Source organism: Mycobacterium sp. ENV421, assembly GCF_002887815.1.
Classification (GTDB): Bacteria; Actinomycetota; Actinomycetes; order Mycobacteriales; family Mycobacteriaceae; genus Mycobacterium.
On the sequence record NZ_PDHO01000015.1, the window covers coordinates 1 to 56,927 of the forward strand.

General features: G+C 68.0%; 54 protein-coding genes and 2 pseudogenes (1 of these 56 running past the window's edge). 28 read left to right on the plus strand and 28 right to left on the minus strand.

What is annotated here, in order from left to right:
• Together CRM90_RS17940 and CRM90_RS17945 are read right to left on the minus strand one after the other, a co-directional pair.
• Positions 1–190: pseudogene (locus tag CRM90_RS17940) on the minus strand (MspA family porin); the annotation flags it as partial.
• 183 nt (positions 191–373) lie between these two features.
• Positions 374–1,936 (minus strand): PucR family transcriptional regulator, encoded by a 1,563-nt coding sequence (locus CRM90_RS17945; protein ID WP_102808304.1) that lies wholly within the window; start codon positions 1,934–1,936, stop codon positions 374–376.
• Positions 1,937–2,020: 84 nt separating this feature from the next.
• Between CRM90_RS17945 and pruA the strand changes: the two genes are divergently transcribed.
• From pruA to CRM90_RS17960, 3 genes are read left to right on the plus strand one after another with little or no spacing between them, the layout of a single operon-like run.
• Positions 2,021–3,652, plus strand: coding sequence for an L-glutamate gamma-semialdehyde dehydrogenase (gene pruA / locus CRM90_RS17950; RefSeq protein WP_102808305.1), 1,632 nt, complete (start codon positions 2,021–2,023; stop codon positions 3,650–3,652).
• Positions 3,652–4,608, plus strand: a complete 957-nt coding sequence (locus CRM90_RS17955) for a proline dehydrogenase family protein (RefSeq protein ID WP_102808306.1) — start codon at positions 3,652–3,654, stop codon at positions 4,606–4,608. The genes pruA and CRM90_RS17955 overlap by 1 nt, the downstream gene beginning before the upstream one ends.
• Before the next feature lie 12 nt (positions 4,609–4,620).
• Positions 4,621–5,367 (plus strand): sulfite exporter TauE/SafE family protein, encoded by a 747-nt coding sequence (locus tag CRM90_RS17960; RefSeq protein WP_502693288.1) that lies wholly within the window; start codon positions 4,621–4,623, stop codon positions 5,365–5,367.
• On the opposite strand, the gene CRM90_RS17965 is transcribed toward CRM90_RS17960, so the two are convergent.
• The 3 genes from CRM90_RS17965 to CRM90_RS17975 form a co-directional block, all read right to left on the minus strand.
• Positions 5,342–6,655 carry an acyltransferase family protein gene (locus tag CRM90_RS17965; RefSeq protein ID WP_233209381.1) on the minus strand — a complete coding sequence of 438 codons (1,314 nt, stop codon included), beginning with the start codon at positions 6,653–6,655 and terminating at the stop codon, positions 5,342–5,344. The two genes, CRM90_RS17960 and CRM90_RS17965, sit on opposite strands and share 26 nt — an antisense overlap.
• A gap of 23 nt (positions 6,656–6,678) precedes the next feature.
• Positions 6,679–7,182: an Rv2253 family sensor-like surface protein gene (locus tag CRM90_RS17970; RefSeq protein WP_102808307.1), complete on the minus strand. Its 504-nt coding sequence runs from the start codon at positions 7,180–7,182 to the stop codon at positions 6,679–6,681.
• A gap of 86 nt (positions 7,183–7,268) precedes the next feature.
• Entirely contained in the window at positions 7,269–7,763 is a 495-nt protein-coding gene (locus tag CRM90_RS17975; protein WP_502693289.1) for an NUDIX domain-containing protein, read from the minus strand.
• A gap of 81 nt (positions 7,764–7,844) precedes the next feature.
• On the opposite strand from CRM90_RS17975, the gene CRM90_RS17980 reads away from it, so the two are divergent.
• Positions 7,845–9,245 carry an acyl-CoA synthetase gene (locus tag CRM90_RS17980; RefSeq protein ID WP_102808309.1) on the plus strand — a complete coding sequence of 467 codons (1,401 nt, stop codon included), beginning with the start codon at positions 7,845–7,847 and terminating at the stop codon, positions 9,243–9,245.
• The gene (locus CRM90_RS17985) at positions 9,242–9,589 is read left to right on the plus strand and encodes a VOC family protein (protein ID WP_102808310.1); all 348 of its coding nucleotides are present in this window, start codon (positions 9,242–9,244) and stop codon (positions 9,587–9,589) included. Before CRM90_RS17980 ends, CRM90_RS17985 begins: the two co-directional genes overlap by 4 nt.
• Before the next feature lie 18 nt (positions 9,590–9,607).
• On the opposite strand, the gene malQ is transcribed toward CRM90_RS17985, so the two are convergent.
• Together malQ and dapD are read right to left on the minus strand one after the other, a co-directional pair.
• Complete coding sequence (gene malQ / locus CRM90_RS17990) at positions 9,608–11,572, minus strand: 4-alpha-glucanotransferase (RefSeq protein ID WP_102808311.1); 1,965 nt, start codon at positions 11,570–11,572, stop codon at positions 9,608–9,610.
• Positions 11,573–11,646: 74 nt separating this feature from the next.
• The gene (dapD, locus tag CRM90_RS17995) at positions 11,647–12,600 is read right to left on the minus strand and encodes a 2,3,4,5-tetrahydropyridine-2,6-dicarboxylate N-succinyltransferase (RefSeq protein WP_199189939.1); all 954 of its coding nucleotides are present in this window, start codon (positions 12,598–12,600) and stop codon (positions 11,647–11,649) included.
• A 37-nt stretch (positions 12,601–12,637) separates the two neighbouring features.
• Here dapD and dapE point away from each other — a divergent pair, with 37 nt between their 5' ends.
• The gene (gene dapE / locus CRM90_RS18000) at positions 12,638–13,702 is read left to right on the plus strand and encodes a succinyl-diaminopimelate desuccinylase (RefSeq protein ID WP_102808312.1); all 1,065 of its coding nucleotides are present in this window, start codon (positions 12,638–12,640) and stop codon (positions 13,700–13,702) included.
• Here dapE and CRM90_RS18005 read toward each other — a convergent pair.
• Entirely contained in the window at positions 13,692–15,761 is a 2,070-nt protein-coding gene (locus tag CRM90_RS18005; protein WP_102808313.1) for an AAA family ATPase, read from the minus strand. The two genes, dapE and CRM90_RS18005, sit on opposite strands and share 11 nt — an antisense overlap.
• A 72-nt stretch (positions 15,762–15,833) precedes the next feature.
• Between CRM90_RS18005 and log the strand changes: the two genes are divergently transcribed.
• From log to CRM90_RS18040, 7 genes are all read left to right on the plus strand, one after another.
• Positions 15,834–16,397, plus strand: a complete 564-nt coding sequence (gene log, locus CRM90_RS18010; protein WP_102808314.1) for a cytokinin riboside 5'-monophosphate phosphoribohydrolase — start codon at positions 15,834–15,836, stop codon at positions 16,395–16,397.
• Between the two features lie 50 nt (positions 16,398–16,447).
• The gene (gene fadD6 / locus CRM90_RS18015) at positions 16,448–18,271 is read left to right on the plus strand and encodes a long-chain-acyl-CoA synthetase FadD6 (RefSeq protein WP_102808412.1); all 1,824 of its coding nucleotides are present in this window, start codon (positions 16,448–16,450) and stop codon (positions 18,269–18,271) included.
• A gap of 142 nt (positions 18,272–18,413) precedes the next feature.
• Positions 18,414–19,238 carry a dihydropteroate synthase gene (gene folP / locus CRM90_RS18020; RefSeq protein WP_233209386.1) on the plus strand — a complete coding sequence of 275 codons (825 nt, stop codon included), beginning with the start codon at positions 18,414–18,416 and terminating at the stop codon, positions 19,236–19,238.
• Entirely contained in the window at positions 19,235–20,170 is a 936-nt protein-coding gene (locus CRM90_RS18025) for a glucosyl-3-phosphoglycerate synthase (RefSeq protein WP_083121248.1), read from the plus strand. The genes folP and CRM90_RS18025 overlap by 4 nt, the downstream gene beginning before the upstream one ends.
• Positions 20,171–20,259: 89 nt before the next feature.
• Entirely contained in the window at positions 20,260–20,610 is a 351-nt protein-coding gene (locus tag CRM90_RS18030; protein ID WP_102808316.1) for a DivIVA domain-containing protein, read from the plus strand.
• A complete protein-coding gene (locus CRM90_RS18035; protein ID WP_286145642.1) occupies positions 20,607–21,185 on the plus strand; it encodes a DNA-3-methyladenine glycosylase I in 579 nt (192 codons plus the stop codon). Before CRM90_RS18030 ends, CRM90_RS18035 begins: the two co-directional genes overlap by 4 nt.
• A 164-nt stretch (positions 21,186–21,349) precedes the next feature.
• A complete protein-coding gene (locus CRM90_RS18040; RefSeq protein ID WP_005059648.1) occupies positions 21,350–21,517 on the plus strand; it encodes a DUF3117 domain-containing protein in 168 nt (55 codons plus the stop codon).
• Between the two features lie 68 nt (positions 21,518–21,585).
• On the opposite strand, the gene glgA is transcribed toward CRM90_RS18040, so the two are convergent.
• On the minus strand, positions 21,586–22,749 hold the full coding sequence (glgA, locus tag CRM90_RS18045) for a glycogen synthase (RefSeq protein WP_102808317.1): 1,164 nt from the start codon (positions 22,747–22,749) through the stop codon (positions 21,586–21,588).
• Between the two features lie 180 nt (positions 22,750–22,929).
• Between glgA and glgC the strand changes: the two genes are divergently transcribed.
• A complete protein-coding gene (gene glgC / locus CRM90_RS18050; RefSeq protein WP_036343821.1) occupies positions 22,930–24,144 on the plus strand; it encodes a glucose-1-phosphate adenylyltransferase in 1,215 nt (404 codons plus the stop codon).
• On the opposite strand, the gene CRM90_RS18055 is transcribed toward glgC, so the two are convergent.
• The 8 genes from CRM90_RS18055 to CRM90_RS18090 all read right to left on the minus strand — a co-directional run bounded on the left by CRM90_RS18055 (position 24,141) and on the right by CRM90_RS18090 (position 31,376).
• A complete protein-coding gene (locus CRM90_RS18055; RefSeq protein ID WP_142391391.1) occupies positions 24,141–25,184 on the minus strand; it encodes a Vgb family protein in 1,044 nt (347 codons plus the stop codon). The two genes, glgC and CRM90_RS18055, sit on opposite strands and share 4 nt — an antisense overlap.
• A 29-nt stretch (positions 25,185–25,213) precedes the next feature.
• Positions 25,214–25,807: a DUF4126 domain-containing protein gene (locus CRM90_RS18060; protein ID WP_102808319.1), complete on the minus strand. Its 594-nt coding sequence runs from the start codon at positions 25,805–25,807 to the stop codon at positions 25,214–25,216.
• Between the two features lie 85 nt (positions 25,808–25,892).
• Complete coding sequence (locus CRM90_RS18065; RefSeq protein WP_102808320.1) at positions 25,893–26,567, minus strand: methyltransferase family protein; 675 nt, start codon at positions 26,565–26,567, stop codon at positions 25,893–25,895.
• A gap of 7 nt (positions 26,568–26,574) precedes the next feature.
• Positions 26,575–28,164, minus strand: coding sequence for an ABC transporter permease (locus tag CRM90_RS18070; protein WP_102808321.1), 1,590 nt, complete (start codon positions 28,162–28,164; stop codon positions 26,575–26,577).
• Entirely contained in the window at positions 28,161–29,084 is a 924-nt protein-coding gene (locus tag CRM90_RS18075) for an ABC transporter ATP-binding protein (protein WP_102808322.1), read from the minus strand. The genes CRM90_RS18070 and CRM90_RS18075 overlap by 4 nt, the downstream gene beginning before the upstream one ends.
• Complete coding sequence (locus tag CRM90_RS18080; RefSeq protein WP_102808323.1) at positions 29,050–29,727, minus strand: TetR/AcrR family transcriptional regulator; 678 nt, start codon at positions 29,725–29,727, stop codon at positions 29,050–29,052. The genes CRM90_RS18075 and CRM90_RS18080 overlap by 35 nt, the downstream gene beginning before the upstream one ends.
• 97 nt (positions 29,728–29,824) lie before the next feature.
• Positions 29,825–30,250 carry a hypothetical protein gene (locus CRM90_RS18085; RefSeq protein WP_142391392.1) on the minus strand — a complete coding sequence of 142 codons (426 nt, stop codon included), beginning with the start codon at positions 30,248–30,250 and terminating at the stop codon, positions 29,825–29,827.
• Positions 30,251–30,710: 460 nt separating this feature from the next.
• Entirely contained in the window at positions 30,711–31,376 is a 666-nt protein-coding gene (locus CRM90_RS18090; protein WP_102808325.1) for an O-methyltransferase, read from the minus strand.
• A gap of 220 nt (positions 31,377–31,596) precedes the next feature.
• On the opposite strand from CRM90_RS18090, the gene sigE reads away from it, so the two are divergent.
• From sigE to tatB, 4 genes are all read left to right on the plus strand, one after another.
• Entirely contained in the window at positions 31,597–32,370 is a 774-nt protein-coding gene (gene sigE / locus CRM90_RS18095; protein ID WP_370506411.1) for an RNA polymerase sigma factor SigE, read from the plus strand.
• A 132-nt stretch (positions 32,371–32,502) separates the two neighbouring features.
• Positions 32,503–32,937, plus strand: coding sequence for an anti-sigma E factor RseA (gene rseA / locus CRM90_RS18100; RefSeq protein ID WP_102808327.1), 435 nt, complete (start codon positions 32,503–32,505; stop codon positions 32,935–32,937).
• 79 nt (positions 32,938–33,016) lie between these two features.
• On the plus strand, positions 33,017–34,516 hold the full coding sequence (gene htrA / locus CRM90_RS18105; RefSeq protein WP_102808328.1) for a serine protease HtrA: 1,500 nt from the start codon (positions 33,017–33,019) through the stop codon (positions 34,514–34,516).
• 4 nt (positions 34,517–34,520) lie between these two features.
• Positions 34,521–34,949, plus strand: coding sequence for a Sec-independent protein translocase protein TatB (gene tatB / locus CRM90_RS18110; RefSeq protein ID WP_102808329.1), 429 nt, complete (start codon positions 34,521–34,523; stop codon positions 34,947–34,949).
• A 4-nt stretch (positions 34,950–34,953) separates the two neighbouring features.
• Here the strand turns inward: tatB and CRM90_RS18115 are convergent, their stop codons facing one another.
• The 5 genes and pseudogenes from CRM90_RS18115 to CRM90_RS18135 form a co-directional block, all read right to left on the minus strand.
• Positions 34,954–36,096 carry an Mrp/NBP35 family ATP-binding protein gene (locus CRM90_RS18115; protein WP_036343834.1) on the minus strand — a complete coding sequence of 381 codons (1,143 nt, stop codon included), beginning with the start codon at positions 36,094–36,096 and terminating at the stop codon, positions 34,954–34,956.
• 11 nt (positions 36,097–36,107) lie between these two features.
• Positions 36,108–36,716, minus strand: a complete 609-nt coding sequence (locus tag CRM90_RS18120) for a VC0807 family protein (protein WP_142391393.1) — start codon at positions 36,714–36,716, stop codon at positions 36,108–36,110.
• Positions 36,717–36,812: 96 nt separating this feature from the next.
• Positions 36,813–37,997, minus strand: coding sequence for a lytic transglycosylase domain-containing protein (locus tag CRM90_RS18125; RefSeq protein WP_102808331.1), 1,185 nt, complete (start codon positions 37,995–37,997; stop codon positions 36,813–36,815).
• 117 nt (positions 37,998–38,114) lie between these two features.
• Positions 38,115–38,669, minus strand: coding sequence for a DUF1003 domain-containing protein (locus tag CRM90_RS18130; protein WP_102808332.1), 555 nt, complete (start codon positions 38,667–38,669; stop codon positions 38,115–38,117).
• A 4-nt stretch (positions 38,670–38,673) separates the two neighbouring features.
• A pseudogene (locus CRM90_RS18135) lies at positions 38,674–39,973 on the minus strand (magnesium transporter MgtE N-terminal domain-containing protein); the annotation flags it as partial.
• A gap of 24 nt (positions 39,974–39,997) precedes the next feature.
• Here CRM90_RS18135 and CRM90_RS18140 point away from each other — a divergent pair.
• Complete coding sequence (locus CRM90_RS18140; RefSeq protein ID WP_102808334.1) at positions 39,998–40,966, plus strand: HpcH/HpaI aldolase/citrate lyase family protein; 969 nt, start codon at positions 39,998–40,000, stop codon at positions 40,964–40,966.
• On the opposite strand, the gene CRM90_RS18145 is transcribed toward CRM90_RS18140, so the two are convergent.
• Positions 40,963–41,427 (minus strand): DUF4190 domain-containing protein, encoded by a 465-nt coding sequence (locus CRM90_RS18145; protein ID WP_102808335.1) that lies wholly within the window; start codon positions 41,425–41,427, stop codon positions 40,963–40,965. The genes CRM90_RS18140 and CRM90_RS18145 overlap by 4 nt on opposite strands.
• A 4-nt stretch (positions 41,428–41,431) precedes the next feature.
• On the minus strand, positions 41,432–42,055 hold the full coding sequence (locus CRM90_RS18150; RefSeq protein ID WP_102808336.1) for a DUF4190 domain-containing protein: 624 nt from the start codon (positions 42,053–42,055) through the stop codon (positions 41,432–41,434).
• A gap of 162 nt (positions 42,056–42,217) precedes the next feature.
• Between CRM90_RS18150 and CRM90_RS18155 the strand changes: the two genes are divergently transcribed.
• The 6 genes from CRM90_RS18155 (at position 42,218) to CRM90_RS18180 (ending at position 47,868) form a co-directional block, all read left to right on the plus strand.
• Positions 42,218–42,736 carry a general stress protein gene (locus tag CRM90_RS18155; protein WP_036343845.1) on the plus strand — a complete coding sequence of 173 codons (519 nt, stop codon included), beginning with the start codon at positions 42,218–42,220 and terminating at the stop codon, positions 42,734–42,736.
• 185 nt (positions 42,737–42,921) lie between these two features.
• Entirely contained in the window at positions 42,922–44,334 is a 1,413-nt protein-coding gene (locus CRM90_RS18160; RefSeq protein ID WP_102808337.1) for an ABC transporter substrate-binding protein, read from the plus strand.
• A complete protein-coding gene (locus tag CRM90_RS18165; protein ID WP_102808338.1) occupies positions 44,331–45,251 on the plus strand; it encodes a carbohydrate ABC transporter permease in 921 nt (306 codons plus the stop codon). The genes CRM90_RS18160 and CRM90_RS18165 overlap by 4 nt, the downstream gene beginning before the upstream one ends.
• Positions 45,252–45,262: 11 nt before the next feature.
• On the plus strand, positions 45,263–46,087 hold the full coding sequence (locus tag CRM90_RS18170) for a carbohydrate ABC transporter permease (RefSeq protein ID WP_199189944.1): 825 nt from the start codon (positions 45,263–45,265) through the stop codon (positions 46,085–46,087).
• Between the two features lie 11 nt (positions 46,088–46,098).
• Positions 46,099–47,271 (plus strand): ABC transporter ATP-binding protein, encoded by a 1,173-nt coding sequence (locus CRM90_RS18175; RefSeq protein WP_102808340.1) that lies wholly within the window; start codon positions 46,099–46,101, stop codon positions 47,269–47,271.
• Positions 47,272–47,868 (plus strand): suppressor of fused domain protein, encoded by a 597-nt coding sequence (locus CRM90_RS18180; protein WP_102808341.1) that lies wholly within the window; start codon positions 47,272–47,274, stop codon positions 47,866–47,868.
• 4 nt (positions 47,869–47,872) lie between these two features.
• On the opposite strand, the gene corA is transcribed toward CRM90_RS18180, so the two are convergent.
• The gene (gene corA, locus CRM90_RS18185) at positions 47,873–48,976 is read right to left on the minus strand and encodes a magnesium/cobalt transporter CorA (protein ID WP_102808342.1); all 1,104 of its coding nucleotides are present in this window, start codon (positions 48,974–48,976) and stop codon (positions 47,873–47,875) included.
• Between the two features lie 137 nt (positions 48,977–49,113).
• Between corA and CRM90_RS18190 the strand changes: the two genes are divergently transcribed.
• Positions 49,114–50,283, plus strand: a complete 1,170-nt coding sequence (locus CRM90_RS18190) for an NAD(P)-dependent malic enzyme (protein ID WP_102808343.1) — start codon at positions 49,114–49,116, stop codon at positions 50,281–50,283.
• 22 nt (positions 50,284–50,305) lie between these two features.
• A complete protein-coding gene (locus CRM90_RS18195; protein WP_199189945.1) occupies positions 50,306–51,145 on the plus strand; it encodes a glycine betaine ABC transporter substrate-binding protein in 840 nt (279 codons plus the stop codon).
• Positions 51,146–51,151: 6 nt separating this feature from the next.
• Here CRM90_RS18195 and CRM90_RS18200 read toward each other — a convergent pair whose 3' ends face one another.
• On the minus strand, positions 51,152–51,982 hold the full coding sequence (locus tag CRM90_RS18200) for an SDR family NAD(P)-dependent oxidoreductase (RefSeq protein WP_102808344.1): 831 nt from the start codon (positions 51,980–51,982) through the stop codon (positions 51,152–51,154).
• Positions 51,983–52,083: 101 nt separating this feature from the next.
• Here CRM90_RS18200 and CRM90_RS18205 point away from each other — a divergent pair, with 101 nt between their 5' ends.
• Entirely contained in the window at positions 52,084–52,458 is a 375-nt protein-coding gene (locus CRM90_RS18205; protein ID WP_102808345.1) for a DUF732 domain-containing protein, read from the plus strand.
• Between the two features lie 64 nt (positions 52,459–52,522).
• On the opposite strand, the gene CRM90_RS18210 is transcribed toward CRM90_RS18205, so the two are convergent.
• Positions 52,523–56,254, minus strand: a complete 3,732-nt coding sequence (locus CRM90_RS18210; protein ID WP_102808346.1) for a multifunctional oxoglutarate decarboxylase/oxoglutarate dehydrogenase thiamine pyrophosphate-binding subunit/dihydrolipoyllysine-residue succinyltransferase subunit — start codon at positions 56,252–56,254, stop codon at positions 52,523–52,525.
• A 180-nt stretch (positions 56,255–56,434) separates the two neighbouring features.
• A protein-coding gene (locus tag CRM90_RS18215; protein ID WP_102808347.1) for a hypothetical protein crosses the window boundary here: on the minus strand, positions 56,435–56,927 show its 3' portion. 248 nt of this gene lie beyond the right edge of the window; only the last 493 of its 741 coding nucleotides appear in the window; the start codon falls outside the window, past its right edge; the stop codon is at positions 56,435–56,437.

The following is a 56,927-nucleotide window of genomic DNA, read 5'->3' on the forward strand; positions in this document are numbered from 1 at the left end:
TCAGCCGGTTGCGGTCCAACGGGAACACACCGTTGAGGAAGGTGTCCCACTGCTGAATCGTCATCGTGCGGCCACCGCCGTCGACCAGACTCAGCTCATTGTCCAAACCTGCGTGCGACGTGCCCGTCCCGACGAACAACGCCGCGACGGCGGCGATCATCGCCACCAGCACTCGACCCATGTATTTCATCCTGACCCCTTGTGCTCAGTGGTTCGACGGTGATCGGGGGGCCCGGTTCACCGAGGTTTCTGGCGTCGTGACGAGCTTCACAGCCAGTCATGACAAAAGCCTCATCGGCAACAGATGCAACAGTGTTACCAGGTTGGTCAAAAAATTTCTCGCTAATGCGGCGCGGCTGCTTGACTGCTCTGATCAAGCGGTCGCCCGCAGGCTCAATGACAGTAATAGCCGGACGTCGGGATCGCTCAGCGAAGTGGAAAGTGCCTGCTCAAGTCGGCGCGCCCGATAGCGAACCGTGTTCGGGTGGACGTGAAGCGCCGACGCAGCCGCCGCCACATCGCCGAAGCAGTCCAGGTAGACCCGCAGGGTCTCGGCCAGCGTCGGGTCGGCCTCCCGCAGGGCGCGCACCCGCGGATCGATCAGCCGCTCGTCGGCGGCAACGAGTGTGACGATCTCGTCGAGCAGCACCGTGGTGCGAGCCTCGGCCAGCGTGGTCACCTTGCCGAACACCGGGTGCCGCTGGGCGCTGTCGAAGACGCGGTCGATCTCGCGGCGGGCGCCGGCGACAGCGGCCAGTCCGGCGATCGGGGCGGCGATCACCGCGTGCAGGTCCAGTCCGAGCTCGGCGTGCAGCGTGCCGATGGTGCCGCGGATCCAGGACACCACGGCGGCGGTGCGCCCGGAGTCCGGCAGCACGACGTAGACCCGTGAACCGCCGGCGGCCACCTGCGCGTCGGGGCGGAAAGCACTGGCGCTCAACGCGAGAACATCGGGCAGCCGAGGGTCGGCGCCGGTGGTGACGAAGCCGATCACCGCGGCGCGGCCGTCGACGGGGATGCGCAGTTCGCGGGCTACCCCGGCCAGGTCCAGCCCGTCGGGGTCGGCCAGCCCGAGCAGTTGCTGCACGGCCAGCAGGTGCGCTGACGGCCGTGCGGCCAGTCGCGCCATGATCCGGGCGGCCAAGACCGCCGCGCCGCGCAACACCTCGTCGGCGTCGTCGGCGAGCGGCCGGGCGCCCTGCTGCACCCAGATGGTGCCGTCGAATACCGGCGGCCCGTCCTGGCGATGGATGCCGATCGCCAGCCGCGGCCGCAGCCCCAGCTCGGGCCGCTCGTCGATCGCCACCACCTCGGGGCCTGCGCGCAACCGGTCGAAGATGCCCCACTGCGCGATCCACCGCAGATGGTCCGGCGGCCCGGCCCGGCCCAGAATGGACAGTCGACGCAGCTCGTCGGCCTCGTCGTTGGACGCCGAATAGGCCAGCACGTGCGACTGCGCGTCCTCGATGCTGACCATGCCGTGGGTGCGGTCGGCGATCGACTGCGCCAGCGCGAACAGATCGGTACCGGAATCGGTGAGCGAGTCGGTGCGACGGTGCTCGAAGACGTGGTTGACCAGGCGGTACAGCCGTTCCCAGCGGGCTTTCGGGTCGACGGCGACGACCGCGGCACCGGCCGCCACCGCCCGGGCGACGACCGCGTCGGATGGCTCCTTGACGAAGATCGCCGCGGGGGAGCCGTGCGCGGCGACCTGCCGGTCCAGCCAGCGCACCGCATCACTGTCGGAGATGCCGAGGAGGAAGAACACGTCCGCCGAGCCGGCGCTGACCGCCAGGCCCAGCCGCACGTCGTCCGAGTCGATCAGTGCCGCCGAGCGGACCGGGCGGTCCAGACCCCGAGGCGCCTCGACGAGCCGCACCAACGTCGCATCCAGGGCCAACACCAGCTGACCCAGGCTGACGCCGGCCTCCCGCATATTGTCCGATACTACTAGCGGGTGGCATAAGTCTTGGCGTATCAGCCAACAGTTCGGGTCGCGTCGGGAGTCATCCTGAGGGACATGGACGCCCGCACCGATGTTCCCGCGCCGGCCAACGAGCCGGTTCACGACTACGCGCCAGGATCTGCTGAACGAGACCGCCTCACCGTGACCCTTCACGAGCTGTCCGCCCACCCCGTCGACCTGCCGCACGTGATCGGCGGCGTTCACCGCCTCGGCGACGGCGACCGCATCGACGTGGTCCAACCGCACCGGCACAGCGCCCGGCTGGGCACGCTGACCAACGGCACGGCCGCCGACGCCGACGCCGCGGTCGATGCCGCGATGGCCGCCAAACACGACTGGGCCGCGACCCCGTTCGACGAACGGGCCGCGGTGTTCCTGCGTGCCGCCGACCTACTGGCAGGCCCGTGGCGGGAGAAGATCGCCGCGGCCACCATGCTCGGCCAGTCCAAGACCGCCTACCAAGCCGAGATCGACGCCCCCTGCGAGCTGGTCGACTTCTGGCGCTTCAATGTCGCTTTCGCCCGACAGATCCTGGCCCAGCAGCCGATCAGCGGTCCAGGCGTATGGAACCGCACCGACTACCGCCCCCTGGACGGATTCGTCTACGCCGTCACCCCGTTCAACTTCACCGCGATCGCCGCCAACCTGCCGACCGCGCCGGCGCTGATGGGCAACACCGTGGTGTGGAAGCCGTCGATCACCCAGACCTTCGCGGCGTATCTGACGATGCAATTGCTCGAAGCCGCCGGCCTGCCGCCCGGTGTGATCAACCTGGTGGCCGGCGACGGGCTTGCGGTCTCCGATGTCGTGCTCGCCGACCGGCGGCTGTCCGGTATCCACTTCACCGGATCGACCGCCACGTTCCAGCACCTGTGGCGTGAGGTCGGCACCCGCATCGCCGACTACGACAGCTACCCGCGGCTGGTGGGCGAGACCGGTGGCAAGGACTTCATCGTCGCGCACAGCTCGGCCGATCCGGATGTGTTGCGCACCGCGCTGATTCGCGGGGCGTTCGACTACCAGGGCCAGAAGTGCTCGGCCGCCTCGCGGGCGTTCATCCCGCGCTCGGTGTGGCAGACCATGGGCGACGACTTCCTCGGCGCCACCGAGGCACTGACCTACGGCGACGTCACCGACCTGTCGAACTACGGCGGAGCCGTGATCGACGCCCGCGCGTTCGCGAAGAACGCTCGTGCTCTGGAAAGAGCCAAGTGCGCGCCTGGTGTCACCGTCGCCGTCGGTGGTGAATGTGACGACAGTGAAGGCTATTTCGTGCGTCCGACCGTTCTGCTGTCCGACGACCCGACCGACGAGGCCTTCTCTACCGAGTACTTCGGCCCGATCCTCGCGGTCCATGTCTATCCCGACGACGAATTCGATGCGGTTCTCGACGTCGTCGACGGCGGCTCCCGCTATGCGCTCACCGGTGCGGTGATCGCCGACGACCGGGCCGCTGTACAGACCGCTGCCGAGCGTTTGCGATTCGCCGCGGGCAACTTCTATGTCAACGACAAGCCGACCGGAGCGGTCGTCGGGCAGCAACCGTTCGGCGGATCGCGGGCCTCGGGCACCAACGACAAGGCGGGTTCACCGCTCAACCTGCTGCGCTGGACGTCGGCACGGTCCATCAAGGAGACCTTCGTTCCACCCACTGGTCACACCTACCCGCACATGGGGGTGGAGTGATGAGTACGTTCACCCGCGTCGCACGCCCCGCCATCCTGGCCGCCAGCCGCTCGAATCGGTTGCGGCACAGCGCCGAGCGGCTACCGATCGCGCGCGACGTGGTCGGCCGGTTCGTACCGGGGGAGACGACGGACGACGCACTGGCCGCGGTCGGCGCGCTGCGTGACTCGAGACGGCTGGTCAGTATCGACTACCTCGGAGAGGACGTCACCGACACCGACGCGGCCGAGGCCACCGTCAAGGCCTACCTCGACCTACTCGACGCGCTCGGCGCCCGAGCCGAAAATGCGGCCATCGTCCGCCCACTGGAGGTGTCGCTCAAACTGTCCGCGCTCGGCCAGGCACTCCCGAAGGACGGTGACAAGATCGCTCTCGAGAACGCGCATGCGATCTGCCAGCGGGCGCAGCAGGTCGGCGTCTGGGTCACCGTCGACGCCGAGGACCACACCACCACCGACTCGACGTTGTCGGTCGTGCGCGAGCTGCGCACCGAATTCGATTGGCTGGGAACCGTTCTGCAGGCCTACCTCAAGCGCAGCGAGGCCGACTGCGCCGAATTCGCGGCGGCCGGTGCCCGGATCCGGCTGTGCAAGGGCGCCTACGACGAGCCGGCGTCGGTGGCCTACCGCGACGCCGCCGCGGTCACCGAGTCCTACCTGCGCTGTCTGCGTACGCTGATGGCCGGCAACGGATATCCGATGGTCGCCTCCCACGATCCCGCGGTCATCGCGGCCGCCGCGGCGATGGCGAACGAATTCGGCCGGGATACAGACCGTTTCGAGTATCAGATGCTCTATGGCATCCGGGACGGCGAGCAGCGCCGGCTCGCGGCGGAGGGCAACCAGGTTCGGGTGTACGTGCCGTTCGGCACGCAGTGGTACGGGTACTTCGTGCGCCGACTTGCCGAACGCCCGGCCAACCTGATGTTCTTTCTGCGAGCCCTGACGCATCGATAGAAAGACAGGCACCTGAGCGCACTCGACGCCATCACCTTGCTGATCGCCGGTGTGCTCGGTGGATTGACGGGCAGCATCGCCGGACTGGCCTCGGTGGCCACCTATCCGGCCCTGCTGGCAATCGGGCTGCCGCCGGTAACGGCGAATGTGACCAACACGGTGGCGCTGGTGTTCAACGGCATCGGATCGGCGTGGGGATCGCGACCCGAACTGATCGGGCAAGGCCGCTTCATCGCCCGGATGGCGCCGGTGACCGTCGCGGGCGGGGCGGCCGGCGCGGTCCTGCTGCTGACCACCCCGGCCGACGCGTTCGAGAAGGTGGTCCCGATCCTGCTCGCCCTGGCCTCGATGGCGATCGTCGCTCCGCGCGGCACACCCCATCCCGGGCCACGGCGCCGACTCGTTGTGGTGGCCGAGGGCGTCGCGATTTTCGGAATCGCCTTGTACGGCGGTTATTTCGGCGCCGCCGCTGGCGTGCTGTTCTTGGCGCTGCTGCTCAACGCGGGAGCCGACAGCCTGGCTCACGCCAATGCCGCCAAGAACATCCTGCTCGGACTGGCCAATCTCGTTGCGGCGGTGCTGTTCGCGTTCCTCGCGCCGGTGCACTGGCTCGCGGTCATCCCGCTGGGCGCCGGCTGCCTGATCGGATCCCGGCTGGGACCCGTCGTGGTCCGGCACGCCCCCGGCACCCCGCTGCGCATCCTCATCGGCGTCGCGGGTCTGGTGCTGGCGGTCAAGCTCGGGTTCGACGCCTACTGACCGGTGTCACCGAAACCAGCAGCACGCCCACGGCGAAGGCGATGCTGAGGGCGAAGGGGAACCGCCCGCCGGGGGCGAATCCCAGTGTCGCGAACACCGAGATGGTCACCGCGATCGTCAGTGTGCCGGCGAACAACAGCACCTCGCCGAACCGGGGCGCAATGGCGACGGCGACGGTGGGCAGCGGCGCCGAGAACAATCTGCGGCCCCACCACAACAACAGCAGCTCGACCGCAGCCACCACGGCCAGGATCGCCACCCACTCCAGCCGGAACCACCACCAGGCCGCTGTGCCGAGGGTCGGTTGCGGCAGCAGCCCGGTCGGATAGCCGGCGACCGCCACGATCACCACCGGGACCATGTGCCATAGGTAGAGGGCCATCACGTTGTCATTGGCGACGGCCAGAACACGCTGCGTACGAACGGATTTCACCATCCGGTTCACCGTGGGCGCCACGGCTAGCGCCACACCGGCCTGCACCCCGCCGAGTGCCAGCAGCGCCAGGTTGGGCGGTCCGGTGTTGTTCACGACCGCGCCGGGGACTCCGATCATGCTGACCGGATAGGGCCCGACGGTGACCGCCAGCGCCAGGACGATCGCCGACAGGACAGCCACCGCGATCGCCGCGCGACGACATAGTGTGCCGTCGTGCCAGGCGATGCCGAGTTGGTACAGCACGCCCCAGACCAGCAGATAGTTCAGCCAGCCGACGTAGGGCAGGTGAGCGCCGATGGTCGCCACGTCCACCGCCGCGACGGCGAGCGTCATCATGAACGGCACCCACTTGCCCCAGCGCCGGTGTGCGGCGACCGCCACGGGGGTCAGTGCGACCACCACCACGTAGATGCCCAGGAACCACAGGTGCATGGCCACCGCCCAGGCGCCGAAGTCGAGCTCCGCGCCCGCGACGCCGACCCGGCCGAGGACCGCCACGACCAGCAGGGCGAACATGACGTAGACCACGGTCGGCCCCAGTGGCCGGACCAGTCGCCGTCGTAGCCACGCTTGTCTGGACTCATCGGCGGTGCGTTGGGTCCACGACACCGCGCTGGCATAGCCGGCCACCACGAAGAACACCGGGACGACCTGGAAGATCCACGTCAGCCACTGCGTCCACGGCATGTCGACCAGTGGGTTCTCCCGCCAGAACCCGCCGTCGGAGAAGGTCAGCGCCGCCGCGATCCAGTGCCCGATGACGACGAACACCAGCGCGACCACCCGGTAGAGGTCCATCGCATGGTTACGCGCCGCCGTCGTCGTGGTCGCCGTGTCGGTCACGCTATCCATTGTGCGGGCGCGGGGGTCCAGCGTCAGGCGGGCACTGCCGAGACGGGCATGACGACGCTGCCGCGGCAGGGTCCTGACGCGATGTCGGTGTGCCATGTGCCGCGCAGGGATCCGTCGGGCTGCGGCGTGTAGAACGCCCACGAGGTGGCCGGGCTCCACTGCTTCTGGTAGCCGTCACCGAGGAAGCAGTCCCACACCCAGTCGTAGGTGGTGGCCCACTCGGCACCGTTCCAGGTGTAGCGGGTCGGCTGGGGGATCGTCGGGTTGCTCGGTGCAGGACCGTCGACGACGGTGGCCACACAGGCGCCACCCGAGCAGGCTGTCGAGAGGGTGAACACCGCGCCGAAGTCGTTTTCCTTCTGGCGAGTCGCTGGGCTGGTGCCGGCTTTCTGGGAGGCGTAGGTCGTCATTTGGTAGCGCCCGGTCCAGGCCAGCGGCTGACCGTGCGCCGAGGCGGGGGACACCAGTCCCGCGGCGCAGATCGTCGCGGCGGCCACCAGCGTGGCACCCCAACTTTGGCGGCTCATGACTCCTCGGAACGTCGTTGCGAGTTATCAGCGTAGCCGTCAGAAAACCTCACCCGTCACATCTGCCCCACGCGTGCCGGTCACGATTAGGACTCGAAACGCTCCTTGAGCAGCAGTTGCGCATACGCCGCGAGGGACTGGGCATCGGTGATCTCACCCGTGCGGACCATCTCCTCGAATTGGCTGCGCCCGAACCATTCGAAATGCATGTCCTGCTCTTCGTGCTCGCGGTCGGGCTCACCCTCGGTGACATCGGTGGCCAGGAACACCCAGCCCCGCTGGCTCATGATCCCGGGTGCGACGTCGAGACGGCCGAGCAACATCAGTGAGCCCGCCGTGAGGCCTGTCTCCTCGCGTAGTTCGCGGGCCGCCAGGTCGGCCGGTTCGATGTCGGGCTCCCCGGGGACGGTGCCCATCGGGAACTCCCAGCGACGGGCTCCCATCGGATAGCGATACTGCTCGACCATCGCCAGCCGGTCGCCGTCGACCGCGATGACCACGGCATAGTCGGGCCGGTCGACGACGCCGTGAATGCCGGTGGAGCCGTCCGGCCGTTCGACGGTGTCCTCACGCACCGACATCCAGCGGTTGCGGTACACCTCGCGCGATGAGAGCTGGGTGATGGGCTTCACCCGCCCAGTATCTTCGGTAGCGTCGGCGACGTGTTGCTGGCCTCCCTGAATCCCGCCACCGTCGCCGCCGGAGCAGATATCGGCGACGCCGTGCGGATCGACGGCGCCGTGTTGTCCCGCAGTGACCTCGTCGGGGCAGCCACCTCGGTCGCCGAGCGGGTCGGCGGTGCCCGCCAGGTCGCCGTGCTGGCCACCCCCACCGCCACCACCGTGCTCGCCATCACCGGCTGCCTGATCGCCGGCGTCCCGTTCGTGCCGGTGCCCGCCGACGTCGGAGTCGCCGAACGCACGCACATCCTCACCGACTCCGGCGCTCAAGCCTGGCTGGGGGAGTCACCCGCCGATCTCGGTGGCCTGCCTCATGTTCCGGTACGGCTGCACGCCCGGTCGTGGCATCGCTACGCCGAGCCTGCGCCGTCGAGCACCGCGATGGTCATGTACACCTCAGGCACCACCGGCCTGCCCAAAGGCGTGCTGATCAGCAGGCGCGCCATCGCGGCCCAGATCGACGCGCTGGTCCAGGCCTGGCAGTGGACCCCCGACGACACCCTCGTGCACGGGTTGCCGTTGTTCCACGTGCACGGCCTGATCCTCGGGCTGCTCGGGTCGTTGCGGGTGGGAAATCGCTTCGTGCACACCGGGAAACCGACCCCGGCCGGTTACGCCGCCGCCGGCGGCAGCCTGTATTTCGGGGTGCCGACAGTGTGGTCGCGGGTGGTGGCCGACACCGGCGCCGCCACCGCGCTGGCCTCGGCCCGGCTGCTGGTGTCCGGAAGCGCACCGCTGCCGGTGCCGGTGTTCACCCGGCTGACCGAACTGACCGGCCAGCCACCCGTCGAGCGGTACGGCAGCACCGAATCGCTGATCACGCTGAGCACCCGCGCCGACGGTGAACGACGGCCCGGCTGGGTTGGCTTGCCGCTCAACGGGGTTGAGACCCGGCTGGTGCACGAGGACGGTTCGGTCGCACCGCACGACGGCGAGACCATCGGCAGCCTCCACCTCAAAGCCCCGACAGTGTTCGATGGCTACCTCAATCGGCCCGATGCCACCGCAGAGGCGTTCGACGCCGACGGGTGGTACCGCACCGGCGATGCCGCGGTGATCGACGGCGGCAATATGCACCGCATCGTCGGGCGAGAATCGGTGGACCTGATCAAGTCCGGTGGCTTCCGGGTCGGCGCGGGCGAGGTCGAGACGGTGCTGCTCGGCCACCCGGGCGTTCAGGAGGTCGCGGTGGTGGGCCTGCCCGACACCGATCTCGGCCAGCGGATCGTCGCGTTCGTGGTCGGCGATGCCAACCCTGAGGACCTGATCGCCTGTGTCGCCGAGCAACTTTCGGTGCACAAGCGGCCGCGGGAAGTGCGATTGGTCGACTCGCTGCCGCGCAACGCGATGGGCAAAGTCGTCAAGAAGGAGTTGATGAAATGACGCTGCGGTTCAGCGAAGTCTGCATCGACGCCCACGACATTCACGCGCTGTCCGCGTGGTGGTCGACGGTGCTGGGCTGGCCCGCCGAGCCCACCGAGGACGGCGATGTGGCTCTGCGTGCCCCCGCCGGTGCCGGGCCGGACTGGCTGTTCCTGGCTGTGCCCGACGACAAGACGAGCAAGAACCGCATCCACTTCGACTTCACGCCCGACGACCAGCGGGCCGAGGTCGACCGGGTGCTCGGGCTCGGGGCGCGCCACGTCGACATCGGCCAGGGCGACCAGAGTTGGGTGGTGCTGGCCGACCCCGAGGGCAACGAGTTCTGCATCCTGTCGGCGAATTAGCCCTCGGTGCCTAGGCTTTCAGCGGCGGAAGGTCGCGGCGATCTCGGCGACCCGCGGATCCGCCCGGAGTTCCTCGAGGGTCTCGGCCAACGGCAGTCGCCAGTTCGGATACTCGTCGATCGTGCCGGGCAGGTTCGGCTGCCGGATCTCACCGATGACATCGTAGGGCGAGATCAACTTCAGCCGGCTCGGCGTCGACGCCAGAAATCGGTGCATCGCAACGATGATCGACGCGTCGTCGGGATCACCGTCGGCCAACAGGCCCTCGGCGCGAAGCAGCGCCACCCATTCGTCGCGCTCCTTGGCGGCGTTCGCCTCTTCGCCCGGGACGTCGTCGAGCAGGCCCAGCTCGGCGCGGGCGCGAACATGCTCGCCGCGGAGAAACCCTGCGGCGGTGGGCAGATCATGGGTGGACAGACTGGCCGCCGCCCGCTCCGGCCACGTCGCCGACGGCAGCAGCGGCTGGTCCGGGTCGGCCTCGTCGCGGGTGAACCACGAGACCGCCGAGCCGAGCATGCCATTGCCGGCCAATGCCTCGGTGACCTCCGGTTCGACGGTGCCCAGGTCTTCACCGACGACGACAGCGCCGGCCCGGTGCGCCTCCAGGGCGAGAACCGCGAGCATGACGTCGGCGTCGTAGTGCACGTAGGTGCCGCGGTCCGGGGTGTCGCCCGGCGGGATCCACCACAGTCGCCACAGGCCGGCGACATGGTCGATGCGCAAACCATCGGCGTGAGACAGGATGGCGCGCAACATATCCCGCAACGCCGCGTATCCGGTGGCGGCCAGCCGGTCGGGACGCCACGGCGGCAGACCCCAGTCCTGGCCGCGCGGGGTGAAGTTGTCCGGCGGTGCGCCGACGCTCACGCCGCCGGCGAGCACATCGGCCAGCGCCCACGCGTCTGCGCCGTCGGCATCCACCCCGACGGGTAGGTCGTGCAGCACGCCCAGGGCCATGCCGGCGGTTCGGCCCGCTGCCCGTATCGCGGCCAACTGCTCGGCACACTGCTGCTGCACCCAGGCGTGAAAGTCGACGCGCGACGCCAACTCCCGATGAGCAGCCAGGACGGCGGACCCCTTCGCATCGCGAAGCTCCGCAGGCCAGCGGCTCCACCGTCCGCCATGGCGCTCGGCGAGAGCGCAGTACGTCGCCCAGTCGGTCAACCCTTCGGTGGCCGGGGATCCGTCGAGCGGAGTGGGCCGGCCCGTCGCACGCCAGAGCGCTTCCAACGCAGCACGTTTGGCGGCCCACACCAGATCATGGTCGATTCGCTCGGTGGTCGCCGAGACGCGCAGGGCGTCCACCTCGGCACGGGTGGCGGGGTCGGCGCTGCGGTACGCCTCGAGGTCCTCGATGCGCAGCGCCAACGGATTGGAAAACCGACGACTCGACGGCGTATACGGCGAGGGTTGCACCGGATGCGTCGGGCCGGGCGCGTGCAGCGGGTTGAGCAACACCGCACCGGCGCCGTGCTCGGCGACCGTCCACTCCAGGAACTCCCGCAGATCGCCGAAATCGCCGATGCCCCAGGACCGCGCCGACCGTAGCGCGTACAGCTGCAGCATCCAGCCCCACGTGTCGGGCGTCTGCGGCACCTGCGCGGGTGCGGCCACCAGCGTCACCTGCTGGCCGTCGCGGGTGTGCAGCTGGTACCAGCCCGGCACCAGATCGCCGGGCAGCTCGTCGCTCACCTCGATGCGGCTGCCGTCCTCCCCGACGAGCAGTTCGGCTCCGGGAACCGAGTGCGGCGTGCCGTTCAGCCGGACGGCGATGGTCGGGGCCAGTCGCCCTGCGCGTCGGAGATCGGTGAGCGCGGCCAATTCGGCGCGCCGGGAGGCCTCGGTGGCGGCGTCGACGTCGAGCAGCCCAAGAACCCGGATCACCACATCGGCGTCGACCTCGACCGGCTCCCGTCGCTCGTTGCGATAGGAGGTGGCCACGCCGTGCGCCGCGGCCAGCTGCCGCAAGTCATCCGGAAACACGCTGCTCCTATACCCGAGCAGCCGCCTTTCACACCCGCGGTGGGGCCGGACTAGTTGGCGTGCAGCGCCTCCGCCTAATTCGCGTGCAGCGCCTCGTTCAGCGCGATGCCCTTGCCGTCGCGCGCGACCACCTCGACGGCGCCGGTCACCGAATTGCGGCGGAACAGAAGGTTGTTCGCGCCGGACAGTTCGCGGGCCTTGACCGTCGTCCCGTCCGGGGTGGTGACCTTGGTGCCCGCCGTCACATACAGGCCGGCCTCGATGATGCAGTCGTCGCCCAGCGAGATGCCCAGGCCCGCGTTGGCGCCCAGCAGGCAGCGCTTACCCACCGAGATGACCTGAGTGCCACCGCCGGACAGCGTGCCCATGATCGACGCGCCGCCACCGACGTCGGAGCCGTCGTCGACGACCACACCCGCCGAGATCCGGCCCTCCACCATCGACGCACCGAGCGTGCCGGCGTTGAAGTTCACGAAGCCTTCGTGCATCACGGTGGTGCCCGGCGCCAGGTGTGCACCCAAGCGCACCCGGTCGGCGTCGGCGATCCGCACCCCGCTCGGCAGCACATAGTCGACCATCCGCGGGAACTTGTCCACGCCGTAGACCGCCACGTGACCGCGGCCGCGCAGCCGCAGCCGCACATCTTCGAACCCCTCGATCTGGCACGGTCCGAAGTTGGTCCACACCACGTTGGTGAGCACCCCGAAGATGCCGTCGAGATTCAGGCCGTGCGGCTCGACCAGTCGGTGCGAGAGCAGGTGCAGTCGCAGGTAGGCGTCATAGGTGTCGAGCGGCTTGTCGTTCAGGTCCGCGATCACCGTGCGCACCACGATCGTCTCCACACCGCGGGCCGGATCGGGGCCGGTCGCGGCCGCCAGATCGTCGGGCACTTCGGCGACGGAGAGCCGGGTGCTGCCCGACGGGCTGTAGGCACCCAGCTCCGGGTCCGGGAACCAGGTGTCGAGGACGGTCCCGTCCTCGGTGATGGTGGCCAATCCGACGCCGGCAGCAGAAGTCACGGTGCTCAACCGTAATGCATCGCGCTGCCCGCTAGCCTGGTCAGTTGTGTTGGATCTACACGCTGACCCGATCGCGCTGACCGCCGCGCTCGTCGACATCCCAAGTGTGTCGCGCGACGAGGCGCGCATCGCCGGCGAGGTCGAGTCCGCGCTGCGCGCGCAGACGTCCGGCTACGAGATCATCCGCAACGGCGACGCGGTGCTGGCCCGCACGAACTTCGGTCTGCCGTCTCGGGTGGTGCTGGCCGGTCACCTCGACACCGTCCCGATCGCCGACAACGTGCCGTCGCGGTTCGACGCCGACCACCTGTACGGGTGCGGCACCTCGGACATGAAGTCCGGTGACGCGGTGTTCCTGCATCTGGCCGCCACCATCGCCGAGCCGGCCCACGACATCACGCTGGTCTTCTACGACTGCGAAGAGATCGAAGCCTCCGCCAACGGACTCAACCGGATCCAGCGCGAGCTTCCGGACTGGCTGACCGCGGACGTCGCGATCCTGGGTGAGCCGTCCGGCGGCTACATCGAGGCCGGCTGTCAGGGCACCTTGCGGGTGGTGATCTCGGCGACCGGAGCGCGGGCGCACTCGGCGCGATCCTGGTTGGGCGACAACGCTATTCACAAGCTCGGCCCCGTGCTCGACCGGCTGTCCGGTTACCAGGCCCGCATGGTCGAGATCGACGGCTGTACGTACCGCGAAGGGTTGTCGGCGGTGAAGATCGACGGGGGGGTGGCAGGCAACGTCATCCCCGACGCCGCGCAGCTGACCGTGAACTTCCGGTTCGCGCCGGACCGCTCGCCCGACCAGGCACTGGCTCACGTGCGCGAGGTGTTCGACGGCCTCGACGTACACCTGGAGCAGACCGATGTCGCCGCCGGCGCGCTCCCCGGACTGAGTCATCCCGCCGCGGCGGCGCTGGTGGCGGCCGCCGACGGGATGGTCCGAGCCAAGTTCGGCTGGACCGACGCCGCCCGGTTCGCCGCGCTGGGCATCCCCGCCGTGAACTACGGACCTGGCGACCCGAATCTGGCGCACAAACGCGACGAACGGGTGGCGCTGGCCCAGATCACCGCCGTCACCGAGACGTTGCGGCGCTACCTCACCGGGTGAACGCGCACTCCACCGTCTCCGCCAGCTTCGCGATCGCCCCGGCGGCCTGCGTATCGCCGAGCCGCGCCGCCTCGTTCCACGCCCACACCGCGACCCCCAGCTGACCGCTGCGCTCCGCGCCGCGCGCGGCCTCGCGTGCCGCGTCGATCGCGGCGTGGGTGCCGTCGCCGACCGTGGCCAGCCGCCAGGCCCGCGCCACCCCCAGCTCGGGGGCGAACAGCGCCGACTTGGTGCCGTGCCGGGCGTCGGCACGGCTCAGCGCCTTCGCCGAATCGGCGATCTCGCCCTGCTGGGCCAGTGCGGTGGTCAGATACATCAGCGACAGCGGCCCCCACGAGTAGCCGGTGCGCTCCAGCGTGGCCGCGGCCGGGCCGAGCAGTCGCGCCGCGCCGGCCGGATCGCCCTGCGCGATCAGCACCTGCGCCAGCAGCACCTCCCCGATCGAGCGGCCCGGCTGGGCCAGCTCGGCGAAGTCGGTGAACTCACCAGCAGTTTCGAGCGCGTCGTCGGGCTGCCCGGTCATCAGCAGCGTGGTGGTCTGCGCCAGGCCGACAGTGAAGCGCAGCAGGCCGGGATGTTCGGCGTCCAGCGCCCGCTTCACCAGAGCGTCCACCTGATCGAAGCGGCCCATCCGTGCCGAGCACAACGCCGAGGCGCTGGCCGCCCACGCCACCGCCATGTCCTCGGCCTCCGGGGCCGCCAGCACGCCTGCCGCGATCTCGAGTGCGCGTGCCACATTGCCCGCGTTCATCGCGAACGTCGCTGACAGGGCGTCCAGGGTCAGCCGGGCCGCCGTCGAGCTGATCCGCTTGCGGGTGTTCTGCAGGAACGCGGTGGCGCGCTCGGGTTCGGACAGCATCCAGAACTGGTTGGCCGCCCGCGGTAACGCCCACGCCATCACCTCGTCCTCGGTGAGCGCGGCTGCATCGACGTCGGCGAGCACCGAATCCGCTTCCCGCCCGCGGCCCTGCCAGGCCAGTGCGTAGCTGAGCGCGAGCCGCGCGTCGAAGCGCTCGGAGCGCGCCAGGGCCGCCCCGGCGAGACGTTCGCTCAGGGTCAGGTCGCCGAGCCGCAGCGCCTGCTGTGCCGCGGCGACCACGTCGTCGACCGGCTCGGGGGAGTCGGTGTCCAGTGCGAGCGCCACGCGACCGAGGCGATCGCAGAGGTGGCGGTGGGGCCGGGCCGCGAGCTGGGTCAGGATCTCGGTCCGCAACCGCCTGATGTCGGCCGGGTCGGCGTCCTGGTTCATCCGCTCGGCGAACAGCGGGTGACCGGCATACACCGTCTGGCCGAATAGTTCTGCGGCACCGGCTGTTTCGGACTGGGCCACGGCGTCGTCACCGGCGAGTGCGGCCAGGTCGTCACGTGACAGCGGCTCATGCACGGCCAGGTAGCTCAGCACGGTGCGGGCTCCGGGCGGCAGCTCGGCGAGATAGGCATCGACCAGGCCTGCCAGTGACGTTGCCGCCGAACGGGTCTGCAGGTGCAGCCGCAATTCGAGCGGATTGCCGCCGGTGCGGCGGTACTCGTCGCCCAGCGGCTGGCCCATCGCGGTCAGCACGGCTGCGGTCTCATCCTGGTCGAGCGGGCCGACGTCGAGCGTGGTCAGCAGCTCGTCGTCGGTCAGCGCGGACACCGCCGACGGCAGCGTCGCGCCCGCCCGCACCGTGACGATCAGTCCGGCCGACGCGTGCCGCGCCAACTGATAGACCAGGCTGGCCGACAGCGGGTCGAGCAGCTGAGCGTCGTCGACGATGATCAGCGGGCTATCCGCTTGGGCGAGCAGCGATTCCAGCGCCGAGTGGATCAGTGCGGCCGGTTTGCCCACCTCGTGGACTTCGACCAAGGGGCCGAACGCGCCGAACGGCACCGCGGCTTGGGTGGGGGTGGCTTTCACCCGCACCGGCGTGGTCTCGCCGAGCCGCTCGGCGATCTGACCGGCCAGCGTCGTCTTGCCCACTCCGTCGGCGCCCACCAGGACCAGGCCGCGATGACTGTCGAGCAGCTCGATCGCGCGGTCGCAGGACTGGCGCGGGACGAGCGGCCACCGATTCGGCATAGCCGGACTGTATTTGCCTGCACCGCACCGCCACGGCAATAGCCGCAAATCGGCTGCGTTAGGTTTGCCGGTGTGGAACCCGACAACCGCGACGGCGAGTGGGCGGTGTGCGTCTACTGCGCTTCCGGCCCGCGTCACCCCGACCTGCTCGACCTCGCCCGACGGGTCGGGGAGGCGATTGCCGACCGCGGCTGGACGCTGGTGTCCGGCGGCGGCAACGTCTCGGCGATGGGCGCGGTGGCCGAGGGTGCCCGATCCCACGGCGGGCGCACGGTCGGCGTCATCCCCAAGGCACTGGTGCACCGGGAGCTGGCCGACGTCGAGGCCGACGAGCTGATCGTCACCGACACCATGCGTCAGCGCAAACAAGTCATGGAGGACCGCAGTGACGCCTTCCTGGCACTCCCCGGCGGGATCGGCACGCTGGAGGAACTTTTCGAAACGTGGACCGCGGGGTACCTGGGTATGCATGAAAAGCCGGTGGTGCTCCTCGATCCCACCGGCCACTACGACGGTCTGCGCAGCTGGTTGGGATCACTCGTCGAGCCCGGTTTCGTCGCGCAGGCAGCATTGGACCGGCTGGTGGTCGTCGATGTCGTCGAGGCGGCTCTCGACGTCTGCGCACCCCGGACGTGACCAGGGCTACTCTGACTCGCGGGACGGGCGACACACGGGAGGTGGCATCGATGGCCAGCAATAATTCCGCCGAATCCGGCGATTCCGGCGCGGAGAAGTCGGGTGCGAAGCATTCGGTAGGGCTACTCGACCTGGCCACCCGGCTGCCTGCGGTGGTGATGGATGCGCCGGTGATCGTGCGCGGCGCACTGACCGGTCTGCTGGCGCTGCCCACCACGAAGACCTCCATCGGCAAAGTCTTCCAAGATCGCGCCGCGCGCTACGCCGACCGTGTGTTCATCCGGATGGGCGACGAGAAGATCACCTACCGCGAAGCCAACGAGACAGCGAACCGGTTGGCTGCGGTGTTGGCCGACAAGGGAGTTGGCCGCGGCGACGTGGTCGGCATCATGCTGCGCAACTCACCCCACGCCGTCCTGATGATGCTCGCCGCGGTGAAATGCGGCGCGGTGGCCGGCATGCTGAACTACCACCAGCGCGGAGATGTGTTGTCGCACAGCATCGGTCTGCTGGATGCGAAAGTCGTGATCGCCGAGTCCGACCTGATCGACGCGATCAAGGAAAGCGGTGCGGAGGTCGCCGACCTGGTGACCATCGAGGACTTCGAAGAACAAGCGAAGGGCAAGCCGACCGACAACCCGGCGTCGGCGTCACAGGTCCAGGCCAAGGACACCGCGTTCTACATCTTCACCTCGGGCACCACCGGCCACCCGAAGGCCAGCGTGATGACCCATCACCGGTGGCTGCGCGCGCTCGCGGCGTTCGGCGGATTGGGGTTGCGGCTCAACAGCAATGACACCCTGTATTGCCCGCTGCCGCTCTACCACAACAACGCGCTCACGGTCGCGGTGTCGTCGGTGATCAACGCGGGCGGCACTCTGGCACTGGGCAAGTCGTTCTCGGCGTCGCGGTTCTGGGACGACGTGATTGACATGGAAGCCACCGCGTTCATCTACATCGGTGAGGTGTGCCGCTATCTGCTGAACCAGCCGCCCAAGGACACCGACCGCGCCCACAAGATCCGCGTGATCGCCGGCAACGGGTTGCGCCCGGAGATCTGGGACGAGTTCACCCGCCGGTTCAACATCGGCCGGGTCGCCGAGTTCTACGCCGCCAGCGAGGGCAACACCGCATTCATCAATATCTTCAACATCCCCAAGACCACCGGCATCAGCCCGATGCCACTGGCCTACGTCGAGTACGACGCGGAGACCGGCGAGCCGGCCCGCGACGAGAACGGCCGGGTCCGCAAGGTGGCGCCCGGTGAGCCCGGCCTGCTGATCAGCCCGGTCAACAAGCTCTCGCCGTTCGACGGCTACACCGACAAGGAAGCCAGCGAGAAGAAGTTGGTGCGCAACGCGTTCAAAGAGGGCGACGTGTGGTTCAACACCGGCGACGTGATGAACCCGCAGGGCATGCGGCACGCCGCCTTCGCCGACCGGCTCGGCGACACCTTCCGGTGGAAGGGCGAGAACGTCGCCACCACCCAGGTGGAGGCTGCGCTCGGCCAGGACAAGAACGTCGAGGAGTCGACGGTGTTCGGTGTCGAGGTGCCCGACACCGGCGGCCGCGCCGGGATGGCGGCGGTCAAGCTGCGTGACGGGGTGGAATTCGACGGCAAGGCGCTGGCCGAAACCGTCTACGGAAACCTGCCGGGCTATGCCGTGCCGTTGTTCGTCCGGATCGTCGAGTCGCTGGAGACGACGTCGACGTTCAAGAGCCGCAAGGTCGACCTGCGCAAACAGGGGTACGGCGCCGACGGCGAGGAGATCAAGGACCCGCTGTACGTGCTGAAGGGCCGCGACGAGGGCTACGTACCGTTCTACGACGAGTATCCCGAGGAAGTGGCGGCCGGGTCCCGGCCCAAGGGCTAGTCCCAGTTCGCCCAAACCGACGTCTCGCAGAGGAACTGCGAGTAGGAGCCGTCATTTCGTCGATCTCGGCGTCACCAGGCACCATGGTGGAGTGAAGTCGACGTTCTGCGGACGGCCGGTGGCCGGTGATCGCGCGCTGATCATGGCGATCGTCAACCGCACACCCGACTCGTTCTACGACCGGGGCGCGACCTTCACCGACGAGGCCGCCAAAGACGCCGCGCACCGGGTGGTCGCCGAGGGCGCCGACGTGGTCGACGTCGGGGGAGTCAAGGCCGGGCCCGGCACTCTGGTCGACGCCGACGAGGAAATCGCCCGGGTGGTGCCGTTCATCGAGTGGCTGCGCGGCGAGTACCCCGACCAGCTGATCAGCGTCGACACCTGGCGTTCGGCGGTGGCCAAGCAGGCCTGCGCGGCCGGAGCGGACCTGATCAACGACACCTGGGCCGGTGCCGACCCGGCCCTACCCGAGGTCGCCGCCGAGTTCGGGGCCGGGCTGGTGTGTTCGCACACCGGGGGCGCCACACCGCGCACCCGGCCGTTCCGGGTCAGCTACGGCACAACCGTGACCGGCGTGGTCGACGACGTCATCGCCGAGGTCACCTCCGCCGCCGAACGCGCGGTGGCGCTCGGGGTGGCCCGAGACGCGATTCTGATCGACCCGACCCACGATTTCGGCAAAAACACTCATCACGGTCTTACTTTGTTGCGCCACGTAAAAGATCTTGTTAAGACCGGATGGCCCGTCCTGATGGCGCTGAGCAACAAAGATTTCGTCGGGGAGACTTTGGGTGTGGAGCTCACCCAACGCCTCGAGGGCACGCTGGCCGCGACCGCTTTGGCCGCCGCCGACGGAGCCCGGATGTTCCGGGTGCATGAAGTGGGACCCACTCGGCGCGTACTGGAAATGGTCGCGTCGATCCGTGGGGAGCGTCCGCCGGTGCGGACGGTGAGGGGCTTGGCATGACCGAACTCGCCAACGACACACTTCCCGGCGACACCTGGCTGTCTGACCACAGCTGGAGCCGGCCGACCTGGACCATTGCTGAACTGGTGGCCGCCAAACGCGGCCGCACCATCTCCGTCGTCCTGCCTGCGCTCAACGAGGAGGAGACCGTCGGATCGGTGGTGGACACCATCCGCCCACTGTTGGGCGGCCTGGTCGACGAGCTGATCGTGCTGGACTCCGGCTCCACCGACGACACCGAGATCGAAGCCATCGCCGCCGGCGCCCGGGTGGTCACCCGGGAACAGGCGGTGCCCGAGGTGGAGCCGCAGCCCGGCAAGGGTGAAGTGTTGTGGCGCTCGCTGGCGGCCACCACCGGCGACATCATCGTGTTCGTCGATTCCGACCTGATCGACCCCGACCCGATGTTCGTGCCGCGACTGGTCGGTCCGCTGCTCACCGGCGACGGCATCCACCTGGTCAAGGGTTTCTACCGGCGACCGCTGAAGGTCGGCAAGGGCGAGGACGCCAACGGCGGCGGCCGGGTCACCGAGCTGGTCGCGCGACCGCTGCTGGCCGCGCTGCGCCCCGAGCTGGGCTGTGTGCTGCAGCCGCTGGGCGGCGAGTACGCCGGCACCCGCGAGCTGTTGACGTCGGTGCCGTTCGCGCCGGGCTACGGCGTGGAGATCGGCCTGCTGGTCGACACCTACGACCGGCTGGGCCTGCAGGCGATCGCGCAGGTCAATCTCGGCGTGCGCAGTCACCGCAACCGCCCTTTGATCGAGCTGGGTGCGATGAGCCGCCAGGTGATCGCCACGCTGCTGTCGCGCTGCGGCATCACCGACTCCGGGATCGGGCTGACGCAGTTCCTGCCCGACGGACACGACGGCTACCTGCCGCAGACCACCAAGGTCTCGCTCGCCGACCGGCCGCCGATGAACACCCTGCGCTGAGCGCATCTCTCGCCCAAACCGACATTTCGCCGCGGAAATGCGAGTGCAAGCATGCCGAACGTCGATCTCGGCGCAAGTAATCTCGTGACGTGACGTTGATCCTGCTGTACCTGGTGGTGCTGATCCTGATCGGCATCGTCCTCTTCGGGGTGGCCAGCCTGGTGTTCGGGCGGGGCGAGCAGTTGCCGCCGCTGCCGCGCGCCACCACGGCCACCGTGCTGCCCGCCTCCGGGGTCACCGGCGAGGACGTCGAGGCCGTCAAGTTCACCCAGGTGTTGCGTGGCTATAAGACCAGCGAAGTGGACTGGGTGCTGGACCGTCTCGGCGCCGAACTGGACCAGCTGCGCGGCGAGCTCTCCGCGGTGCGCGCGGCCGCGGGCCTGGACGAGCCGGTACACACCCACCACGCCGCGCCCGCTGCCGACGAGGAATCGGTGTGAGCGAGGCCGCCGAGGACGACGGCCGCACCCGCTGCGGCTGGGTGCAGGGCCAGTCGGTGCTGTACCGCGACTACCACGACGACGAGTGGGGCCGGGTGCTACGCGGCCAGGTGGCGCTGTTCGAGCGGATGAGCCTCGAGGCGTTCCAGAGCGGCCTGTCGTGGCTGATCATCCTGCGTAAGCGGGACAACTTCCGGCGGGCGTTCGACGGCTTCGACATCGAGACGGTGGCCGGCTACACCGACCGGGACGTCACCCGGTTGATGGCCGACGAGGGCATCGTGCGCAACCGCGCCAAGATCGAGGCCACCATCGCCAACGCCAGGGCCGTCGCCGAACTCGACGTCGACCTGTCCGATCTGCTGTGGTCCTACGCCCCGCCGCCGCGCCCGCGGCCCAAGACGATGGCCGACGTGCCGGCGATCACGCCGGAATCCCAGGCGATGGCCAAGGACCTCAAGAAGCGCGGTTTCCGCTTCGTCGGCCCCACCACCGCGTACGCGCTGATGCAGGCCACCGGGATGGTCGACGATCACCTGGCGTCGTGCTGGGTTCCCCGCCCGACCGCAGCGTGACGGCGCAAATCGGACCCCCTTAATCGGCCCTTTCACACCAATGCCCGCCGATAAGGAACAATAGAATCGAAAACAAGCAGTTCAGTGCCGACGCACCGGCCACGTGCCCGGCGCTGGACCGGGTCCGTGAGCACGGGCCGGCTCGAACCTGGAGGGAGCACTCGATGGCGGCGATGAAGCCCCGGACCGGTGACGGTCCGCTGGAAGCAACCAAGGAGGGGCGCGGCATCGTGATGCGGGTACCGCTGGAAGGCGGCGGGCGACTGGTGGTCGAGCTGACCCCCGACGAGGCGGCCGCCCTGGGTGACGAACTCAAGAACGTCACCAGCTAACTGATCCACCTTCGAAACCCCGCGTGACCCGCGGGGTTTCTTCTCTGCCGGCCGCCCCTTCGGTCGGCTTAAGCCGACACCTTGCGGTAGATCTCGAGTGTCTGCTCGGCGATGTGCGCCCACGAGAACTCGTCGATGCAGCGCTGCCGGCCGGCCGCCCCGAAGCGGCGCGCCTTCTCCAGATCGCCCACCAGCGCATTGACCGCCTCGGCGAGCCCCGTCTCGAAGCCTGCCGGGTCCGTCGACTCGTAGTGCACCAGAGTTCCGGTCACCCCGTCGTCGACCACTTCGGGTATGCCCCCCACGTCGGACGCCACCACGGCCGTTCCGCAGGCCATCGCCTCCAGATTCACGATGCCGAGCGGCTCGTACACCGAAGGGCACACGAAAGCTGTTGCCGCCGAGAGTATCTCGCGGATCTTTCCGATGGGCAGGAACTCCTGCACCCAGAACACGCCGCTGCGCCGCCCGGCCAGTTCCTGCACGGCCGAGCTCACCTCGGCGGCAATCTCCGGGGTGTCCGGCGCACCGGCGCACAGCACCACCTGGATCTCCGGGTCGAAGCGGTGCGCCGCGGCGATCAGATGCGGGACACCCTTCTGCCGGGTGATCCGGCCGACGAACGCCACCATGGGCCGCGACGGGTCGACGCCGAGTTCGGCGAGCACCGATTCACCCCGCTCGGGCGGCGCCGGATACCAGACGTCGGTGTCGATTCCGTTCTTCACGACATGAACCCGGTTGGGGTCCAACGCCGGATACACCGACAGCACGTCGTCGCGCATGCCGGAACTGACCGCGATCACCCCGTCCGCCGCCTCGACCGCGGTGCGCTCCACCCACAGCGACACCCGGTAGCCGCCGCCGAGCTGTTCGGCCTTCCACGGCCGCAACGGTTCGAGGGAGTGCGCGGTCAGCACGTGGGGGACGTCGTAGAGCAGCGACGCAAGGTGACCCGCCATCCCGGTGTACCAGGTGTGCGAATGCACCACCGTCGCCTCGGCGGCCGCATTGGCCATCACCAGATCCGCGGACAGCGTCGACAGCGCCGGGTTGGCCGCCTTGAGCGCAGGGTCGGGCTGATGGACGAAGACGCCCGGACGCGGAGCGCCCATACAGTGCACGTCCACCTCGCACAGCCGCCGCAATTGTGCGACGAGTTCGGTCACGTGCACGCCCGCCCCGCCGTAAACCTCGGGTGGATACTCCCGAGTCATCATCGCCACCCGCATACGCCCGACGGTAGTGGCCCGCGCTGCGCGGCGCATCCTCTTCCCCGTCGCTTCGCTCGCCCCGACCTTGCGGGTCAACGTGCTTGCGCGCGACCCCAAGTCGCTTCGGTCGCGACACGACGACCTGCAATAGCGGCGTTGGCCTAGCCGTCGGTTGCGTGTGCCGATAGGTTGGTTTTCATGAGGGAATTGCCACACGTGCTGGGCATCGTCCTGGCGGGCGGAGAGGGCAAACGGCTCTACCCGCTGACCGCCGACCGGGCCAAGCCGGCGGTTCCCTTCGGCGGCGCCTACCGCCTCATCGATTTCGTGCTGTCGAATCTGGTCAACGCGCGCTACCTCCGCATCTGCGTGCTCACCCAGTACAAGTCGCATTCGCTGGACCGGCACATCTCGCAGAACTGGCGGCTGAGCGGCCTGGCCGGTGAATACATCACGCCGGTTCCCGCTCAGCAGCGCCTCGGCCCGCGCTGGTACACCGGCTCGGCCGACGCGATCTACCAGTCGCTGAACCTGATCTACGACGAGGATCCGGACTACATCGTGGTTTTCGGTGCCGACCACGTGTACCGGATGGACCCCGAGCAGATGGTCAAGTTCCACATCGAGAGCGGGGCCGGCGCCACCGTCGCCGGTATCCGGGTGCCCCGCGCCGAGGCGCACGCATTCGGGTGCATCGACGCCGACGAGTCCGGCCGCATCCGGGAGTTCATCGAGAAGCCGGCCGACCCGCCGGGTACGCCCGATGATCCCGAGCAGACCTTCGTGTCGATGGGTAACTACATCTTCACCACCAAGGTGCTCATCGATGCCATCCGGGCCGACGCCGATGACGACAACTCCGATCACGACATGGGCGGCGACATCATCCCGCGGCTGGTGTCCGACGGGATGGCCGCGGTGTACGACTTCAGCAACAACGAAGTCCCCGGCGCCACCGAACGCGACCACGGCTACTGGCGCGACGTCGGGACGCTGGACGCGTTCTACGACGCCCACATGGATTTGGTGTCGGTGCACCCGGTGTTCAACCTCTACAACAAGCGCTGGCCGATCCGCGGGGAGTCGGAGAACCTGGCGCCCGCGAAGTTCGTCAACGGCGGCTCGGCGCAGGAGTCCGTGGTCGGCGCCGGCAGCATCATCTCCGCGGCGTCGGTGCGCAATTCGGTGCTGTCGAGCAACGTCGCGATCGAGGATGGCGCCATCGTCGAGGGCAGCGTGCTGATGCCCGGCGTGCGGGTGGGCCGCGGCGCGGTGGTCCGGCACGCCATCCTCGACAAGAACGTGGTCGTCGGCCCCGGCGAGATGGTCGGCGTCGACCTGGAGAAGGACCGCGACCGGTTCGCGATCAGCGCAGGCGGCGTGGTGGCCGTCGGCAAGGGCGTCTGGATCTAACCGGCCGCAAGCAGCTCCGGGCCGATGATCTGGACGCTGCTGCTGCCACCCCCGTCGCTGCCGGTCACCACGATGGCACCGGAATTCGGTTCGACGGCAACGGAATTGGGTTGGCGCACGGTGGCCACATCGGCGAGGGTCCGGCTCGCCGCCGGGTCTGCGACATCAACCACCCGCACCGCGTTCCGCTCGGTCAGCGTGATGTAGAGGCGGTGGCGCCGGGCGTCGTAAGCCAGCCCGTAGGGCTTACCCGGTGCATCGATTCTGGCCACCTGGCTCACCTTCGGATCGATGCGCTCGATGTAGACGGCGCCGCCGTCGGTGTCGGCGAACGCGGCCAGATCAACGGAAAGCGAGACCGCGTGGGTGAGCTTGGCCCCCACCGGAGCCTGGCTGACCAGCTCGCGGGTCGAGCCGTCATACACCCACACCCCGTTGCCCTGGACGTCGGCGACGGCTGCGTAGTTACCGACGGCCGCGACACCGCCGGGCTGCGGCGGACCGGCCGGCAGTGACCCGACCACCTGACCGTCGCGGACGAACAGCACGCCGCCGCCGCCTTCGTTGGTCACCACGATGGCTCCCGACGCGGTCGCCGCCGCGTCGTGCGGCTGCCGTCCGACGCCGGTGACGGTGGTGGTGATGCGGCCCTCGGCGAGGTTCAGTTCGAGGAGCTCAGCGGTGCCCTCCAACGGGGCCAGCACGGGGCCGTCCGGACCGGCCAGGCTCAAGTGGCGCGCGGCGCTCGGGGTCGGGATCCGCTGGCGTTGCCTGCCGGTGGTGGCATCGAACAGCACTATGGCGTTGGGATCCCGCACCGCGACGGCCGCGATCCCCGACGTGCCGACGACGACACCTTCCGGTGCGTTGCCGAGCGGGACGACGATGCCGACCGGCGCCGCGGTGGGCGGACCTGCCCTGGCCGGCTCGGCGGGCGGGGCATGCGTGATGCTGACGGGCTTGGGTTCACCGGCGCACCCGGCCGCCACCGAGCATCCGATCACCAGTACGCACAGCGAGGTTTGGATGCGGCGGCCCACGTGCGCACAGTGCCCCACCAGGCTGCCGGCTAAACCGGGCGCCGCGCAGCCTTGCGCCGTCGTCGGCGCCGCCACAACGCGACCGCGGCCCATGCCAGGGCGACGATCACCACCAGTACCAGCGCCGGGATGAGGATCGCGATGAACACCAGTGCGACGCTGACGATGTCCTCGACCGTGCTGAGCACCGGCGCCGCGGTGCCGGCCGAGGCGACGTTCGCCGCCGGGCGGACCGCCGTCTTGGTCAGGTGGACGACCAGGGCCGTGACAACACCGATCGCGACCGGTACCCACTGACCGGTGCGGGCGAACTCACCGGGATCGGTGACCGCGGCGGTCTGCGCGGCGGTGCCCGACCCGAAGACGATGCCGCCGGCCGTCGGGCGGACGAACGTCTGGACTACGTCGTTGACCGAGTCCAGGGCGGGGATCTTGTCGGCGACGATCTCGATCAGCAGCAGGACCGCGACTATGGCGATCACCCAGGCGTTCTCCAGCCACGACCACCCGGCCGGCAAGGTGACGAGGTCGGTGAACCGGGCCAGCAGCGCAAGCGACAGCAGCGGGATGTAGGCGTTGAGGCCCGCGGCGGTGGCCAGCCCGAAGCCGGTCATCAGCTCCATGGCGCCTCCTCATGCCGTCACAAACTCGCATCCAGGATGACGCGTCACTAACGAGATTTCCTGGCATCGGCGCTGATTCAAGTGCTCACCAGATCAGGGGCACCAGACGGTAGCGCACATTGTGGGTGTACTGCCGATAACCGTCCAGTTCCCCGGTGAGCATCTTCTCCTCGTCGAGGATTCGCGCCGCCATCAACAGCAGCCCGACGACGACGAGCAGCAGGGCCCAATACGAGCCGAGCGCCAGCGCGATCCCGATCATCAGGACCACGTTGCCGAAGTACATCGGATGGCGCACAACGCCGTACAGCCCGGTGCTCACCAACGGTTGGCCCTCCTCGACGGTGATGTTGGCCGAGGCGTACTGATTCTGTACCACCACCCACATCGCCAGACCCAGGCCGACCGCCACCAGCACGTCGCCGGCAACCGACAACCAGGCAGGCACCGTCGACCAACCGAAGCGGTAGTCCAGGGCCGGCACCACCAGCATCGCCGCGAACACCAAAAACGTCCCGGCGATCACGACCTTCTGGACCGGCCGGGTCTCCGCCTTGACGCCGGCATGGGTGCGCCGTTCGAACGCGTCGGGGTACTTCCGGCCCAAATACAGTGTCGGGACCAGGCTCGCGATGCTGAACACCGCGAGGAAAGCCCAGCCCTGCCAATAGCTGACGGTCCCCGCGGGCACGAACAGCAGCACCACGAAGGCCGCGATACCCACGATCGACGAGATCGCAATACGAAGTGACGTTCCCATGGCTTTCCTACACGACATCGCGGCGGCGATAGATGGCACCGGCGATCAGCGTGACCGCGACGCCGATCGCCACCATCACGCCCAGTGCCACAACGGAAACCGATGACGGTGCGGTGGTACGCCCCACCGGCGAGGCCTCGATCAACCATCGCGGCAACCGCAGCAGCGCACCGAGATACAACGCGACGACCACGAATGCGACGGCCACCCAGCCGATGCCGGGATGACGCAACGCGACGCCGAGGGCGGCGATGCCTGCCATCACCGCCATCGCAGGCAGGAAGGCCAGCGCAGCCCAGGTCAAGCGCAGGATCGTGGCGGGCTCGCCCAACGTCAATCCGGCGCCGATGCCGTTACCCAGGCCTGCGCAGGCCAGCAGCACCGCCGCACCGGTCAGCCCCGCGCCGACCGCCGACAACAACCACGCCCAGCGCGACACCGAACCCGCCAGCACCGCCTCGCCGATTCCGGACTCCTCGTCGCGGCGCAGCCGCACCACAACGCTAACCACATACGCGGTGGTCGCCGCGGCCAGGAACTGCGTCATGGTGGTGTACACACCGTCGGTGCCCTGCGCCGAAAGCAACCGGGCCAGAAGCTCATTGCCTCTCGCCGCGTCCAGCAGCGATTTGGTCATCGAACCGAACGCCGCCCCGGCGATCAGCAGACCAACCGCCCAGCCCACGGTCAGGCCGCGGTGAATCACCAGCTGTAGACCGAAGACCCCGCCGACTGGTCGCGCACGGGAGTGCTCACCGGCGGACGCCAGGACACCGTCGTCGTACTGGCGGCGGCTCTCCAGCGCCACGGTGGCCGCGACGAGTGCGACGGCCAGCGCAGCCAGCAGCCCGAGTGGCCACCAGCGCAATGCGACGAAGGGTCGCATCTGCTGCGCCCACGCGATGGGGGAGAACCAGCTCAGCGCGCTGCCGGAGTTGTCGATCACGTCGCCCGCACCCCGCACCAGGACGGCCGCGGCCAGTGTCGCGAGCGCGGCTCCGCTGGCCGTTCTGGCCTGCCGCCACAATTGCGCGCTCAGCGCCGCGACAGCTCCGAAAACCGTTGCCACGGTGGTGATCCCCAAAATCATCGCCGCGGTGTCGACCACCGCGAACCCGGTGGCGGCCATGGCGATCGTCATCGTCACCGACAGGACGGCGTTCACCAGCACGATGACGATCAGGGCGGCGGCCGTGCGGGCATGGCGGCCGACGATCGAGGAAAGCACGAGTTCGGCGGCTCCGCTTTCCTCTTCGGCGCGGGTGTGACGAATGACGGTCATGATGGCCAGAATCGATGCCGCCACGATCAACGTCAGGGTCAGTTCATTGGCCATCATGACGCCGAGATCGGTCTCGTTGACTCCGAACATCGGTCCGCCCAACATGATCCCGGCCGGGGTCTTGAGCAAGTTCACGCGGGCCTGGCGCTGCGCCTCGTCGGGATACGCGAGTTTGATCCCATTGGGGGCGTAGACCATCATCAGTGTCAGCGCCGAGATCCACGCCGTCAGCCGGATCCTGTCGCGACGCAGGGCGAAGCGGACGAGCGTCCCGGTCCCGGTCAACCGGGACGGGGCGGTTGCGGTTGCGGTCATGGCGCGGGCGTCCGGTATTCGCGCAGGAACAGGTCTTCCAGGGAGGCCGGCGTGACCGTCAGGTCCGCGATCCCGAGCTGGGTGAGATGCACCATCGTCGCGTCCAGTACGTCGCGGCCGACGGTGAATCGGACCTGGCCGTCGACGATGTTCACGTCGTGCACGCCGGGCCATCGAGCCACGACGGTGGGGTCGCGGTGGGTGCGTGCTGTCACCGTGGTGCGCATCAGGTGCTGGAGCTGGGCCAGCGGCCCCGATTGCACGGTGCGCCCGGCGCGGATGATGGTGACTGTGTCACAGACCTTTTCGACCTCGGCCAGGACGTGGCTGGAGAGCAGCACCGCAGCGCCGCGGCCGGCGACCTCGCGGACGCATTCCTGAAAGACGTTCTCCATCAACGGGTCGAGGCCCGACGTCGGCTCGTCGAGAATGTAGATGTCGGCGTCGGTGGCGAAGGCGGCCACCAGCGCCACCTTCTGGCGGTTGCCTTTCGAGTACGTACGGGCCTTCTTGTTCGGGTCGAGTTCGAAGCGCTGGATCAGCCAGTCCCGCCGGCGGGGGTCCGCACCACCGCGCAGGCCGCACAGGAAGTCGATCACCTGACCGCCGGTCAGATTCGGCCACAGCGTCACATCCCCGGGTACGTAGGCGATGCGCCGGTGCAGCGCCACCGCGTCGTGCCACGGGTCACCGCCCAGTAGGCGGACGTGGCCGCCGTCGGCGCGCAGTAGCCCGAGCAGGATGCGGATGGTTGTGGATTTGCCTGCGCCATTGGGTCCGAGGAATCCGGCGACCGAGCCGGCGCGAACGGTCAAGTCCATGCCGTCCAGGGCCCGGGTTCGGCCGAAAGTCTTGACCAGACCGTGGATTTCGACCGCTGCGGTGTCAGTCCGCGCTGTCGGTACCGATGCCGTCGTCATGTTGTTCTCCCTCGGTGTGGGTCACAATTTCGCCGTGTGCGGCGAAGCTGTCGAACATCGTCGAGTCGGTGAGCAGGCCCTCGGTGTAGAGCTCGAGGGCGGGCAGCATCATCTCGTTGGCGTAGTCGTGCAGAACAGCCCGTAAATCCGTTGGGTTGTCGTGCAATTGGAGGTAGAGCAGGAAGGCGCCGCCGCCTGCCATGCCGAGATACTTCGCGCGTGCGGCTGGGTCGCGGCTCGGCTTGATCGTGCCGGCGTGGACCCCCTCGTCGAGGTAAGCCTCGACATTCGCGAACATGGTGCGCCACAGGTTTCTGGCCAGCTCGCCGCCGGTCTGCATGCTGCGCACAAGGTAGGCCATCATCGGCGCGAACGATTCGATCTCGGCCGCTGCGGCGAGCCACGTGGCCGGGTCGGTGGAACGAATCGTCTCGGATTTCTCACTGCGGACTTCTTCGGCGATGTAGTCGTCGCACGCTTGGCGCAATCCGTCCTTCGACCCAAAGTGGTGGATCACCAGCCCCGGGCTCACCCCGGCGGCCTCGGCGATCGCCCGAACCCCGACATCGAATCCGCGGGCGCCGAACAGCTCGATGGCGGCGTCGCGAATCCGGGCCACGGTCGTCAGGTCCGTTGAACGCATGTTTAGGATGCTAAACACTTGTTCAATCGCCGGTCAAGCACCAACTGCATCGACGGGTGGAACTGGTGGTGGGGCGGTCGCCCGGTGCGGACGCCTCTCAGGCGGCAGTGCGCAACGCGACTGTCTCGGCAGCCACCGGCGCGGGCCGGGCGGCGCGGTTGAGCAGGATCTCGAATGTGCGGGCGGTGCCGATCGACCCGTAGGAGTACGGCTGGTCGCGGTGCAGTGCTGAACCGGGGATGCCGTCGATGTCGACGCGGACGCGATGAGTGCTGGGGTCGCCCGCCGAACCGGTCTCGGTCACAGTGGCCGCCAACCCGGCCAGCGGGATTCGGACCGCGTCCCGGCGGCTGCCGACGATCAGCGAACTCTTCGTGATGCGCAGGTCACCCCATGTCGCCAGCACTCCCTCGCGGCGGTTACGGCGACTTTGCGAGAGATCGAAAAACATCGCGGCAATTCCGAGGAGCGCAAAGGGCACGAACAATGTCGCCACCAGCACGGGGCTTATCCGTGGATCCATGTTTTCCCCCCAGAAACACCGTGCGCTGTCAGCTGTTAACGGCCGGACATATCCCCGCAATACTTCTGCCTCACACCAACTTTGGTGCGAGGTTGCCCATATAACCAGCAAGGTAAACGCGTTTGCGATGACTCTTGTCGATCAGAGTCGCCCTCACTCGCGATGACCTCACGGGTCAAAATCCTATTGAGTAGGAAGCGGGGATAACTGCACTTTTGGAGAGTTTGCTGGAATTCAGCATGATGGAAATATGGCAACCAATTACCAGCGGATAATTGGCGTCTTCACCGGCTTGGCGAACGTCGCGTCAATGCTGGTGAGGGGATTTTCCTGCGCGGGACGGCGCGGGGAAGCGCCATGAAATCTGCACGTCCGTTGAATATCAGCAAACTTCGACCGTGAATGCGACGAGCAAAGCGCCGCCGGCCGCAGTGGTCAGCGCATCACACGAACTGCCAAATCAGTCGCGGGCCGCGACCAGGATTCCGTCTCCCAGCGGAATCAACACCGGGGTGAGGCGCTCGTCCTCGGCGATCAGCCGGGCCGCCTCGCGCACGGCCGCGACCTCGGCGTCATTGGCCGCCGGGTCACCGGCGCGGCCGCCGAGCGCGGAGCGATGCACGACGATCGCGCCGCCTGGGCGCAGCAGGCGGATGCCCTCGACGATGAAATCGGCCTGATCCGACGGTGCGGCATCGAGAAACACCAGGTCATAGGACTCGTCGGCCAGCCGGGTGAGGACTTCCTGGGCTCGGCCGGCGATCAGCCGGGTACGCGACGGGCCGATGCCGGCCTCGGTGAACGCCTGCTTGGCGATGCGCTGATGCTCGGGCTCGATGTCGATGGTGGTCAGGACACCGTCGTCACGCATCCCCGACAGCAGCCAGAGCCCGCTCACGCCGGCACCGGTGCCCACCTCGACAACTGCTTTGCCGCCGGACAGCCGGGCAAGTACGCTGAGCAGCGCACCGACCGCCGGTGTCACCGCTCCGGCGCCGGCGTCCACAGCTCGCTCCCGGGCGGCCGCGACAATGGCGTCCTCGGAGATCGAACCCTCCGCATGGGCGAGCATCCGGTCGGCGCGGCTGGCCTCCGGCTGGCCTGTTTGGTCCTCGGTAGTGGCCATTCTCAGCAGCGTAGGCGCAGTTGTATCGGCGAGTGGGCAGGCGCGCCCGGCGCCGGTGGGCGCCACAACGGCCGGTCGGATGCGGGGATGCCAGACGTCAAGGATGACGCGCCGTCCAGCAGTGAAAGAGCTGGACACGAATCGATAACGAAAGTATTTCTTAGTCAAACCTTAGTTAGCTCAAATCGCCCCCACACAGGTTTGGGGAACGGTAGCGGGCATGGAACAGAGCCCCCGCTGGTCGGGGAATATGCCCGACAACGGTCGCGTTGTCAGGCTTGATGCGGTCGACGGCACCCAGCCGTCAACGCAGGTCAACCAGGAGGATCCGACGACCACCACATTGATGGCTCCGGCACATATGTCGCACCCCGAGCAGTTGGGGGAAGCCGAGTGGGTTGAACCGTCCGAGGAACTGCAGGGCACCGCGGTGTTCGATGCCACCGGCGACCGGACGGCGATGCCGTCCTGGGACGAGCTGGTCCGTCAGCACGCCGACCGGGTGTACCGGCTGGCCTATCGCCTGTCGGGTAACCAGCAGGATGCGGAGGACCTCACCCAGGAGACCTTCATCAGGGTGTTCCGCTCTGTGCAGAACTACCAGCCCGGCACGTTCGAAGGCTGGCTGCACCGCATCACCACCAACTTGTTCCTCGACATGGTCCGCCGCCGCGGCCGCATCCGCATGGAGGCGCTGCCCGAGGATTACGACCGGGTCCCCGCCGACGAGCCCAACCCCGAGCAGATCTTCCACGACTCGCGACTGGGTGCGGATTTGCAGGCCGCGCTGGATTCGTTGGCGCCGGAGTTCCGTGCCGCCGTCGTCCTGTGTGACATCGAGGGTCTGTCGTACGAGGAGATCGGTGCGACGCTCGGCGTCAAGCTGGGCACCGTGCGCAGCCGCATCCACCGCGGTCGCCAGGCGCTCCGCGACTACCTGGCGGCCCATTCCGGCCAGCGGGGGTTGGCAGACTTCACGGCCGAATCGGCGTAGACCGACGGGCAGCGGCCAAACTGTGGCCGGCATGTCATGTCACCGAGGGTTTCGCGCGCTACATTCGATCTAGCGGCGCAGCACCAGCGAGGTAAATCTCGTGCTGACGCGAACCCCGAGAGGAGCGCAGTGATGGTCGACCGTGGACACATGTTCCGTCGAGCATTTTCCTGGTTGCCCTCACAGTTCGCCTCCCAGAGTGACGCGCCCATCGGGGCGCCGCGCCAATTCGGTTCCACCGAGCACCTGTCGATCGAGGCGATCGCCGCGTATGTCGACGGCGAGCTGAGGATGAAGTCGTACCTACGGGCGGCGCACCATCTGTCGCTGTGCCCGGAGTGCGCGGCCGAGGTAGAGGGCCAGAGTCAGGCTCGCACCGCGTTGCGGGATTCCGTTCCGATCAGCATGCCGAGCAGCTTGTTGGGGCTGTTGTCGCAGATCCCGCAGGCGGCGCCGGACGATTCGGGTGTGCCGGACGGGCGAAGCCGCCCTGGCAGCGACATCGAGTCCGGACTCGCCGATCAGTTAGCTGAACGCACAGACCGTGACCGGCGTAAGCGCCGGTAGGGTGGATGTGAAATCGGGCAGTGTCGTGCCCGGTCCCACAGCGCGCGCTCGCGGCTGAGCGCTTGGATAGAGGTTGAACTTGAGCCCCAATCAGGACAACTCCGGCAGCAGCCCCCGTCTGGCACCGCGTCCGGTCTCCCGGCCTGCCGTCGATCCGGCCGCCACCCGCACGTTCGGGCGTCCCCAGGGTGTTGACGGCTCGTTCGTGGCCGAGGAGCTGCGTCCCGCCAAATTCCGCGGGGAGGTCGAATTCCAGCCCAAGGACCACGTCCCGGACCCCGTGCTGGGCGAGGCGTTCGGCCGGCCCTATCCGGGCGGCGAGTCGCTGCAGCGGCACCCCGCCGACGCCGGGGCACTGGACGCTGAGCGCGACGACGATTCCGACGACGTCGACGATCCCTGGCGGGACCCGGGGGCGGCGGCCGCTCTCGGCACGCCGGCACTGCAGCAGGCGGCACCCGTCGTCGCGGCCGGGCCCACCGGCAAGCTCGGCGTCCGCGACGTGCTGTTCGGCGGGCGGGTGTCCTACGTCTCGCTGGCGGTGCTGGGCATCATCGCGCTGCTGATCGGGTTCGCCGGCGGCTGGGTGGGGCGCAAGACCGCCGAGGTCGTCGAGGCGTTCACCACGTCGAAGGTCTCGCTGGCCACCAACAGCACCGGTGAGGTGCCGCCCGGCAGGTTCGCGAAGGTCGCCACGTCAGTCGCCGATTCCGTCGTCACCATCGAGGCGGTCAGCGACGACGAAGGCGCTCAGGGCTCCGGCGTCGTCGTCGACGGCCGCGGCTATATCGTCACCAACAACCACGTGATCTCCGACGCCGCCAACAATCCGAGCAAGTTCAAGATCTCGGTGGTGTTCAACGACGGCAAGTCGGTGCCGGCCAACCTCGTCGGCCGCGACCCCAAGACCGACCTGGCGGTGCTCAAGGTCGACAACGTCGACAACCTGACGGTGGCCCGTTTCGGGGACTCCAGCAAGGTTCACGTCGGTGACGAGGTCATCGCGGCCGGTGCCCCGCTGGGCCTGCGCAGCACCGTGACCCACGGCATTATCAGCGCCCTGCACCGGCCCATCCCGCTCTCGGGTGAGGGATCGGACACCGACACCGTCATCGATGCCATCCAGACCGACGCCTCGATCAACCACGGCAACTCGGGTGGTCCGCTGATCAACATGGATTCCGAGGTGATCGGAATCAACACCGCCGGGAAGTCGTTGTCCGACAGCGCAAGTGGCCTCGGGTTCGCCATCCCGGTCAACGAGGTCAAGCGGACCGTCGAGGCCTTGATCAAGGACGGCAAGGTCGATCACCCGACGTTGGGCCTGTCGGCGCGTTCGGTGAGCAACGACCTCGCCCAGGGCGCCCAGGTGGCCAACGTCAAGGCCGGCAGTCCCGCCGAGAAGGCCGGAATCCTCGAGAACGACATCATCGTCAAGGTCGGCAACCGCACGGTCGCCGACGCAGACGAGCTCGCGGTCGCCATACGCCAGCTCAAGATCGGGCAGGACGCACCCATCGAGGTCATCCGCGATGGCCGCAAGGTCACGCTGACGGTTAACCCCGCGTCGGACAACTGACACCATGTTCGCCAACGTCGGGTGGGGCGAAATGCTCGTGTTGGTAGTCATCGGGCTGGTGGTCCTCGGTCCCGAGCGGCTGCCGGGTGCCATCCGGTGGACGTCGAATTCGTTGCGGCAGGCCCGCGACTACATCAGCGGCGCCACCAGTCAGCTGCGTGACGACCTCGGGCCGGAGTTCGAGGATCTGCGCCAGCCGCTGAGCGAGTTGCAGAAGCTGCGCGGTATGACGCCGCGGGCCGCGCTCACCAAACACCTTCTCGACGGTGATGATTCGTGGATCGGCGAAGCGTTCCAGTCGCCCGGAGCCGCCGGGCCTGCGACATCAGACACAGTGAAGCCGCACAGTGCGCCGCCCCCGCAGGCCGTGGTGCCCAAGCCTGAGCCGTTGCCGCCCGGTACGCCGGCACCTTTCGACGCCGACGCGACCTGATCGCCTACAGGTGGCGGGTGGTGTCCAGGCCCAGCGACATTCCGGCCAGCCCGCGCCGTCGTGCCGCCAGCTTGTCGGCGATGCCGCGCAGTTCCTTGCCGGCCGCTGAATCGGGCGCTGAAAGAACAAGCGGCACACCGGAATCGCCGGCCGCCACCAACGCGGGGTCGAGCGGCACCTGGCCGAGCAGCGGCACATCAGCGCCGACCGAACGGGTGAGACTCTCGGCGACCTGACGGCCGCCACCTTCGCCGAAGATCTGCATCGTGGTGCCGTCCGGCATGAGCAGCCCCGACATGTTCTCCACCACGCCGACGATGCGTTGGCGGGTCTGCAGCGCGATCGCCCCGGCGCGCTCGGCCACCTCGGCGGCGGCGAGCTGCGGTGTCGTCACCACCAGGATTTCGGCGCCCGGAACCAGCTGAGCCACCGAGATCGCCACATCGCCGGTTCCCGGCGGCAGGTCGAGCAGCAGCACGTCGAGGTCGCCCCAGTACACGTCGGCAAGGAACTGCTGCAGCGCCCGGTGCAGCATCGGCCCACGCCACACCACCGGTGCGTTGCCCTGAGTGAACTGGGCGATCGAGATGACCTTCACATCGTGAGCGACCGGCGGCAGGATCATCGACTCGACCTGGGTGGGGCGGTCGTCGGTGCCCATCATGCGCGGCACCGAATGACCGTAGATGTCGGCGTCGAGGACGCCGACGGACAGGCCACGGGCCGCCAGCGCCGCAGCCAGGTTGACCGTCACGCTCGACTTGCCGACACCGCCCTTACCGGAGGCGACCGCGTACACCCGAGTAAGGGAGCCGGGCTGGGCGAAGGGGATCACCGGTTCGGGCGCATCGCCGCGCAGTTGCTTGCGCAGTTCGGTGCGCTGCTCGTCGTTCATCACATCGAGTGCGACGGTCACCGCCGCGGTGCCCGGCACATCGGCGACGGCCTGGGTCACCCGCTCGGTGATCTCGGTCTTCTTCGGGCACGCGGCCGTCGTGAGGTAGACCTCGACGTGCACGGCACCGTCGTCGGCGACCGAGATGCTCTTGACCATGTTGAGCTCGGTGATCGGCTTGCGCAGCTCGGGATCGATCACTTTGCCCAGCGCAATGCGCACCTGGGTCTGCAGTTCGTTCTTTTCGGACATCAGGGCCGAGTCTAGGTTGTGCGACCCCTGTCAGCGGAAACGGCCTGAGTACTGACGCGGCGCCCGGTGACGACGGTCGCCGTCACCAGAACGCCGATGACGGCGATGGTGATCACCGAGTTGACGCCGTTGGCGGTGTCGACGGAGAACTTGCCGATGACGATCAGCCGGATCGCGACCTCGAGCAGCAGACCGACACCCCACATCGCGGACAGCCGGACGTGGATGCGGCGGCGACGGTCGGCGTCTGATGTTTCCCGCTCCTCGTCGGCGTTGCTGAATCGGTCACTGACGACCTGTGTCAACGGGGTGCCGATCACGCAGCTGCCCAGAAAGATCAGTCCGCCGATTCCGTTGACGACGGTGTTGCCGACCAGCACCAGTTTGGGATCGGTCGTGGACAACCCGACGGCCAGACTGAGCCCGAAGGTCAGCAGCAGGTAGACGGCGAACGGGTCTAACCGCCGGACTCTGACCACGCTGTAGATCACCCGTAGGCCCGACAACACCGTGGCCGACAGCAGGGCGATGTACTCGGACACTCCCGCCGCGCGCAGTCCGTAATAGGCGATCAGCGGCGGTGCGACGTCGGCCGCGACGGTCTGGAGCACGGGGCGCATCGACCGTTGTTGTGCCGGATTACGTTGACTCACAACGCGTTACGTTAGCGCCGCTGTCTGTCCGCTCGCTGTGCGAGCTCGGACCGCCTGGTGTGGCTAGCTGGCCGGGCCCGGCAGCGCACCGTGCACGGCAGGCAGCGGCGCCGCGGGCGCCGGCACCTCGGCGACCGGCTCGGGAGCCGGCGCCGGCGGCGGGGGCGGCGACAGCCACGGTGGCTGCCACGGGGGCGGCGCGTCCGGCATTGCCTGAGGCTGGGCGGCCACCGGCGGGGGAGCCTGTGAACCGAGGCAGATCACCTGGCAGGGCAGCGACGGCAGCTCACTGGCGGGGCCGGGCAGCGGGCCCAGCGCCAGCGATCCGGCCGTCTCGGTGTTGTTGATGCTGAGCTGCGCCAGCGGATCGGTGGGCGGCAGCCCGATGGCATTGAGCGGCAGGCCCGGACCCAGGCCCTCCGGGTTCTCCAGGTGGGCGTCCCCGAGAGCGGGCGCCGGCCCGACGATCGGCGGCAGGTTGATCGGCTCCACGCCAGTGGCGTAGGCGGCGGCCCAACCCAGCACATTCTGGGCGTAGGCCATCGAGTTGTTGTAGCGCAGGATCGCGGTCAGCACCTGCGACTGGTTGCGCAGGTTCAGCCCGCCGCTGCACAGGTAGCGGGCCGCGGCCAGCGCCGCGTCGTAGACGTTCTGTGGGTCGGCCTTGCCGTCGCCGTCGCCGTCGGCGGCGTAGCGCGACCAGGTGCCGGGCAGGAACTGCATGGGTCCCATCGCCCGCGCAAACACCGGGCGGCCGGCCTGGACCGTCTGCACGATGACCTCGTTGCCGGACAGGGTGCCGTCCAGCGTCGGGCCGTAGATCGGGTTGATCGCGGTGCCCCGCGCGTCGGTGGCGCCACCGTTGGCATGCATGGACTCGATGCGGCCGATGCCGGCCAGCAGGTTCCAGCTCAGCCCGCAGCCCGGCGCGGCCACTGACATCTTCTGTTCGGCATTGCGATAGGCCGCCAGCGGAACGGACGGGATGCGCAGGGACCCGATCGAGCTGACCACCATCGCAGGCGGCGGAGCAGACGGGGTGGCCGCCGCGAAGTGGAAGTTGGTGGGTTGCTTGGTCAGAGCGACGACGGTGACACCCGAGGTGTCGATCTGCGGTGACACCGCGGCCAGTGGAATGACGTCCTTGCCGACCACCGGTGCGTGCGGCAGGTCCGGGGCTGCGCTGACCGCGCCGGCAAGCACGACCGGGGTGAGCACAGCAATTCCGAAAGCAGGTTTCCGCACCATCCGGCTGACGCGGTTTCCTATGCCCACTCGTCCGTCCTCAGATCATGCCGCCTGTGTGAACCAAGTCACCATACATATCTTCGTGACCTCAGTGGTATCCAATGGTCACCTTTGTCACTAACTCACCTCGTCGCCGACGGGCTCGACGGCCGGCCGGGCCTTCTTGGCTTTGTCCTTCTTGGCCTTGCCGCCGTTGTCGGACTGCAGCGATTCCAGCAATTCGCGAATCTCCTCCAGCTCGCGGCGAAGGTAGTCGCGGGTGGCAACCTCGCCGACCGCCAACCGGAGCGATGCCAGCTCGCGGGCCAGGAACTCGGTGTCGGCCTTGGTCTGCTGAGCGCGCCGGCGATCTTCCTCCAACGACACCCGGTCGCGGTTCTCCTGCCGGTTCTGCGCCAGCAGGATCAGCGGCGCGGCGTAGGCGGCCTGGGTGGAGAACGCCAGGTTCAGCAGGATGAACGGGTAGGGGTCCCACCGCCACCGCACCGCGAACAGGTTCAGGGCGATCCAGACGACGACCAGGATCGTCTGCCACGCGAGGTAGCGCCCGGTGCCCAGGAACCGGGCGATCGATTCACTGAACCGGCCGACCGCCTCCGGATCGACGTTGAACGACAGCCGACGCGACGAGCGCGGGGTGTCCAGGCGCTGGCGTGCGGACAAGTCGCTCACGTCGCCCCCTCTGCGCTGGCCGCCCGCTCGGACAGTTGTGGATCCTCGTAGCTTTCCCGCCAGTCGTCGGGCAGCAGATGGTCGAGCACGTCGTCGACGGTCACCGCGCCGAGCAGGTGGTTCTCCTCGTCGACCACGGGACCGCAGACCAGGTTATAGGCGGCGAAGTACCGCGTCACCCCGGCCAGTGACGTGTTCGGGGTGCAGCTGGGCAGGTCGGTGTCCACGATTCCGCTGACCAGATTGGCGGGCGGTTCGCGCAGCAGCGCCTGCAGGTGCACGCAGCCGAGGTAGCGGCCGGTGGGGGTGGCCGTCGGGGGCCGCACCACGAACACCAGCGACGCCAGCGCCGGCGTCAGGTCGGGGTCCCGCACCCGGGCCAGTGCCTCGGCGACGGTGGTGTCGGGCGCGAGCACCACCGGGTCGGAGGTCATCAGACCGCCCGCGGTGTCGGGGGAGTGACTCAGCAGACGTCGCACCGGCTCGGAGTCCTCGGGATCCATTCGGCGCAGCAGCACCTCGGCCTCGGTCGGGTTCAGCACGCCGAGAAGGTCGGCGGCGTCGTCGGGGTCCATCGCCTCCAGGACGTCGGCGGCTCGTTCGGTGTCCAACTGCAACAGCAGGACGGTCTGGTCGTCCTCGGGCAACTCCTGGAGGATGTCGGCCACCCGCTCGTCGTCGAGCGCGTTGATCAGCTCGGTGCGGCGCTTTGCCGGCAGATCGCGGATGGCGTCGGCCACCTCGATCGGGCGCTGGCCTTCGAACTGGTGCAGCAGTTGGGCCACCCCCTGGCCGGGCATCGACAGCGCCGACGGGGTCAGGCCCGCCACGTTGTGCCAGTCCACCACCTGGATCGTCGAGCGCCGGCCCAGCCTGCGGTGGCTGCGCACCGCGACCCGGGTGACCACCCAGTCGCGGACGCGGGACTGTTCGATACCCAGGTCGACGACGATGACGTCCACACCGGACATCTGCGGCAGCTCCGGGTCGTTGACCCGCACCCGGCTGTCGAGGACCTGGCCGAGCACCAGAACCTCACCGGGCCGCTGCGCGAAGCGGCGCAACGACACATTTCCGGTGGTGAGCGTGACGGCGTTCGGCTCGATCGCGGTGACTCGCAGTATCGGTACGAAAATCCTTCGGCGAGTGAGCATTTCGACTACCAAGCCGAGGACGCGCGGTTGCTGACGGACGATGCTCATACTGATCACGACGTCGCGAACGCGGCCGAGGGATTCGCCATCTGGACCGAGCACGGCCAGTCCTGCCAGCCGCGCCGCGTACACCCTGTTCACCGACGCCATGAGTGAAAGGGTAGGAGTGTAAGCGTGGAGAACGCTTATCGACCCCGTCGAACGTGCTTGTCGGTTCCGGGCAGCAGTCTCAAGATGATCGAGAAGGCCAAGGCATTGCCTGCCGACGAGGTGTTCCTCGACCTCGAGGATGCGGTCGCGCCAGATGCCAAGGCGCAGGCCCGCAAACAGGTCGGTGCGGCATTGGCGAGCCCGGGCTGGGCGGGTCAGCTGCGGGGTGTGCGGGTCAACGACTGGACCACGCCGTGGACGTACTCCGATGTGATCGACGTGGTGTCCGAGGTGGCTTCGGCCCGCGACGGGCGCCTCGACGTCATCGTGCTGCCCAAGGTGACCGACCCCGGCCATGTTCACGCCCTCGACCTGTTGCTGACCCAGCTCGAGCTCACCCACGGCCTGCCGGTCGGGCGGATCGGGGTCGATGCCCAGATCGAAGATGCCAAGGGACTGGCCAACATCCACGCGATCGCCGCCGCACCGCGGGTGCAGGCGTTGGTGCTCGGCCCGGCGGACCTGATGGCCAGTCTGAACATGCGCACCTTGGTGGTGGGTGAGCAGCCGCAGGGATACGACGTCGGTGACGCCTATCACCACGTGTTGATGACGATCCTTGTCGCCGCCCGCGCGCACGGCATCGCCGCGATCGACGGGCCGTATCTGAAGGTGCGTGACGTGGCGGCGTTCCGCCGAGTGGCGGGCCGGGCGGCGGCGCTGGGCTACGACGGCAAATGGGTGCTTCATCCCGACCAGATCGACGCGGGTAACGAGATTTTCTCACCCGCCCAAGCCGAATACGACCGCGCCGAGCTGATTCTGGAGGCCTACAACTGGCACACGTCGACGGCGGGCGGGGCCCGCGGCGCGGTGATGCTCGGTGACGAGATGATCGACGAAGCCAGCCGCAAGATGGCGCTGGTGGTCGTCGGCAAGGGCCGGGCGGCCGGCATGCAACGTCAGGGTGAGCGCTTCACCCCGCCGAGCTAGTAGCTGCTCGGTGACGTCGTGGTACTGGCCGCGAGGATGACGACGAACGCGACGTAGAGCACGATCAGGGCGATGATCACCGCGCCGATGGCCACGCCGGCGACCGCGAGCCCGAAGCCGTCCTGCCCGGTGCGCTTGGTTTCGCGCATCGCGACGATCCCGAGAATGATGCCGGCGATCGAGGGCAGCCCGCACAGCAGCAGACCGGCCAGCGAGGTCACCAACGCGGCGATGGCTTTTCCGTTGGTGCCTGGTGGTTTGGTCGGCCGGTACGGGTCGTAGGGATCGCCGTAACCGGGGTAGGCCGGCGGCGGGTACGGGTAGCCCGGGTACCCGGTCGGCGCGGGGTAGGGCGCCGGGTAGACCGGCGGCGGCATCGCGGGGAAGTTCGCCGGATAGTCCACCGGGGCGTACGGATCAGCCGGCGGCGGTGTGCCCTCCGGGTGTGGGGGATAGGTCATCGGGTCAGCGCCAGGCGTAGATCGCCCAGATCACGCTGATGATCAGCGTCGCGACGCCCACCACGATTCCGGCGATGGCCAGGCCGTAGCCGCCCTGACGGGTTTTCTTGATCTGGTTGAGCGCGAGGATGCCGCAGACGATCCCGACGATCGAGCCGATCCCGCACAGCAATCCGATGACTGACGCCACCAGCGACCAGATCGCCAGGGTGTTGGTGCCCGTTGCCGGGGCCGGGTAGCCGTAGCCGCCCTGGTACGGCGCGGCCCCGTACTGCGGCGGCGGAGGGGGTGGGTAGGCGCCGGGTTGCGGAGGCGGATAGGCCGACGGCTGCTCGCCATAGCCGGGTGCCCCGTACGCGCCGGGGGACGGCGGCGGGTAGCCCGGTTGCGGGCTGTAACCCGGCGGCGGATAGCCGGGCGCGCTGTAGCCCGGCGGCGGCGGGTAGGCGCCCGGCGCGTCGTAGCCGGGATAGGCCGGTGGGGTGGGCTCATAGCCCGACGGGGTGCTCTCGTAGCCGGGTGACGCCGGGTTCTGTTCGATGGGCGGGGCTTCGTGCGTCCCCTCGGACGGACCCTGTTCGCCCGCGTTCTGCGGCTTTTCGCCGGAGTCGCCGCCGGAAGCTGTCATGCTGTTCAACCTAGCGTATGTGCAGGTAGCGCGGGGCTGGCTTGCCGTTGGGGCACCAACGCCGGCGGTACCACGTTGATCAGGTTGATCAGGAATTTGGCCCGTTTCGGCGGGTGCGACACGACGCGACAAACGCCGCGCACGACAGGAGAATGAGCAGTTATGACCAGCCCTTTCCCACAGGGTCAGAACCCCGGTGGCGCCGCCGCCGCGTCACGCCGCGGGCCGGTCGGCCTGCCCACCCCGCCCAAGGGGTGGCCGATCGGCTCGTATCCGACCTACGCCGAGGCCCAGAAGGCCGTCGATTACCTGTCCGACGAGCAGTTCCCCGTGGAACAGGTGACCATCGTCGGTGTGGACCTGATGCAGGTCGAGCGCGTCACCGGCAGGTTGTCATGGCCCAAAGTGCTGGGCGGTGGCGTGATCACCGGCGCCTGGCTGGGTATCTTCATCGGCCTGGTGTTGGGATTCTTCAGTCCCAACCCGTGGGCGTCACTGATCACCGGCGTCGTCGCCGGCGTCATATTCGGATTGATCACCTCCGCGGTCCCGTATGCGATGGCGCGTGGGACAAGGGATTTCAGCTCCACCATGCAACTGGTCGCGGGCCGCTATGACGTGCTGTGCGACCCGCAGAGCGCCGAGAAGGCGCGGGACATGCTGGCGCGCTTGAAGATTTGACGCGCTGATCACGGCGAATGCGGTCACGATCTGGCCGCATCCGGCGCGGGAGTGTTGCACATCACGGCAGGGGAGCTCTACGGTTTGGCCGCGGGGCATTGTCCTGCCGTGATGCAGCCTGCGCCGAGCGCGGACGGTTGCCGCACGTACCGAGAAGGCGGGTGAAGACGGGAGGCGGTTGCGAGATGGCTTGCCCAGGCGCACGCGCTCGGCGGCTAGGGGCGGCCGCGATCGCCGCGTTGACATGCGCCTCATTGGTCTCGTCGTGCAGCTCCGGCGAGCAGGGGCTGGTGGTCAGCTTCTACACACCGGCCAGTGAGACGGCGACGTTCACCGCGGTGGCCAACCGCTGCACTGAAGAACTCGGCGGCCGCTTTCGCATCGAACAGCGCAGCCTGCCCAAGGCTGCCGACGATCAGCGGCTGCAGTTGGCGCGCAGGCTGACCGGAAACGACCGCACGCTCGACGTGATGGCGCTCGACGTGGTGTGGACCGCGGAGTTCGCCGAGGCGGGCTGGGCGCTGCCGTTGTCCGACGACCCCTCCGGACAGGCCGAGTCCGATGCGACCGACAACACCTTGCCCGGCCCCCTGCAGACGGCCAAGTGGCAGGACAAGCTGTACGCCGCACCGGTCACCACCAACACCCAATTGCTCTGGTATCGAGCCGATCTGGTGGCTCCACCGCCGGACACCTGGGACGGTATGGTCGCGGAGGCCACCCGCTTGCACGCCGAAGGCAAGCCCAGCTGGATCGCGGTGCAGGCCAAGCAGTACGAAGGCTTGGTGGTGTGGTTCAACACTCTGCTGGAAAGCGCTGGGGGACAGGTACTTTCCGATGACGGAAAGCGGGTCACGCTGACCGACACCCCCGAACACCGGGCGGCGACGGTCAAGGCGCTGCAGATCATCAAGGCCGTCGCCACCGCGCCGGGGGCCGACCCGTCGGTCACCCAGACCGACGAGGGCACTGCACGGCTGGCCCTCGAACAGGGCAAGGCGGCGCTGGAGGTCAACTGGCCCTTCGTGTTCGCGTCGATGCTGGAGAACGCCGTCAAGGGTGGGGTGCCGTTCCTGCCGCTCAACGAGAAGCCGGAACTGAAGGGCAGCATCAACGACGCAGGCACCTTCTCGCCGAGCGACGATCAGTTCACCGTCGCCTTCGATGCGTCCAAGGAAGTGTTCGGGTTCGCCCCCTACCCGGGAGTGATCCCCGGCCGGCCCACCCGGGTCACCCTGGGCGGGCTGAACCTCGCGGTGGCCAAAACCACCCGGCACGCGTCCGAGGCGTTTGAAGCCGTGCGCTGTATCCGCAACCTGGAGAACCAGAAGTACACCTCGATCGAGGGTGGCCTGCCGGCGGTGCGCACCTCGCTGTACTCCGATCCCGCGTTCCAACAGAAGTATCCGCAGTACGCGATCATCCGCGATCAGCTGACCACGGCGGCGGTGCGTCCGGCGACGCCGAACTATCAGGCTGTGTCGACCCGCATCTCGGCGACGCTGGCGCCTATCAGCCAGATCGACCCCGACAAGACTGCGGATGAACTCGCCGTCCAGGTGCAGAAGGCGATCGACGGCAAGGGGTTGATCCCGTGACCGCCCCCGCCCGCACGTCAGCGAATGCTGCGACCCGCAGCGATGACCGCCGGTCTCAGCGCAAGCTCGCCTACCTGCTGATCACCCCGGCCGTCGTTCTCATGCTCGCGGTGACCGCCTACCCGATCGTGTATGCGCTGTGGCTGAGCTTGCAGCGGTATAACCTGGCCAGCCCGGCCGACACGAAGTTCATCTGGTTCGAGAACTACCAGACCATCTTGAGTGACAACTACTGGTGGACGGCGTTCGTCATCACGCTGGTCATCACGGTGGTCTCGGTGGCCATCGAGTTCGCGCTCGGCATGGCGCTCGCACTTGTCATGCACCGCACCATCTTCGGCAAGGGGTTGGTGCGCACCGCGATCCTCATTCCGTACGGGATCGTCACGGTCGCTGCTTCCTACAGTTGGTACTACGCGTGGACGCCGGGCACCGGATATCTGGCCAACCTGCTTCCGGACGGCAGTGCGCCACTGACCCAACAGATTCCGTCGTTGGCGATCATCATCTTGGCCGAGGTGTGGAAAACCACCCCGTTCATGGCGCTGCTGCTGCTGGCCGGGCTGGCTCTGGTGCCCGAGGATCTGCTCAAGGCCGCCGAGGTCGACGGGGCCGGCCCGTGGACCCGGCTGGTGAAGGTGACGTTGCCGTTGATCAAACCGGCGATCCTGGTGGCGCTGGTGTTCCGCACGCTCGACGCGTTCCGCATCTTCGACAACATCTATGTGCTGACCGGTGGTGCCAACGACACCGCCTCGGTGTCGATCCTCGGCTACGACAACCTGTTCAAGGCGTTCAACATCGGACTCGGCTCGGCGATCAGCGTGCTGGTGTTCCTGTCGGTGGCCGTCATCGCGTTCGTCTATATCAAGCTGTTCGGCGCGGCCGCGCCGGGCATGGACAACGAGGTGCGCTGATGGCTGAGCGGATCGGCACCCGGCGAACGGTGAGCTGGGTCGTGATCGATGCGATCGTGGTGATCTACGCCCTCTTCCCGGTGCTGTGGATCCTGAGCCTGTCGCTCAAGCCCACGTCAACGGTCAAGGACGGCAAACTCATTCCGTCAGAGATCACCTTCGACAACTACAAGGGCATCTTCAGCGGTGACGCGTTCAGTTCCGCGTTGATCAATTCGATCGGCATCGGGCTGATCACCACGGTGATCGCGGTGGTGATCGGGGGCATGGCGGCCTACGCCGTCGCCCGACTGGAGTTCACCGGCAAGAAGGCGCTGATCGGCGCAGCGCTGCTGATCGCGATGTTCCCCCAGATCTCGCTGGTGACACCGCTGTTCAACATCGAGCGCCGGCTCGGTCTGTTCGACACCTGGCCCGGGTTGATCATTCCGTACATCACGTTCGCGCTGCCGTTGGCGATCTACACGCTGTCGGCGTTCTTCCGGGAGATTCCCTGGGATCTGGAGAAGGCCGCCAAGATGGACGGCGCAACACCGGCTCAGGCGTTTCGCCGGGTGATCGCGCCGCTGGCCGCACCGGGCATCGTGACGGCGGCCATCCTGGTGTTCATCTTCGCGTGGAACGACCTGCTGCTGGCCCTGTCGCTGACCGCCACCGACGCCGCGATCACCGCGCCGGTGGCCATCGCGAACTTCACCGGCAGTTCGCAATTCGAGGAACCGACCGGGTCGATCGCCGCTGGGGCGATGGTGATCACGGTTCCGATCATCGTGTTCGTTCTGATCTTCCAACGACGGATCGTCGCCGGGCTGACCTCCGGCGCGGTGAAGGGGTAGCGAGGTTTTCGATGGCCGAGATAGTCCTGGACCATGTCAGCAAGAATTATCCGGACGGTGCTGTCGCCGTGAAGGATCTGAGCCTGACGATCGCCGACGGCGAGTTCGTCATCCTGGTCGGGCCGTCCGGCTGCGGCAAGTCCACCACCCTCAACATGATCGCCGGCCTGGAGGACATCAGCGCCGGGGAGCTGCGGATCGGCGGCGACCGGGTCAACGAGAAGGCGCCCCGCGAACGTGACATCGCGATGGTGTTCCAGTCCTATGCGCTCTACCCGCACATGACCGTCCGGCAGAACATCGCGTTCCCGTTGACGCTGGCCAAGTTGAACAAGGCCGACATCGCCAAGAAGGTCGAGGAGACGGCGAAAATCCTTGACCTGAACGAGCTTCTGGACCGCAAGCCCTCGCAGCTGTCCGGTGGCCAGCGCCAGCGGGTCGCGATGGGCCGGGCGATCGTCCGCCAGCCCAAAGCGTTCCTGATGGACGAGCCGTTGAGCAACCTCGACGCGAAGCTCCGGGTGCAGATGCGCGGTGAGATCGCCCGGCTGCAGAACCGGCTGGGGACCACCACCGTCTACGTGACACACGACCAGACCGAGGCGATGACGCTCGGTGACCGGGTCGTGGTGCTGCGCGGCGGTGAGGCTCAGCAGATCGGTACGCCGGGTGAGCTGTACGGACGGCCGGCGAACCTGTTCGTCGCCGGCTTCATCGGCTCGCCGGCGATGAACTTCTTCCCGGCAACGCTCGACGGTATGAGCCTGCGGTTGCCGTTCGGCGAGGTGACGCTGAGCCAGGACGTGCAGAACGTTCTGGGACAACACCCCAAGGCCGGCAACGTCATTGTCGGCATCCGGCCCGAACACTTCGAGGATGCGGCGCTCCTGGACGCCTACGAACGCATCCAGGCCACCACCTTCGAGGTGACGGTGGACCTGGTCGAGTCGCTGGGCGCCGACAAGTACGTGTATTTCACGACCGCCGGCGACAGCGCGAAGGCGGCACAGCTGGCTGAACTGGCCGCCGAGTCCGGTGCCGGTGAGAACGATTTCGTGGCACGGCTTTCCGCGGATTCCAAGGCGGCGATCGGGCAGTCGATCGAGTTGGCGTTCGACACGACCAAGCTGCACATCTTCGACGCCGACAGCGGCGTGAATCTGACCATTGCGCCCGCAGGTTAAGTGAGTCAGCCCCTGGATTCGGTCCGCGCGCACGTGCGCGGCCACTTCGCCGACGCCGGACTGGACGCCGAGCCGGATTCGGCCAGCGTGACATTCCTCGGACTGGAGCGCATCGAGGTGCTGCGGTTCGGGCCGGACCCGGGCGGCGTGGCTCACTATGTGACGCTGGGGTGTTCGCGGCACCCGATGACCGAGCCGACGGCCGGCGTCGCCGACCCGTTGCACGGCCCGCGGGCCGAGGTCGTCCTGACTCTGAGGGCCACCACGCCGACCACGGGGCTGGCCCGCAGCCTGGCCGTGGTGGCGGCCACGCCCGCCGTCGAGGGGGTGGTGCTGGTCGCCGACGCGCTGATCGACTTGTCCGCGCCGCTATGGGACGGTGCGGCGTTCACCGCTGTGCTGCTGGGTGATTCGGCTCTTCCCGACCTGCCGCTGGAGGCGCCCCGCGACCCGGTGCGGTTCCTGGCGGCGATCCCGGTGACCCAGACCGAGGCGGCGTGGGTGCGCCTCAAGGGTGCCGACGCGATGCGCCAGGCCTGGCTCGACGACGGGGTCGACGTGCTGGACCCGAACAGGCGTGCAGCGCAACCGGGTTAGACCCTCACAGCCAGTTGTTTCGCCGGAAGTTCAGGTAGAGGAACCCGCAGACGGTCGCCATGAGGGCCAATACCGCCGGATAGCCCCACGTCCAGGACAGCTCCGGCATGTGCTCGAAGTTCATTCCGTAGATACCGGCGATCATCGTCGGCACCGCCGCGATCGCGACCCACGCCGAGATCTTGCGCATGTCGACGTTCTGTTGCATGCCCACCTTCGCCAGTGCGGCCTGCACCAGTGACGACAGCATTTCGTCGTAGGACTCGATCCGGTCGGCCGCCTGCGCGGCGTGATCCAGCACGTCGCGCATATAGCGCAGGATCTCTTTGGACATCAGGTCTTTGAAGTCGGGATTGAATCGGCCGAGCGCCACGGTGAGAGGCGATACCGCCCTTCGCAATTCGACAACTTCACGCTTGAGCAGATAGATCGGTTCGATGTCGGTTTTCTTGAGCGGGGAGAATGTCTCCGACTCGATGGCGTCGATATCGCACTCCATCAGCTCGCTGACGTCGCGGTAGGTGTCCACGACGTGGTCGGCGATCGCGTGCATGACCGCGTACGGGCCCAGCGCCAGGTGCTGGTGTTCCTCTTCGAGGTGTTTGCGCAGTCCGGCCAGTCCGGTGTGGTCGCCGTGGCGCACCGTCACGACGAAATCGGCGCCGACGAACACCATGATCTCTCCGGTTTCGACGATTTCACGGGCCAGCGCGACCGACTCATGTGGCACGTACGTCACCGTCTTGAGCACCAGGAACAGCGTGTCGTCGTAGCGTTCGACCTTGGGGCGCTGGTGGGCGTGCACCGCATCCTCGACGGCCAGCGGGTGCAGGCCGAACACCTCGGCCACCGCCTGCATCTGGTGTTCGTCGGGTTCGTGCAGACCGATCCACACGAACGCCTTCTGTCCGCCGGCCTCGAGCTCGCGAACCCGTTCCAGCGCGGCGGCGTGGGTGAACTTGCCGGCCAGCCGGTCACCTTCGACGTAGACCGCGCAGTCGACCATGGCCCGCGCGACGGGCACGTGAATGCGTTTGGCGTCGACGGGAGTGGATCGGGTGCGGGTCACGCCCAGCAGAGCCTGTGGGCGTGGACGAAACGACGGCATGACCCGACCTCCCCGTGAGCGGCAGGCGGGGCCCTGACGGGCCCCGCCGAAATGTTACGCGCCGGTAGTGTTGTCGGCGTAGTTCACGCCGGGGAGACCCTGGTCGGTGAGGTATTGGGGGCGAGTACCCTGACGCCGTGTCCGAAACAGTGAGTACCCCCCGCGTCGTTATCGACGACGAAGAGATCTTCGCCGCTCACGTGGGCGGCAAGCTGTCCGTCGAGCTGAAGGCGCCGCTGGACACCCAGCGCGCACTGTCGATCGCCTACACCCCCGGCGTAGCCCAGGTCAGCCGGGCGATCGCCGCCGACCACACGCTGGCTGCGCGCTACACCTGGTCCAATCGACTGGTCGCGGTGATCAGTGACGGAACCGCGGTGCTCGGCCTCGGTGACATCGGTCCCGCGGCGTCGCTGCCGGTCATGGAGGGCAAGTCCGCGCTGTTCAAGACCTTCGGCGGGCTGGACTCGATCCCGATCGTGTTGGACACGAAAGACCCCGACGAGATCGTCGAGACGATCATCCGTCTGCGTCCGACGTTCGGCGCGGTCAACCTCGAGGACATCTCCGCGCCACGCTGCTTCGAGATCGAGCGCCGCCTGATCGAGGCGCTGGACTGCCCGGTCATGCACGACGACCAGCACGGCACCGCGATCGTCGTACTCGCGGCACTGATCGGCGCCACCAGGGTCCTCGATCGTGACATGCACTCGCTGAAGGTGGTCATGTCGGGTGCGGGTGCGGCCGGCGTCGCATGCACGAACATCCTGTTGGCTGCGGGCATCACCGACATCACCGTGCTGGACAGCCAGGGCATCCTGCACACCGGTCGCGACGACATGAACTCGGTCAAGGCGGAGCTGGCCACCCGGACCAACCCGCGCGGGCTCACCGGCGGGATCGCCGAGGCGCTCAACGGCGCCGACGTCTTCATGGGCGTCTCGGCCGGACTCGTTCCCGAGGAATTGATCGCCACGATGACCCCCGGCGGCATCGTGTTCGCGATGTCCAATCCCGACCCCGAAATCCACCCGGACGCGGCGCGGAAGCACGCCGCGATCGTGGCGACCGGTCGAAGCGACTTCCCGAACCAGATCAACAATGTTCTGGCGTTCCCCGGTGTCTTCCGCGGAGCGCTGGACGCCGGCGCGCGGCGGATCACCGAGAAGATGAAAGTCGCAGCGGCAGAGGCGATCTTCTCCGTCGTCGGCGACGACTTGGCGGCCGATCACATCGTGCCGAGCCCGCTGGATCCGCGGGTCGGGCCTGCGGTGGCTGCAGCGGTGGCGGCGGCATCCGAAGCCTGAGTGAAACGTGCTGAGGCCGACGATGTTTCGCCGGCTGATGCTCGGACTTCTGGTTCTGGCGGCGGTCGCCTGCGGGTCGCCGGCGCCGGGACCGTCGATGGCCGTCGGCGCCACTGCCGACCCGGAATACACCCTGCTGGCCAATCTGTACGCCGCCGCTCTGCGCTCCTATGGGACGGGCGCGCACGTGCAAATCGTCGAGGATCCCTTGACCGCGCTGGATTCCGGAGCGGTGAGCGTGGTGCCGGGATTCACCGGGAGGCTGCTGCAGAAGTTCGCGCCGGGCACGAAGGCCCGGTCGGATTCCGAGGTGTACAAGGCGCTGCTCGGTGTGTTACCCGAAGGTGTGGCTGCCGGTGACTACACCACCGCCGCCGACGACAAGCCCGCGCTGGCCGTCACCGACGCGACCGCGTCGGCCTGGGACAGCCGGGACCTGACCGCACTGGTGAGCCATTGCGCCGGGCTGCGCCTCGGAGCCGTCGCATACGCCAGGGGACTGCCGACCACCGTCGGTGGCTGCACGCTCCCGCCGGCGCGCGACTTCCCGGACAAGGCAACGATGTTCGCCGCGCTACGGGCAGGGGACATCACCGCGGGCTGGACGGGAACCGCCGACACCGGTGTGCCGAGTGATCTGGTCGTCCTGGCCGACCGCAAACCGGAACTGGTGATGGCCGAGAACATCGTGCCGCTCTACCGCCGCAACGAACTCGACGACCCGCAGGTTCGCGCGATCAACGAACTCGCCGGCGTGCTCGACACCGGCTCGCTGGTCGACATGCGCCAGCACGTCGCCGACGGGCGCGACCCGCGGTGGGTCGCCGAGGAATGGTTGTCCGGGCACCCGTTGGGGCGCTGAGGACACTCAGCGCATCGGGGGAGCGAGCTTGGGCAGCACGGTGGAGAACAGCTGCTGATAGCCCGAACCGGTGATGCGCACGATCACGTCGAGGATCTTGGCGTCGGCCCCCACCAGCACCCGCGCCTTGTTCTTGCGGACGGCGTCGAGGATGATCTGGGCTGCGCGCTCCGGCGTCGTCCTGGCCAGCTTCTTGTCGAAGGCGCTGGCCATCGCGGCTTGATCGAGCCCTTCGGCCACCGTGGAATTACGCGCGATCGCGGTCTTGATCCCGCCGGGGTGCACCGTGGTCACCTTGACCGGGTGCTTGGCCAGGATCATCTCCTGGCGCAGCGCTTCGGTGAAGCCGCGCACCGCGAACTTGGCGGCGTTGTAGGCGGCCTGGCCGGGCACGGAGAAGATGCCGAACAGGCTGGAGACGTTGACGATGTGGCCGTCGCCGGACTCGATGAGGTAGGGCAGGAAGACCTTGGTGCCGTTGACGACGCCCCAGAAGTCGACGTCCATGATCCGCTCGATGTCCTTGTACTGGCTGATCTCGACGTCACCGGAGAACGCGATGCCGGCATTGTTGTAGATCTGGTTGACCTTGCCGAAGTGCGCCTTGACGCCGTCGGCGTAGGCCTGGAAGGCCTCCCGCTCGGTGACGTTCAGCCGGTCGGCCTTGACGTCCACACCGATCGCCTTGAGGCGCTCCTCGGTGATCGCGAGACCCTCGGTGTCGATATCGCTGATGGCCAGCTTGGCACCCGACCGGCCCAACTCGATCGCCAGTGCCTGACCGATGCCCGACCCGGCTCCGGTCACCACCGCTACCTTTCCGGCGAACCCCTGCATGAACGACTCCTCGCGTTGTTTGACGTGTGTCGAATGGGCTCAGGTTATCGGGTAAGCACCCCGCCGGTAACAGCGGGATGGTCGACCGCGATGCTTAGAGCATGACATTTCGCCGTATGGCCAGCGCCGGGGCGGTTGCCGGACTGATCGCCGGCGCCGTCGCGTTGGCGGCGCCCGCGCAGGCCGACACCACCACCGATGACTTTTTGGCCGCGTTGGGCAATGCCGGTATCACCGGAATGGACCCTGCACAGGCCGTCGAGATGGGTCAGTCGATCTGCCCGCTGCTGGCCGACCGCAGCCAGAACACCGCCGACATCGCGTCCACCGTCGCCGATCGGATGGGCCGCCCGCTGGGCGCGGCCACCATGTTCACCGGTCTGGCCGTGTCGTACTTCTGCCCGCGTGCGATGCAGGACCTGGCAAACGGCAACTCGCCGATCCCGCTGGACCTGCTGAACAACTTCGGCTTCTAGCGTCGAGTGTGGGGGCTATGCACGCAAAAGTGCCAAATAGCGTGCATAAGCCCCACAGTCGCGTTTAGCCGAACGCCTCGTCGATGATCTCCTGCTGCTCGACGGCGTGCACCTTCGACGAGCCGGACGACGGCGCGGACATGGCGCGCCGCGAGATGCGCTTGATCCCGGTCAGCTTCTCCGGCAACAGCTCCGGCAGCGTCAGGCCGAACGTCGGCCACGCACCCTGGTTGGCCGGCTCCTCCTGCACCCAGAAGAATTCCTTGGCGTTCGGATACGAATCCAGGGTGTTGCTCAGCCGCCGCTTGGGCAGGGGCGCCAGCTGCTCGACGCGGACGATCGCGACGTCGTCGCGCTTGTCCTTGTCCTTGCGGGCCACCAGCTCGTAGTAGATCTTGCCGCTGGTCAACAGGATTCGGGTGACCTTGTTGCGGTCGCCGTCGCCGTCGGTGTAGGTCGGCTCCTCCAGGATCGACCGGAACTTCTGCTCGGTGAAGTCGCGGATGTCGCTGACGGCAGCCTTATTGCGCAGCATCGACTTCGGTGTGAACACGATCAGCGGGCGGTGCACCCCGTCCAGTCCGTGCCTGCGCAGCAGGTGGAAGTAGTTCGCCGGGGTGGACGGCAGCGCGATCGTCATCGAACCCTCGGCCCACAACTGCAGGAACCGCTCGATGCGGCCCGAGGTGTGGTCGGGGCCTTGGCCTTCGTGGCCGTGGGGGAGCAGCAGCACCACATCGGAGAGCTGGCCCCACTTGGCCTCGCCGGAGCTGATGAACTCGTCGATGATCGACTGGGCGCCGTTGACGAAGTCGCCGAACTGCGCCTCCCACAGCACCAGCGCGTCCGGATTGCCCACCGAATAGCCGTATTCGAAGCCGACCGCGGCGTACTCCGACAGCGCCGAGTCGTACACCAGGAACCGGCCGCCGGTCGGCGTGCCGTCCGGGTTGACGGTCAACAGGTCCAGCGGGGTGAACTCCGCGCCGGTCTTGCGGTCGATGATCACCGAGTGCCGCTGGGTGAACGTGCCGCGCCGGGTGTCCTGACCGGAGAACCGGATCAGCTTGCCCTCGGCCAAAAACGTTCCGAGCGCCAGCAATTCGGCGAAGGCCCAGTCCACCTTGCCCTCGTAGGCCATCTCGCGCCGCTTCTCCAGAACCGGCTTGACGCGCGGGTGCACGCTGAAGTTCTCCGGGAAGGCCAGGTGCGCATCGCCGATGCGGGCCAGCAGCGACTTGTCCACCGCGGTGGTCATGCCGCGCGGGATCATCTGATCTTCTTCGACCGACTCGCTGGGTTCGACCTCGTGCTTCTCCAGGTCGCGAACCTCGTTGAACACCCGCTCCAGCTGACCCTGGTAGTCGCGCAGCGCGTCCTCGGCTTCTTTCATCGAGATGTCGCCACGGCCGATGAGGGCTTCGGTGTAGGTCTTGCGGACACCGCGCTTGGTGTCGATGACGTCGTACATGTACGGCTGGGTCATCGACGGATCGTCACCTTCGTTGTGCCCGCGACGGCGGTAGCACAGCATGTCGATGATGACGTCCTTCTTGAACTTCTGCCGGAAGTCCACCGCCAGGCGGGCCACCCAGACGCACGCCTCGGGATCGTCGCCGTTGACGTGGAAGATGGGCGCTCCCACCATCTTTGCGACGTCGGTGCAGTACTCCGAGCTCCGCGAGTCCTGCGGCGAGGTGGTGAAACCGATCTGATTGTTGACGATGATGTGGATCGTGCCGCCGGTGCGGTAGCCGCGCAGCAGCGCCAGGTTCAGCGTCTCGGCCACCACGCCCTGCCCGGCGAAGGCCGCGTCGCCGTGCAGCATCATCGGCATGACGGTGAAGCCGTCATCACCGGTTCCCTTGTCCAGCAGATCCTGCTTGGCCCGGACGATGCCTTCCATCACCGGGTCGACAGCTTCGAGGTGCGACGGGTTGGCGGTCAGCGAGACCTCGATGTCGTTCTCGCCGAACATCTGGATGTAGTCGCCTCGGGCACCGAGGTGGTACTTGACGTCGCCGGAGCCGTGCGCCTGCGAGGGGTTCAGGTTGCCCTCGAACTCGCTGAAGATCTGCGAGTACGGCTTGCCGACGATGTTGGCCAGCACGTTGAGCCGGCCGCGGTGCGGCATGCCGATCACGACCTCGTCGAGAGCGTGCTCGGCGGCCTGGTCGATCGCGGCGTCCATCATCGGGATGACGGTCTCCGCGCCTTCCAGCGAGAAGCGCTTCTGCCCAACGTATTTGGTCTGCAGGAAGGTCTCGAAGGCTTCGGCGGCGTTCAGCTTGGACAGAATGTACTTCTGCTGCGCGACCGTCGGTCCCTCGTGCTTGACCTCGATGCGTTCCTGCAGCCACTTCTGCTGCTCGGGTTCGAGGATGTGGGTGTACTCCACGCCGATGTGGCGGCAGTACGCGTCGCGAAGCAGCCCGAGCACGTCGCGCAGCTTCTTGAATTCCTTGCCGGCGAACCCGTCCACCTTGAACACCCGGTCGAGGTCCCACAGGGTCAGGCCGTGGGTGTTGACGTCGAGGTCGGGGTGGCTGCGGAAGCGGGTCTTGTCCAGGCGCAGCGGGTCGATGTCGGCCATCAGGTGCCCGCGGTTGCGGTAGGCCGCGATCAACTCCATCACCCGGGCGTTCTTGTCGACGATCGAATCCGGGTTGTCGGTGCGCCAGCGGACCGGCTCGTAGGGGATACCGAGCTCGAAGAAGATCTCGTCGAAGAAATCGTCGGAGAGCAGCAGCTGGTGGATCGTCCGCAGGAAATCGCCGGACTCCGCGCCCTGGATGATGCGGTGGTCGTACGTCGACGTCAGCGTGATCAGCTTGCCGATGCCGAGCTCGGCGATGCGCTCCTCGCTGGCACCTTGGAACTCGGCCGGATACTCCATCGCGCCCGCGCCGACGATCGCGCCCTGCCCGGACATCAACCGGGGCACCGAGTGCACAGTGCCGATCGTGCCGGGGTTGGTCAGCGAGATCGTCACGCCGGCGAAATCCTCGGCGGTCAGCTTGCCGTCGCGGGCGCGCCGCACGATGTCTTCGTAGGCCGCGATGAATTGGCCGAACCGCATGGTTTCGCAGTTCTTGATCGCGGCGACCACCAGCGACCGTTTGCCATCCTTGCCCTGGAGGTCAATCGCCAGGCCGAGATTGGTGTGGGCCGGCGTGACGGCGTTGGGCTTGCCGTCGATCTCCGCGAAGTGCCGGTTCATGTTGGGGAATGACTTGACCGCCTGCACGATCGCATAGCCCAGCAGGTGGGTGAAGGACACCTTGCCGCCACGGGTGCGCTTGAGGTGGTTGTTGATGACGATCCGGTTGTCGATCATCAGCTTCGCCGGGATGGCCCGCACGCTGGTCGCGGTCGGGATTTGCAGCGAGCTGTTCATGTTCTTCACGACGGCCGCCGCCGCGCCGCGCAATACCTGGCTCTCGTCGCCGCCATCCGACGACGACGCGGCCGGAGCGGGCTTGGACGCGGGCTCCTTGGCCGGAGCTTCCTTGGCCGGGGCTGCCTTCGCCGCGCCGTTGTCGGCCGGTGCGGGCTTCGCGGGGGCCGCCTTGGCCGGCGGGGGAGCCGGTGCCGGTTCCGGCGGGGCGACGGGTGCCGCCGTCGCGGTGGACTGCCCGTTGCCGGCTGCGGCCGAGTCGCTCGTCGGCTCCGGGTTGTAGTCGACCAGGAACTCGTGCCAACTCGGATCGACCGAGGAGGGGTCGTCGCGGAACTTGCGGTACATCTCCTCGACCAGCCATTCGTTCTGTCCGAATGGTGAACTCGTACTGCTCACGGCAGTTCCTCGCCTCAATTCCTTCGTCCCGGCAAGCCGTGCTCGCACGGTTTGCCCCACTCTTGCGCCACAACACCTGGCCGCCGTCTAAAAGGCTATCGCTTCTCCGGTGTTCCCGAAGCACGTCAGCTCCATGCCCGACGGTGGTGCGACAACCGGTCGTCGGAGGTCGGCGAACGGTTATCCGCCCGGCTCGATCGCAGGCAGCAGGTGCAGGCTCACCGGCCACCGGCTGGGCGCGGGCCCAAACGCCGAGCGGGCATTGTTCACTATCTTTTTGCCCATCATTCGGTTGCCACCGCCGCCGACCGCGGCGCCGATGCCGACCGGCAGCATCTTGCCGAAGGCCATCGCCGACCGCTTGAGCGTGAACCGCTTGACGAAGTAGCGCATCAGGCGGGTGTTCAGCTGGGCCAGCGCGGGCAACGGCAGCATGTCCGCGCCCTCGGCCAGCCACGCTCCGCTGGTGCGGCTCGGGCCGATCAGGTCGGCGATCGCGCCGCGGCTCTCTTCACCGACGAGCACCGCCAGCACCAGGGCGCGTCGACGCTCGCGCTGCTCGAGCGGAATGCCGTGGACGTCGGCGACGGCAAGGACGAACACCGTGGTGGCCTCCAGGAACACCAGCGTCTCCCCGGCCACCGCCGACAACGCCGCCAGCGTGCCGATGCCG

Coding starts and splice junctions, on each gene's coding strand:
- CRM90_RS18120 (WP_142391393.1), bottom strand. CDS start 36,716: ATGCGCCCCGTGCTCCAGACCGTCGCGGCCGACGTCGCACCGCCGCTG.
- CRM90_RS18150 (WP_102808336.1), bottom strand. CDS start 42,055: ATGACAGCTTCCGGCGGCGACTCCGGCGAAAAGCCGCAGAACGCGGGC.
- CRM90_RS18060 (WP_102808319.1), bottom strand. CDS start 25,807: ATGGAGCTGATGACCGGCTTCGGGCTGGCCACCGCCGCGGGCCTCAAC.
- CRM90_RS18155 (WP_036343845.1), top strand. CDS start 42,218: ATGACCAGCCCTTTCCCACAGGGTCAGAACCCCGGTGGCGCCGCCGCC.
- CRM90_RS18025 (WP_083121248.1), top strand. CDS start 19,235: ATGACCGAACTCGCCAACGACACACTTCCCGGCGACACCTGGCTGTCT.
- CRM90_RS18200 (WP_102808344.1), bottom strand. CDS start 51,982: ATGCAGGGGTTCGCCGGAAAGGTAGCGGTGGTGACCGGAGCCGGGTCG.
- CRM90_RS18040 (WP_005059648.1), top strand. CDS start 21,350: ATGGCGGCGATGAAGCCCCGGACCGGTGACGGTCCGCTGGAAGCAACC.
- CRM90_RS18160 (WP_102808337.1), top strand. CDS start 42,922: ATGGCTTGCCCAGGCGCACGCGCTCGGCGGCTAGGGGCGGCCGCGATC.
- CRM90_RS18070 (WP_102808321.1), bottom strand. CDS start 28,164: ATGACCGCAACCGCAACCGCCCCGTCCCGGTTGACCGGGACCGGGACG.
- CRM90_RS17965 (WP_233209381.1), bottom strand. CDS start 6,655: ATGGATAGCGTGACCGACACGGCGACCACGACGACGGCGGCGCGTAAC.
- CRM90_RS18115 (WP_036343834.1), bottom strand. CDS start 36,096: ATGTCCGAAAAGAACGAACTGCAGACCCAGGTGCGCATTGCGCTGGGC.
- CRM90_RS18145 (WP_102808335.1), bottom strand. CDS start 41,427: ATGACCTATCCCCCACACCCGGAGGGCACACCGCCGCCGGCTGATCCG.
- rseA (WP_102808327.1), top strand. CDS start 32,503: ATGGTCGACCGTGGACACATGTTCCGTCGAGCATTTTCCTGGTTGCCC.
- CRM90_RS18205 (WP_102808345.1), top strand. CDS start 52,084: ATGACATTTCGCCGTATGGCCAGCGCCGGGGCGGTTGCCGGACTGATC.
- glgA (WP_102808317.1), bottom strand. CDS start 22,749: ATGCGGGTGGCGATGATGACTCGGGAGTATCCACCCGAGGTTTACGGC.
- CRM90_RS18175 (WP_102808340.1), top strand. CDS start 46,099: ATGGCCGAGATAGTCCTGGACCATGTCAGCAAGAATTATCCGGACGGT.
- CRM90_RS18075 (WP_102808322.1), bottom strand. CDS start 29,084: ATGACGACGGCATCGGTACCGACAGCGCGGACTGACACCGCAGCGGTC.
- CRM90_RS18125 (WP_102808331.1), bottom strand. CDS start 37,997: ATGGTGCGGAAACCTGCTTTCGGAATTGCTGTGCTCACCCCGGTCGTG.
- tatB (WP_102808329.1), top strand. CDS start 34,521: ATGTTCGCCAACGTCGGGTGGGGCGAAATGCTCGTGTTGGTAGTCATC.
- fadD6 (WP_102808412.1), top strand. CDS start 16,448: ATGGCCAGCAATAATTCCGCCGAATCCGGCGATTCCGGCGCGGAGAAG.
- glgC (WP_036343821.1), top strand. CDS start 22,930: ATGAGGGAATTGCCACACGTGCTGGGCATCGTCCTGGCGGGCGGAGAG.
- CRM90_RS18195 (WP_199189945.1), top strand. CDS start 50,306: ATGTTTCGCCGGCTGATGCTCGGACTTCTGGTTCTGGCGGCGGTCGCC.
- sigE (WP_370506411.1), top strand. CDS start 31,597: ATGGAACAGAGCCCCCGCTGGTCGGGGAATATGCCCGACAACGGTCGC.
- CRM90_RS17945 (WP_102808304.1), bottom strand. CDS start 1,936: ATGCGGGAGGCCGGCGTCAGCCTGGGTCAGCTGGTGTTGGCCCTGGAT.
- CRM90_RS17985 (WP_102808310.1), top strand. CDS start 9,242: ATGACGCTGCGGTTCAGCGAAGTCTGCATCGACGCCCACGACATTCAC.
- CRM90_RS17955 (WP_102808306.1), top strand. CDS start 3,652: ATGAGTACGTTCACCCGCGTCGCACGCCCCGCCATCCTGGCCGCCAGC.
- CRM90_RS18090 (WP_102808325.1), bottom strand. CDS start 31,376: ATGGCCACTACCGAGGACCAAACAGGCCAGCCGGAGGCCAGCCGCGCC.
- folP (WP_233209386.1), top strand. CDS start 18,414: ATGGCGATCGTCAACCGCACACCCGACTCGTTCTACGACCGGGGCGCG.
- CRM90_RS17975 (WP_502693289.1), bottom strand. CDS start 7,763: ATGTCGGTGCGTGAGGACACCGTCGAACGGCCGGACGGCTCCACCGGC.
- CRM90_RS18005 (WP_102808313.1), bottom strand. CDS start 15,761: ATGCCGAATCGGTGGCCGCTCGTCCCGCGCCAGTCCTGCGACCGCGCG.
- CRM90_RS18080 (WP_102808323.1), bottom strand. CDS start 29,727: ATGCGTTCAACGGACCTGACGACCGTGGCCCGGATTCGCGACGCCGCC.
- pruA (WP_102808305.1), top strand. CDS start 2,021: ATGGACGCCCGCACCGATGTTCCCGCGCCGGCCAACGAGCCGGTTCAC.
- CRM90_RS18085 (WP_142391392.1), bottom strand. CDS start 30,250: ATGGATCCACGGATAAGCCCCGTGCTGGTGGCGACATTGTTCGTGCCC.
- corA (WP_102808342.1), bottom strand. CDS start 48,976: ATGCCGTCGTTTCGTCCACGCCCACAGGCTCTGCTGGGCGTGACCCGC.
- CRM90_RS17970 (WP_102808307.1), bottom strand. CDS start 7,182: ATGAGCCGCCAAAGTTGGGGTGCCACGCTGGTGGCCGCCGCGACGATC.
- CRM90_RS18065 (WP_102808320.1), bottom strand. CDS start 26,567: ATGGGAACGTCACTTCGTATTGCGATCTCGTCGATCGTGGGTATCGCG.